The 53,087-nt window shown below is 68.1% G+C and carries 59 protein-coding genes and 1 tRNA gene; 30 read left to right on the forward strand and 30 right to left on the reverse strand.

The window, feature by feature from the left end:
* The 5 genes from F3H13_RS12130 to F3H13_RS12150 form a co-directional block, all read left to right on the forward strand.
* A partial coding sequence (locus F3H13_RS12130) for an RNA-guided endonuclease InsQ/TnpB family protein (RefSeq protein WP_149799283.1) occupies positions 1-1,004 on the forward strand: 1,004 nt, incomplete at its 5' end.
* 310 nt (positions 1,005-1,314) lie between these two features.
* On the forward strand, positions 1,315-1,809 hold the full coding sequence (locus F3H13_RS16390) for a hypothetical protein (RefSeq protein ID WP_223174420.1): 495 nt from the start codon (positions 1,315-1,317) through the stop codon (positions 1,807-1,809).
* Positions 1,809-2,741 carry a tyrosine-type recombinase/integrase gene (locus tag F3H13_RS12140; RefSeq protein ID WP_149799284.1) on the forward strand — a complete coding sequence of 311 codons (933 nt, stop codon included), beginning with the start codon at positions 1,809-1,811 and terminating at the stop codon, positions 2,739-2,741. Before F3H13_RS16390 ends, F3H13_RS12140 begins: the two co-directional genes overlap by 1 nt.
* 310 nt (positions 2,742-3,051) lie before the next feature.
* The gene (locus F3H13_RS12145; protein ID WP_149799285.1) at positions 3,052-3,423 is read left to right on the forward strand and encodes an Hsp20/alpha crystallin family protein; all 372 of its coding nucleotides are present in this window, start codon (positions 3,052-3,054) and stop codon (positions 3,421-3,423) included.
* A gap of 75 nt (positions 3,424-3,498) precedes the next feature.
* Entirely contained in the window at positions 3,499-5,712 is a 2,214-nt protein-coding gene (locus F3H13_RS12150) for a CDC48 family AAA ATPase (protein ID WP_149799286.1), read from the forward strand.
* 16 nt (positions 5,713-5,728) lie between these two features.
* Here F3H13_RS12150 and F3H13_RS12155 read toward each other — a convergent pair whose 3' ends face one another.
* From F3H13_RS12155 to F3H13_RS12165, 3 genes are all read right to left on the reverse strand, one after another.
* Positions 5,729-6,232, reverse strand: a complete 504-nt coding sequence (locus tag F3H13_RS12155; RefSeq protein ID WP_188128059.1) for a hypothetical protein — start codon at positions 6,230-6,232, stop codon at positions 5,729-5,731.
* Positions 6,233-6,333: 101 nt separating this feature from the next.
* Entirely contained in the window at positions 6,334-7,392 is a 1,059-nt protein-coding gene (locus F3H13_RS12160; protein ID WP_149799287.1) for an inorganic phosphate transporter, read from the reverse strand.
* A 60-nt stretch (positions 7,393-7,452) separates the two neighbouring features.
* Positions 7,453-8,088 carry an IS6 family transposase gene (locus F3H13_RS12165; protein WP_149799388.1) on the reverse strand — a complete coding sequence of 212 codons (636 nt, stop codon included), beginning with the start codon at positions 8,086-8,088 and terminating at the stop codon, positions 7,453-7,455.
* 105 nt (positions 8,089-8,193) lie between these two features.
* On the opposite strand from F3H13_RS12165, the gene F3H13_RS12170 reads away from it, so the two are divergent.
* Positions 8,194-8,475: a DUF7577 domain-containing protein gene (locus tag F3H13_RS12170; RefSeq protein WP_149799288.1), complete on the forward strand. Its 282-nt coding sequence runs from the start codon at positions 8,194-8,196 to the stop codon at positions 8,473-8,475.
* Here F3H13_RS12170 and F3H13_RS16270 read toward each other — a convergent pair whose 3' ends face one another.
* Together F3H13_RS16270 and F3H13_RS12175 are read right to left on the reverse strand one after the other, a co-directional pair.
* Positions 8,476-8,628, reverse strand: a complete 153-nt coding sequence (locus tag F3H13_RS16270; protein ID WP_188128060.1) for a DUF7557 family protein — start codon at positions 8,626-8,628, stop codon at positions 8,476-8,478. It abuts the gene before it with no gap.
* A gap of 825 nt (positions 8,629-9,453) precedes the next feature.
* Positions 9,454-10,110, reverse strand: coding sequence for an HVO_0476 family zinc finger protein (locus tag F3H13_RS12175; RefSeq protein WP_149799289.1), 657 nt, complete (start codon positions 10,108-10,110; stop codon positions 9,454-9,456).
* A gap of 179 nt (positions 10,111-10,289) precedes the next feature.
* On the opposite strand from F3H13_RS12175, the gene prs reads away from it, so the two are divergent.
* Positions 10,290-11,150, forward strand: coding sequence for a ribose-phosphate diphosphokinase (prs, locus tag F3H13_RS12180; protein ID WP_149799290.1), 861 nt, complete (start codon positions 10,290-10,292; stop codon positions 11,148-11,150).
* A gap of 4 nt (positions 11,151-11,154) precedes the next feature.
* On the opposite strand, the gene F3H13_RS12185 is transcribed toward prs, so the two are convergent.
* From F3H13_RS12185 to F3H13_RS12210, 6 genes are all read right to left on the reverse strand, one after another.
* Positions 11,155-11,718, reverse strand: a complete 564-nt coding sequence (locus F3H13_RS12185; RefSeq protein ID WP_149799291.1) for a maltose acetyltransferase domain-containing protein — start codon at positions 11,716-11,718, stop codon at positions 11,155-11,157.
* Between the two features lie 541 nt (positions 11,719-12,259).
* Entirely contained in the window at positions 12,260-13,417 is a 1,158-nt protein-coding gene (locus tag F3H13_RS12190) for an ATP-NAD kinase family protein (RefSeq protein ID WP_149799292.1), read from the reverse strand.
* Positions 13,418-13,869: 452 nt separating this feature from the next.
* Positions 13,870-14,568, reverse strand: a complete 699-nt coding sequence (locus tag F3H13_RS12195) for a competence/damage-inducible protein A (RefSeq protein WP_149799293.1) — start codon at positions 14,566-14,568, stop codon at positions 13,870-13,872.
* 74 nt (positions 14,569-14,642) lie between these two features.
* Positions 14,643-15,422, reverse strand: coding sequence for a DUF5803 family protein (locus F3H13_RS12200; protein WP_149799294.1), 780 nt, complete (start codon positions 15,420-15,422; stop codon positions 14,643-14,645).
* A 15-nt stretch (positions 15,423-15,437) separates the two neighbouring features.
* Complete coding sequence (locus F3H13_RS12205; RefSeq protein WP_149799295.1) at positions 15,438-16,133, reverse strand: DUF2110 family protein; 696 nt, start codon at positions 16,131-16,133, stop codon at positions 15,438-15,440.
* Positions 16,133-16,657: a transcription factor gene (locus tag F3H13_RS12210; RefSeq protein ID WP_149799296.1), complete on the reverse strand. Its 525-nt coding sequence runs from the start codon at positions 16,655-16,657 to the stop codon at positions 16,133-16,135. The genes F3H13_RS12205 and F3H13_RS12210 overlap by 1 nt, the downstream gene beginning before the upstream one ends.
* A 147-nt stretch (positions 16,658-16,804) precedes the next feature.
* On the opposite strand from F3H13_RS12210, the gene F3H13_RS12215 reads away from it, so the two are divergent.
* The gene (locus F3H13_RS12215; RefSeq protein WP_149799297.1) at positions 16,805-17,770 is read left to right on the forward strand and encodes a hypothetical protein; all 966 of its coding nucleotides are present in this window, start codon (positions 16,805-16,807) and stop codon (positions 17,768-17,770) included.
* A 31-nt stretch (positions 17,771-17,801) separates the two neighbouring features.
* On the opposite strand, the gene F3H13_RS12220 is transcribed toward F3H13_RS12215, so the two are convergent.
* The gene (locus F3H13_RS12220) at positions 17,802-19,397 is read right to left on the reverse strand and encodes a PAS domain-containing protein (RefSeq protein ID WP_149799298.1); all 1,596 of its coding nucleotides are present in this window, start codon (positions 19,395-19,397) and stop codon (positions 17,802-17,804) included.
* A 73-nt stretch (positions 19,398-19,470) separates the two neighbouring features.
* Here F3H13_RS12220 and F3H13_RS12225 point away from each other — a divergent pair, with 73 nt between their 5' ends.
* The gene (locus F3H13_RS12225) at positions 19,471-20,940 is read left to right on the forward strand and encodes an ATPase domain-containing protein (protein WP_149799299.1); all 1,470 of its coding nucleotides are present in this window, start codon (positions 19,471-19,473) and stop codon (positions 20,938-20,940) included.
* A gap of 5 nt (positions 20,941-20,945) precedes the next feature.
* On the opposite strand, the gene F3H13_RS12230 is transcribed toward F3H13_RS12225, so the two are convergent.
* The gene (locus tag F3H13_RS12230) at positions 20,946-21,626 is read right to left on the reverse strand and encodes a tRNA (cytidine(56)-2'-O)-methyltransferase (RefSeq protein WP_149799300.1); all 681 of its coding nucleotides are present in this window, start codon (positions 21,624-21,626) and stop codon (positions 20,946-20,948) included.
* Positions 21,627-21,795: 169 nt separating this feature from the next.
* Between F3H13_RS12230 and F3H13_RS12235 the strand changes: the two genes are divergently transcribed.
* Both F3H13_RS12235 and F3H13_RS12240 read left to right on the forward strand, forming a co-directional pair.
* Positions 21,796-22,836, forward strand: coding sequence for a phosphoribosylaminoimidazolesuccinocarboxamide synthase (locus tag F3H13_RS12235; RefSeq protein ID WP_149799301.1), 1,041 nt, complete (start codon positions 21,796-21,798; stop codon positions 22,834-22,836).
* Between the two features lie 96 nt (positions 22,837-22,932).
* Positions 22,933-23,637: a DUF47 domain-containing protein gene (locus F3H13_RS12240; RefSeq protein ID WP_149799302.1), complete on the forward strand. Its 705-nt coding sequence runs from the start codon at positions 22,933-22,935 to the stop codon at positions 23,635-23,637.
* A 95-nt stretch (positions 23,638-23,732) separates the two neighbouring features.
* Here the strand turns inward: F3H13_RS12240 and F3H13_RS12245 are convergent, their stop codons facing one another.
* Complete coding sequence (locus F3H13_RS12245; RefSeq protein WP_149799303.1) at positions 23,733-24,290, reverse strand: diadenylate cyclase; 558 nt, start codon at positions 24,288-24,290, stop codon at positions 23,733-23,735.
* Positions 24,291-24,379: 89 nt separating this feature from the next.
* Positions 24,380-27,115, reverse strand: coding sequence for an AAA domain-containing protein (locus tag F3H13_RS12250; protein WP_149799304.1), 2,736 nt, complete (start codon positions 27,113-27,115; stop codon positions 24,380-24,382).
* 145 nt (positions 27,116-27,260) lie between these two features.
* Between F3H13_RS12250 and F3H13_RS12255 the strand changes: the two genes are divergently transcribed.
* Both F3H13_RS12255 and F3H13_RS16275 read left to right on the forward strand, forming a co-directional pair.
* Positions 27,261-27,812: a hypothetical protein gene (locus F3H13_RS12255; protein ID WP_149799305.1), complete on the forward strand. Its 552-nt coding sequence runs from the start codon at positions 27,261-27,263 to the stop codon at positions 27,810-27,812.
* Between the two features lie 87 nt (positions 27,813-27,899).
* The gene (locus F3H13_RS16275) at positions 27,900-28,067 is read left to right on the forward strand and encodes a hypothetical protein (protein WP_188128061.1); all 168 of its coding nucleotides are present in this window, start codon (positions 27,900-27,902) and stop codon (positions 28,065-28,067) included.
* Between the two features lie 36 nt (positions 28,068-28,103).
* On the opposite strand, the gene F3H13_RS12260 is transcribed toward F3H13_RS16275, so the two are convergent.
* The 6 genes from F3H13_RS12260 to F3H13_RS12285 form a co-directional block, all read right to left on the reverse strand.
* Positions 28,104-28,502, reverse strand: a complete 399-nt coding sequence (locus tag F3H13_RS12260; protein ID WP_149799306.1) for a hypothetical protein — start codon at positions 28,500-28,502, stop codon at positions 28,104-28,106.
* 75 nt (positions 28,503-28,577) lie between these two features.
* The gene (locus F3H13_RS12265; protein ID WP_149799307.1) at positions 28,578-29,768 is read right to left on the reverse strand and encodes a DUF7118 family protein; all 1,191 of its coding nucleotides are present in this window, start codon (positions 29,766-29,768) and stop codon (positions 28,578-28,580) included.
* Between the two features lie 3 nt (positions 29,769-29,771).
* Complete coding sequence (gene hisI, locus F3H13_RS12270) at positions 29,772-30,155, reverse strand: phosphoribosyl-AMP cyclohydrolase (protein ID WP_149799308.1); 384 nt, start codon at positions 30,153-30,155, stop codon at positions 29,772-29,774.
* 74 nt (positions 30,156-30,229) lie between these two features.
* Positions 30,230-30,661 (reverse strand): GNAT family N-acetyltransferase, encoded by a 432-nt coding sequence (locus F3H13_RS12275; RefSeq protein WP_149799309.1) that lies wholly within the window; start codon positions 30,659-30,661, stop codon positions 30,230-30,232.
* The gene (locus F3H13_RS12280) at positions 30,662-31,996 is read right to left on the reverse strand and encodes a DUF92 domain-containing protein (protein WP_149799310.1); all 1,335 of its coding nucleotides are present in this window, start codon (positions 31,994-31,996) and stop codon (positions 30,662-30,664) included.
* A 339-nt stretch (positions 31,997-32,335) separates the two neighbouring features.
* Positions 32,336-33,115 carry an HAD-IIA family hydrolase gene (locus tag F3H13_RS12285; protein ID WP_149799311.1) on the reverse strand — a complete coding sequence of 260 codons (780 nt, stop codon included), beginning with the start codon at positions 33,113-33,115 and terminating at the stop codon, positions 32,336-32,338.
* Between the two features lie 145 nt (positions 33,116-33,260).
* Here F3H13_RS12285 and F3H13_RS12290 point away from each other — a divergent pair, with 145 nt between their 5' ends.
* From F3H13_RS12290 to F3H13_RS12310, 5 genes are all read left to right on the forward strand, one after another.
* Positions 33,261-34,034, forward strand: coding sequence for a GTP cyclohydrolase III (locus tag F3H13_RS12290; protein ID WP_149799312.1), 774 nt, complete (start codon positions 33,261-33,263; stop codon positions 34,032-34,034).
* Between the two features lie 104 nt (positions 34,035-34,138).
* Positions 34,139-34,378, forward strand: coding sequence for a hypothetical protein (locus tag F3H13_RS12295; protein WP_149799313.1), 240 nt, complete (start codon positions 34,139-34,141; stop codon positions 34,376-34,378).
* Positions 34,379-34,537: 159 nt separating this feature from the next.
* The gene (locus F3H13_RS12300) at positions 34,538-35,449 is read left to right on the forward strand and encodes a 1,4-dihydroxy-2-naphthoyl-CoA synthase (protein ID WP_149799314.1); all 912 of its coding nucleotides are present in this window, start codon (positions 34,538-34,540) and stop codon (positions 35,447-35,449) included.
* Between the two features lie 92 nt (positions 35,450-35,541).
* Positions 35,542-35,985 carry a CBS domain-containing protein gene (locus F3H13_RS12305; protein ID WP_149799315.1) on the forward strand — a complete coding sequence of 148 codons (444 nt, stop codon included), beginning with the start codon at positions 35,542-35,544 and terminating at the stop codon, positions 35,983-35,985.
* A 196-nt stretch (positions 35,986-36,181) separates the two neighbouring features.
* The gene (locus F3H13_RS12310) at positions 36,182-36,610 is read left to right on the forward strand and encodes a MoaD/ThiS family protein (RefSeq protein ID WP_149799316.1); all 429 of its coding nucleotides are present in this window, start codon (positions 36,182-36,184) and stop codon (positions 36,608-36,610) included.
* Positions 36,611-37,148: 538 nt separating this feature from the next.
* Here the strand turns inward: F3H13_RS12310 and F3H13_RS16670 are convergent.
* The 5 genes from F3H13_RS16670 to F3H13_RS12335 form a co-directional block, all read right to left on the reverse strand.
* Complete coding sequence (locus F3H13_RS16670; protein WP_149799317.1) at positions 37,149-38,258, reverse strand: ATP-binding protein; 1,110 nt, start codon at positions 38,256-38,258, stop codon at positions 37,149-37,151.
* A 543-nt stretch (positions 38,259-38,801) separates the two neighbouring features.
* A tRNA-Leu gene (locus tag F3H13_RS12320) sits at positions 38,802-38,886 on the reverse strand.
* 55 nt (positions 38,887-38,941) lie between these two features.
* The gene (locus F3H13_RS12325) at positions 38,942-39,319 is read right to left on the reverse strand and encodes a ferredoxin (protein WP_149799318.1); all 378 of its coding nucleotides are present in this window, start codon (positions 39,317-39,319) and stop codon (positions 38,942-38,944) included.
* A 74-nt stretch (positions 39,320-39,393) separates the two neighbouring features.
* The gene (locus tag F3H13_RS12330) at positions 39,394-39,633 is read right to left on the reverse strand and encodes a DUF7508 domain-containing protein (RefSeq protein WP_149799319.1); all 240 of its coding nucleotides are present in this window, start codon (positions 39,631-39,633) and stop codon (positions 39,394-39,396) included.
* 37 nt (positions 39,634-39,670) lie between these two features.
* On the reverse strand, positions 39,671-40,129 hold the full coding sequence (locus F3H13_RS12335) for a DUF5796 family protein (RefSeq protein ID WP_149799320.1): 459 nt from the start codon (positions 40,127-40,129) through the stop codon (positions 39,671-39,673).
* A 168-nt stretch (positions 40,130-40,297) separates the two neighbouring features.
* On the opposite strand from F3H13_RS12335, the gene F3H13_RS12340 reads away from it, so the two are divergent.
* The 7 genes from F3H13_RS12340 to F3H13_RS12370 all read left to right on the forward strand — a co-directional run bounded on the left by F3H13_RS12340 (position 40,298) and on the right by F3H13_RS12370 (position 45,196).
* Complete coding sequence (locus tag F3H13_RS12340; RefSeq protein ID WP_149799321.1) at positions 40,298-41,680, forward strand: hypothetical protein; 1,383 nt, start codon at positions 40,298-40,300, stop codon at positions 41,678-41,680.
* Positions 41,677-42,138: a hypothetical protein gene (locus F3H13_RS12345; RefSeq protein WP_149799322.1), complete on the forward strand. Its 462-nt coding sequence runs from the start codon at positions 41,677-41,679 to the stop codon at positions 42,136-42,138. The genes F3H13_RS12340 and F3H13_RS12345 overlap by 4 nt, the downstream gene beginning before the upstream one ends.
* Positions 42,135-42,791 carry a hypothetical protein gene (locus F3H13_RS12350; RefSeq protein ID WP_149799323.1) on the forward strand — a complete coding sequence of 219 codons (657 nt, stop codon included), beginning with the start codon at positions 42,135-42,137 and terminating at the stop codon, positions 42,789-42,791. Before F3H13_RS12345 ends, F3H13_RS12350 begins: the two co-directional genes overlap by 4 nt.
* Positions 42,792-42,885: 94 nt before the next feature.
* Complete coding sequence (locus F3H13_RS12355) at positions 42,886-43,818, forward strand: shikimate kinase (RefSeq protein WP_149799324.1); 933 nt, start codon at positions 42,886-42,888, stop codon at positions 43,816-43,818.
* A 47-nt stretch (positions 43,819-43,865) separates the two neighbouring features.
* Entirely contained in the window at positions 43,866-44,159 is a 294-nt protein-coding gene (locus F3H13_RS12360; protein ID WP_004596730.1) for a chorismate mutase, read from the forward strand.
* 176 nt (positions 44,160-44,335) lie between these two features.
* Complete coding sequence (locus tag F3H13_RS12365) at positions 44,336-44,656, forward strand: hypothetical protein (RefSeq protein ID WP_188128062.1); 321 nt, start codon at positions 44,336-44,338, stop codon at positions 44,654-44,656.
* Positions 44,657-45,196 carry a hypothetical protein gene (locus tag F3H13_RS12370; RefSeq protein ID WP_149799325.1) on the forward strand — a complete coding sequence of 180 codons (540 nt, stop codon included), beginning with the start codon at positions 44,657-44,659 and terminating at the stop codon, positions 45,194-45,196.
* 268 nt (positions 45,197-45,464) lie between these two features.
* On the opposite strand, the gene F3H13_RS12375 is transcribed toward F3H13_RS12370, so the two are convergent.
* Positions 45,465-45,860 (reverse strand): CopG family ribbon-helix-helix protein, encoded by a 396-nt coding sequence (locus tag F3H13_RS12375; protein WP_149799326.1) that lies wholly within the window; start codon positions 45,858-45,860, stop codon positions 45,465-45,467.
* 104 nt (positions 45,861-45,964) lie between these two features.
* Between F3H13_RS12375 and F3H13_RS12380 the strand changes: the two genes are divergently transcribed.
* Positions 45,965-46,813, forward strand: coding sequence for a hypothetical protein (locus tag F3H13_RS12380; RefSeq protein ID WP_149799327.1), 849 nt, complete (start codon positions 45,965-45,967; stop codon positions 46,811-46,813).
* Positions 46,814-46,843: 30 nt separating this feature from the next.
* Here F3H13_RS12380 and F3H13_RS12385 read toward each other — a convergent pair whose 3' ends face one another.
* On the reverse strand, positions 46,844-48,004 hold the full coding sequence (locus F3H13_RS12385) for an acyl-CoA dehydrogenase family protein (protein WP_149799328.1): 1,161 nt from the start codon (positions 48,002-48,004) through the stop codon (positions 46,844-46,846).
* 165 nt (positions 48,005-48,169) lie between these two features.
* Between F3H13_RS12385 and F3H13_RS12390 the strand changes: the two genes are divergently transcribed.
* The 4 genes from F3H13_RS12390 (at position 48,170) to F3H13_RS12405 (ending at position 51,154) form a co-directional block, all read left to right on the forward strand.
* Positions 48,170-48,958 carry an SDR family oxidoreductase gene (locus tag F3H13_RS12390; RefSeq protein ID WP_149799329.1) on the forward strand — a complete coding sequence of 263 codons (789 nt, stop codon included), beginning with the start codon at positions 48,170-48,172 and terminating at the stop codon, positions 48,956-48,958.
* On the forward strand, positions 48,955-49,302 hold the full coding sequence (locus F3H13_RS12395; protein ID WP_149799330.1) for a cupin domain-containing protein: 348 nt from the start codon (positions 48,955-48,957) through the stop codon (positions 49,300-49,302). The genes F3H13_RS12390 and F3H13_RS12395 overlap by 4 nt, the downstream gene beginning before the upstream one ends.
* 21 nt (positions 49,303-49,323) lie before the next feature.
* A complete protein-coding gene (locus tag F3H13_RS12400) occupies positions 49,324-50,145 on the forward strand; it encodes a fumarylacetoacetate hydrolase family protein (RefSeq protein WP_149799331.1) in 822 nt (273 codons plus the stop codon).
* Positions 50,146-50,248: 103 nt separating this feature from the next.
* Entirely contained in the window at positions 50,249-51,154 is a 906-nt protein-coding gene (locus tag F3H13_RS12405; RefSeq protein WP_149799332.1) for an MOSC domain-containing protein, read from the forward strand.
* Positions 51,155-51,206: 52 nt separating this feature from the next.
* On the opposite strand, the gene F3H13_RS12410 is transcribed toward F3H13_RS12405, so the two are convergent.
* Both F3H13_RS12410 and F3H13_RS12415 read right to left on the reverse strand, forming a co-directional pair.
* The gene (locus F3H13_RS12410; protein WP_149799333.1) at positions 51,207-52,121 is read right to left on the reverse strand and encodes a hypothetical protein; all 915 of its coding nucleotides are present in this window, start codon (positions 52,119-52,121) and stop codon (positions 51,207-51,209) included.
* A gap of 83 nt (positions 52,122-52,204) precedes the next feature.
* Positions 52,205-53,074: a CheF family chemotaxis protein gene (locus F3H13_RS12415; RefSeq protein ID WP_149799334.1), complete on the reverse strand. Its 870-nt coding sequence runs from the start codon at positions 53,072-53,074 to the stop codon at positions 52,205-52,207.
* Positions 53,075-53,087: the final 13 nt, after the last annotated feature.

Here is a 53,087-nt window from a genome sequence, read left to right on the forward strand (position 1 = left end):
ACCGACAAAACGGAGAGACGAAAGCGAATCCGCCCGGCTACCGCAAACACGGCGACGAACACCCGCGTTCGACGGTTACGTTCAAATCTGCCGGATTCAAACTCGACACCCAGTACGACCGCGTCCGACTCTCAAAAGGCTCGAATCTGAAAGAGTACTGGTCGGATTTCGTCCTGTGTAAGTACCGGACTCGCCCCGATGTTGACCTCTCCACCGTGGAGAACGTCCAACAAGTCAAGGTTGTCTGGACGGGCGACGAGTGGGAACTACACTTCGTCTGTAAGGTCGAAATCGACGTGTCTGAAGCCCCCGGTGAGAAGACGGTGGGTGTTGATCTCGGTATCAACAACTTCGCCGCGCTTGCGTATGAAGACGGTCACAGCGAACTGTACCCGCTCAACTGCTTGAAACAGGACGACTACTACTTCAGCAAGCGAATCGCTCGGTGTGACGATTCGGACTCTGAGCAGGCCACTCGGCTGAATCAGAAGAAGTCGGCCCGCCGCACCCACTACTTCCACACCCTCTCGAAACACATCGTCAAGCGGTGTGTCGAGGAGGATGTAGGGACGATCGTGGTCGGGGATCTCTCCGGCATCCGTGAGGACGACGAGAACGATGAGTCGAAGGACTGGGGCCGGCGCGGGAATCTCGACTTACACTCGTGGGCATTCGATCGCTTCACAAAACTGCTCACCTACAAGGCCGAAATGGAAGGCATCACGGTTGAGGAGGTGTCTGAGCGGGATACCTCGAAGTCGTGTTCGTGCTGTGGCCGGAAGCGTGACGCGAACCGTGTTGAACGTGGACTGTATGTCTGCGATGAGTGCGGGACAGTGGCGAACGCGGATGTGAACGGCGCTGAGAACATTCGACAAAAAGTATCTCCAAGTCCCGCCACGGATGGCGGTGATAGGAGTAACGGCTGGTTGGCACAGCCATCGACGTTCTTGTTTGACAAGGAAACTGGTGCGTTCGCACCTCAAGAACGGGTCACGTCGTAAACCACAATATCCCAACCCAGCGGCACGATGCCGTGGGAATCCTCGCGCTTCAGCGCGGGGAGGATGTCAAGAGCGTCGTAACGGCGGCTCGTGGCGACCGTGGCGAGTGCGATCGAGGGGGACAGTCGCGTCGCCGCCGTCGATGCTCTCGGCGGGTTGCGGGCGGAACGCTCTCAGGCTCGTACACTTCTCCCCGCAAATGTATGGATAGAAAGCTGGCCTCGGCACTCACGGAAGCTCTGGTTAGTACTAACTATAAAAATTTTGATTGGTATATTGTTGATGTGGAGACGAACGGAGGTGTAGTTAGATGACTGGCTGGAAAGAGAATATGGGTATGTCGCAAGATACAGGACTGGTGAAAATCTACGTACCGATGAGCCACAAGAAAACGTGGCAGCAAGAAGCCGACGAGAAAAATTATAAGAGTACTAGTAAGTACCTGCACGAACTGATCCAGGAAGCCCGGGCGATCAGGGAGGAAGGATTCCTCGCGCCCCAGGGTAGCGATCAGGAAGTCCAGCGGCTGAAGAAGAAAATCGAGGAGTTGGAGGGCCGTTTGGCGCAGGCGAAACAGCAGAGCAGGGATTCGGTGACAATTGATGACGCGGCGTTCCTGAAGCAGTTCCTGACCGAGGAGTACCAGACGTTCGACGAAGTCCTGCAGAAGGTCGTTGAGAGCGACACGCTGGATGAGCTGCTGCGGGAACCGGTCGAGGACGAGCTGTATTTCCTGGCTGCTCGTGAGGAAGTCGAGTTCAAGCACGGGCACGGGTGGCGGCTTGCCAACGGAGGTGAGCGGTGATGGCGGACGACTGGTACGAGACGGTCTACGAGAACAAGCACGACGCGATCAACGACTTCATTAAGCAGAAACAGACGACGGGCCGCAGCCCGCGAACGCTGAACTCATACAGCCGGGTGCTCAAGCGGTACTACCACGAGCACTTCCCCGATCTCACACCTGCGGAGACCGAGGTGCGGCACATCGAGGAGTACCTCCGAATCTTGGACGACCGCGGGGTCAGTCAGAACACGAAGCGTCGCTACCTCGAATCGCTGTCGGCGTTTTTCAGCTACGCGATGAAACGGCCCCGGTTCGAGAACATCACGGGAAATCCCGCTGGTGTCGTTTTGGAAGAGATACCGAAGCAGATCCGGCAGCGTCCTGACTGTGCGACGTGGGAAAACGCGAAGAAGATAGTGAAAGCGATTCCGAACCCGCGGAACAAAGCGGTTGCCGTCCTACTGGCGAAGACCGGGTGTCGGTTGGAGGAAGCCTTGGAGATCAAGATGGACGACTTGATGCTGGACGAGGGATTCGTCCGGCTTCGGGAGCGGAAGGGTGGGAAGCAGACGGTAGTGCCGATTGACCGTGAGACGGTTCGCACGATCAAGCGGTTCAAGCTGATTCGTCGGGATACGGATCTGGAGTATCTGTTCGTGAGTATCCGCGACGACCGATTGACGAAGACAGTGATTCAGCGTGCGGTACGTGAGGCGGCGGTGGTCGAAGGTATCATGGATGAGGGCGAAGACCGATTCCACAAGAAGTTCACACCGCATACGTTCCGCACCGTGTTCACGACGTTGATGCGGAATCAGGGGATGAAGCAGCACGTCCTCCAGTACATCCGTGGGGATGCAGAGAGCGAGACGATGGACATCTACACCCGGGTTGATAGAGACGAAGCACGGGAGGAGTATCTGGACTGCATCAAACCGTTGGGACTGTAACTATACGGATCCACCTAAGGCGGCGAGCCCGCTCGTCCACTTCACGAATGAATATGATTCAGTTGCAATTGTTGGTGCTTGTTCAATCTTCATTATAGGTCCTTTCATTCCGAGAATGGATGGTGAACTATAGGTCGCTTCAAAATACATTCTACGCTGCTCAATCCATCGTTTTATTTCGATTCCGACAAAAATCACTCCGCTTATGCCACGGTCCCCCGCTGTAGCAATGCAGATATGATTGATCCCCGATAGTAACACTTTTTACGAAGCGCGAACACAGTTTTGACTGGAATCAGGGTGATCAGCCATGGCACTACCGACTGGTCCGACCAGTTCGTGGCTACAGAACTCCGGATTCCCGAGCCGACTGTTCGAAACCGGTAGCAACGACTACGAACTGTACGAGGAGGACGACGAGTTCGTCCTGAGCGTCGAGATGCCGGGCTTCGATCCCGAGGAGATCGATGTCTCCTGGGACGAGGGCGTCCTCAACATCGCCGCCGAGCACGAGGACGAGACGCGGGGCCAACGGAAGACCTATCACCGTCGCTTCCGCTTCCCGAAGAACGTCGAGGATGACGAGATCGAGGCCCAGTACAATAACGGGATCCTCGAAGTCCGGCTGCCGGTACTGTCGGGTGCCACTACCCGCGGAAAGCAGATCGAGGTCCAGGCCTAACGTCGGCCACGTCGCCTCGTCACAGTGGTATCGACCGACAACCGGTTTCTTCCGTGAGCAATCGAGGTGAGAGCCATGCGACTCACGGTCAAACAACTCAAGAACCGCGATCCAGGGAGCGGTATGGCCGTCATCGACCGGGAAGCTCTACAGGAAATCGATGTCAGCAGTGGTGACTTCGTCGCCATCGAGGGCCGTGACGGTGGACGAACTGTCGCCCGTGTCTGGCCCAGCGACACAAGCGACGCGGGCCGCGGTATCATCCGTATCGACGGCCAGCTTCGACAGGCAGCGAACGTAAGCATCGACGACCGCGTCGAGGTCGAGAAAACGGAGGTCAAGCCGGCGGACAGCGTTACCGTCGCCTTGCCCCAGAACCTCCGGATCAGGGGTGATCTCGGATCGCACCTCCGGGAACATCTCGTAGACCAGGCGGTGACGGCAGGGCAGACGGTCGCCTTCCCCATCGGGTTCGGCATGTTCTCCGGGCAGTCCGGCCGCCGCATCCCCCTGACGGTGGTCGATACGCAGCCCAGCGGGACTGTCGTCGTACAGAGTAGTACTGACATCGAAATCGCCGATCGGACCGCCCAAGAGGTCTCCGTCGAACCGGGCGAACCCGACGATTCGACCGCGCCTGCCGTCACGTACGAGGACATCGGAGGCTTAGACGACGAACTCGAGCAGGTCCGAGAGATGATCGAACTGCCGATGCGCCACCCCGAACTGTTCGGGACGCTCGGCATCGAACCGCCGAAGGGCGTGCTGCTTCACGGCCCGCCCGGTACGGGCAAGACGCTGATCGCGAAGGCCGTCGCCAACGAGATTGACGCCCACTTCCAGACGATCTCCGGCCCGGAGATCATGTCGAAGTACTACGGCGAGAGCGAAGAACAGCTCCGCGAGGTGTTCGAGGAGGCCGAAGAGAACGCCCCCGCGATCGTCTTCATCGACGAACTCGATTCGATCGCGCCAAAGCGCGAAGAAGTCAGCGGCGACGTCGAGCGACGGGTCGTCGCCCAGCTGCTCTCGCTGATGGATGGCCTCGAGGAGCGCGGCCAGATCACGGTCATCGGCACGACCAACCGCGTCGACGCCGTGGATCCGGCACTCCGCCGTCCCGGTCGATTCGACCGCGAGATTGAGATCGGCGTCCCCGACCGCGACGGCCGCGAAGAAATCCTCCAGATCCACACCCGCGGGATGCCCCTCGGCGACGGCGTCGAGCTCGAACGCTACGCCGAGAGCACGCAGGGATTCGTCGGTGCTGACCTGGAGAACCTCGCCAAGGAGAGCGCGATGCACGCGCTCCGACGGATTCGGCCGGAGCTGGATCTCGAAGAGGAGGAGATCCCCGCCGAAGTCCTCGATTCGATCGAGGTGACCGAGAACGACTTCAAGGAGGCGCTGAAGGGCATCGAACCCTCCGCGCTCCGCGAGGTATTTGTCGAGGTCCCCGACGTTACCTGGGACCACGTCGGCGGACTCGACGACGCGAAGGAACGTCTCCAAGAAACCGTCCAGTGGCCTCTGGAACACGCCGACGCCTACGACCAAGTCGCTCTCGACCCGGCCAAGGGCGTCCTGCTGTACGGACCGCCCGGTACCGGCAAGACGCTGCTGGCGAAGGCCGTCGCCAACGAAGCTCAGTCGAACTTCATCTCGATCAAGGGGCCGGAGCTGTTCAACAAGTACGTCGGCGAGTCCGAAAAGGGCGTTCGTGAGGTGTTCTCGAAGGCCCGCGAGAACGCTCCGACCGTGGTATTCTTCGACGAGATTGACGCGATCGCATCAGAACGTGGCCGAGGCGTCGGTGACTCGAACGTCGGCGAGCGCGTCGTCTCCCAGCTGTTGACCGAACTCGATGGGCTCGAAGAACTCGAGGACGTCGTGGTGATCGCCACGACCAACCGCCCGGACCTCATCGACGACGCCCTGCTCCGGCCAGGACGGCTCGACCGTCACGTCGCGGTAGACGAGCCAGATGAGGCGGCCCGGCGTGAAATCTTCGAGATCCACACCAGGGACAGGCCATTAGCCGACGATGTGGACCTCGACGAACTCGTCGAGCGGACTGACGGCTACGTCGGGGCCGACATCGAGGCGGTCTGCCGCGAGGCCGCGACCATCGCCGTCCGCGAGTACGTCCGCGCGACTGCGAACGACGAAGCTGCTAGCGTCGATGAGATCGAACTCACGATGAACCATTTCGAGCAGGCACTTGAAGAGGTCGACTCGAACGCCGGGTCCGAACCGCAGGAGTTCGAGGAGGCACCGGAAGCGGTGTAGAACTCGCGGCGGTCTCTTACGCAGTCGAATCGTCGGCCCGATCCGATCGGTGTTCATCGGCTTCTTCGAGCTGTTCGGTCACACGCTCGTCGATCTGTTCGTCTAGATCCCCAACCTCGGCTTCGACTTGTTCTTCGACCTCCTCTTCGAGGCTTTCGGAAACCTCTTCACCGACTTGCTGTTCGACCTCGTCGGCGACCTGTTCCTCGACTTCGACACCCACTTGTTCCTCAACCTCGGTTTCGACCTCATCGCCGACCTGTTCTTCGACCTCGGCCTCGACCTGTTGCTCGGCCTCCTGTGAAATCGTCTCCTCAAGGATGCGCTCGTAGATCGACATCTTCTCCCAAATTCTCAATAGGTAACCGATGACGAGTCCACCCTCGAACGCTGCCACCCGGGGGTCAACACGGAATACTAGATACCCGAAGCCGGCAATGAAGAGCAAGCCGTACACCAGTTCGATGTGAAACTGTGTCTGTCTTCCTCGAAAGCGACCACTGAGCGTACTCAGTGACATCGTTGTCTGATATCTTCGAGTTTCGTGGTCAAAAGCCTGACTTGGGAACTCAGATGAGTAGACGCCCGGTTCCGATTCGATGACATCCTGGCGCGAACTACTCATACGAGAAGTTGGAATCGCTCTGCTGCCTCGAACGTGACGAAGGCGATGACGCCCGCGACGGTCGGGGTGGCGATCCACGTCGTCACGATTCGTTTTGTAGTCGAGGGATCGAACAGATTGAGCTGATCATCGGCCCAGTCCGATCGTTCCGCATTCGAGAGCCCTTCTGGTCGGACAATCGCATAAAGGGGTACCCGACGGCTCGCCCGCCCCCACCCGAGGCCGATGACGCACGCGGTGAGCACGACGGCGAGGCTCGCCGGGATTCCAGCCCAGCTCAGACCGGTCAGGATCGAGGCCGCGATCGTTTCGGCGATCAGCGACGCTTCCAGCGACAGGTCCGTGATGTCCTCACCGACAGTCTCCATCGTTCGAGGACCGATGGCGAAGGCACCGATCCCGATCGCCACGCCGCCAATCGCGACCCCAGGCGTCATCTCGAGTTGCCCGGAGCCGACGAGCGGCGCGACGGCGTTGGCGACGTTGGAAGCCCCGGCCGAGAATGCCATGTAGCAACCGATCCCGATCACAATGAGTTCCGCAAAGCGACTGGCATCTTCGGATCCAAGATCAAGTACATCCACGACCGCGTCGTAGAAGTACCGCCCGACGAACGCACAGACCCAGAAGGCGAGGATCGTCGAAAGCACCCACCACATGCCGACGACACCGACGGTCCGCCAGTCGAGCACGCCAAGAGCCGCGCCCATCCCGACGACAGCGGCAACCGCTGTCTGGCTGGTGCTAGTCGACACCTTGAGCACATTGCCGAGCAGGATGCCGAGCCCGATGAACAGGAGGACGCCGATCGACGCGCCGAGCGTGAAGTACTCTGCCGGGACGAAGTCCGTCCCCAAGGTGTCGACGACGTTCGTGCCGATAGTGAACCCGCCGATCAGGACGAACACGGCCATCAATCCGGAAGCTTGTCGCATCGAGAGTACGCCACTTCCAGTCGCAGGACCGAATGCCACGCCCGTCGATGAACCCCCGATGTTCACGCCGACAAAGATGGCTGTGGCTATACCGACGATAAACACCACCGACAGCGCCATACGGTCGGATATATGGCATAATTCCGCAAAAGAATATTGATTTGGTGAGGGGCCTCGTGTTCAGATAAGCTGATTCCATGCGAAGCTGAACGATCTGAGCCAGTCGTCGGCAGTTTCTGCTTCGGCGTTGCTGAAACAGTTTGAGAAACAGATAGTTCGGCGTTTTATTTCTCTAAATACACGTTCAACAGCGTTTCGATTTCCATGTTTCTCGTATCTGAAATCGAAGCCGTGGCGTTGACAGGCATCTTGTAACGAGTGCGATCCATCGACGAGAAACACGGCGTCGGAGACGTCGTGTTTCTCGGAGAGTTCCGTCAGAAACGAATGAGCGAGAACCTTTGTTGTCGTCGGCTCAAGCTTCGTATGGAGCAATTCGTTTGTCTCGGGATCGACGGCAGCATACAGCCAATATTGCTCATCGTTGAGTCGGATCACAGTCTCGTCAACCGCAATGTGATCCGGACACCGACCAGCTTCGGGCTGTAGATCGGCCTTGTGAACCCAATTATGAACGGTTGATCGAGCACGTCCGACACCAAATATCTCAAGAATAGAAACGGTATTCGAAAGTGATAGCCCAGCCAGATGGAGCTGAATACCGAGGTTCATCAGCAATATCGGTGTCGCTTCTCGTTCCACAAAACCTAATTCGATCTGGTCGATACTACCGCTGAGGCGTGTGTTTTCGGGCATGAACCACTCAGAAAACACACCGCCTCACTCTTCATACTTATCTGAACACCGCTGTGAGGGGGCGAGTAATGCTTAACTGGACCCAGACAATAATTTTTGATAGGTATGACCCTCCAGCCGTGGCTGTACACGCTCTTCGTAGTCGTCGGAGGGTTCCACGTGCTCGCTGTCCTCTATGCGTATTGGTTCAAGCGGGTTTCCGACGATGGCGTGGAACCTGCGGACAGCACTGAAAAGTCATTTCAATTAAACGAAGTCGATTGCCCGGAGTGTGGAACCACCAACGAACGAGGATACAGGTACTGTGCAAACTGCGTGTCAGAACTCCCTAGCGGGGACAATATCGACAGAAAGCCTACCGCACCTGTCGAGTGGCAGATTTTCTGATCACTCCAGCCGATCGCCAGCAAATGAAAGAGTCAACTCTTCGGCCTCGTAGATATTGATGAGTTCGTTGATGATCTCGTCGTAGGTTTCGTCGTCGATTCGGAGGTTATCGAGCCGTTCGATGGTTTCCTTCTCAAGATCGATCTTCGGCATATCTTGATTATGTGGTCTGTCGTTCGTAAGGCTCACGAAACGGATTGGAGAGGGAAGGGCTGGAGTACGTTCCGACTGATCTGCTGATCACTACTATAGGACCTCCGCAAACGTTCATAGAACGGAGTATCTCCATGAACAGGCCACTGGAAAATCGCACAGATGAGACATTGGTTTGATGTGCCACTGGTGAACAGTTGAACAGATCAGAAACTTCGACCAGAGTGATTCCATTAACCTTCACGTAATCGTACAAACATGTAAAAAATACCAATTAGAACCCCTCTAATTCACGCTGTGGAAATTATAAGCCAAATAACGGTCCTAGAGTCGATGGCCTCGGCACTCATAGGGCTCGTCGTCGCCGGGTGCCGAGTCCGGCTCGGAGCGGTGGTTCGTCATCGGCCGCTCGTCGGTAGTCGCGCCGTCGAATAAAAGGATCCGGCCGCGCCGTCAGTGCGACGAGCCGGCGTACTCGTTCCAGCGGTCGGTCCCGTTCGCGATCCGCCGGGTGTCCGACGGGTCGAACGTCGCCGCGCACTGGGCGACCGCCTCGGCGGCGGTCGGCAGGTCGTCGGTCGCGTCCTCGGCGTCGGTCGCGTCGTCGCTGTCGGATTCCGGGAACGACGCCGTTCGGTCGGTCGTCGGTTCGGTCTCGGTCGCCTCGCGCGTGCTCGGACCGCCGGGACCGGCCGTCGTCCCCGCCGTCGAGCGTGCGTCAGTCGTGTACTACGGGTGGCACATATCGGCCGACGGTCGTATCCTTAATAATTGTTTATGTTGGTACGAGGATTCGCCGGGCGAGGTGGGGCGACCGCGCCGCGCCTACCAGGCCGACCACGCGGTGAGCGTCTCGTCGCGGGCGTACACCCGCTTGAGATCCTTCGCGTAGGCGAGGTCGCCGGGGTGGTCGAGCTTCTCGTGGCGGTACTCGGGCGCGTCCGCGCGGATGTGGAGCCCCTCGACGGTGAACTCCTCCTCGCCGAACTCGACGGTCTCGTCGACGGTGAACTCGTAGTCGCCGGGGACGTTCACGCGCAGCGAGCGCGTCCGGTCCGCGTCGCCGTCCTTCGGGTGGAGCGTGACGGGGACCGCGACGTTGTCGACCGCGCGGGTCCACAGCGTCTCGACGTCGGTGATGTCGGCCTCCTCGACGCGCTCTTCGGGCCCGAGTTCGATCCCCGTGATCCGCACCTGCATCAGCGCGTCGTCGGTGTCGACGACGAACTCCTCGCCGGTGCCGACGTCGCCCTCGGCGGGCACGTCCATCGTCGTCGTGAACGAGTCGCCGTCCTGCGAGACGACGATCGTCACGGCGACCGTCTCCTCCTCGGGGATCTCGGTCTTGTGGGTGTGGTCGCACTCGGTACAGCGCACGGTGGCCTGTCCGCCCGGACTGAGGACCTCGTGGACGGTGGGCTCGGAGGGCGAACACGACGGACAGGGGAGTCCGACGCGCGCGCCGGCTTCGGTGTCGCTCATTGGGCGCTCGTACCCGCCGCGCCCGTAAATATCCGCCCCTGTGGGGCCGGTGTGGGTCGCGCTCGCGTGGCGCGCGGCGGGCCGGGTGGACCGGAGTGGGCGGCCGGCGCGTCCCGAGCGCCGCGGCGACGCCGCGCGGTAAGGAAACTGGTTTACCGGTGTCCGGAAAACGGTCGCCCATGATCGTACCCGGGTCCAGCTCGCAGCAGCTCGCGGCCGCGCTCGCCGAGGAGACGGGCCGGGCGCTGGCGACACCGACATACGACCGGTTCCCGGACGGGGAGGGGCTCGCTGCGGTGCCCGACTTCGACGCCGACGAGGCCGTGATCGTCGCCGCGACCGACTCCGACGAGGCGTGGGTGGAACTGCTCCAGCTCCAGGACGCCGTCCGCGAGGCCGGCGCGACGGACGTGACCACCGTGGTCCCCTATATGGGCTACGCGCGCCAAGACGCCTCGTTCGGCGACGGCGAGCCGGTCTCCGCCCGAGCGATGGCGAAGGCGATCTCGACCGGGACCGACCGCGTCCTGCTCGTCAACCCCCACGAGGCGACCGTCGCCGACTTCTTCGAGGTCCCCGCCGAGGCGGTCGACGCCGCGGGCGCCCTCGCGGAGCCGCTCCCCGCGGACCTCGATGACCCCCTCTTCCTCGCGCCCGACGAAGGGGCCGTCGACGCGGCCGCCACCGTCCGCGACGCCTACGGCGCCGGCGAGACGGACTACTTCGAGAAGCACCGCGACCGCGAGACGGGCGCCGTCGCCGTCTCGCCCTCCGACGCGCCCGTCGCCGACCGCGACGTCGTCGTCGTCGACGACATCATCGCGACCGGGTCGACGATGAGCGAGTCGGTCGCGGTGCTCACCGACCGCGGCGCCGCGCGGGTGCTGACCGCCTGCGTCCACCCCGTCCTCGCGGCCAACGCGGTGACGAAGCTCCGCGCTGCCGGCGTCGACCGGATCGTCGGCAGCGACACCGTCGAGCGGGGCTGTAGCGTCGTCAGCGTCGCGCCCGCCGTGGCGGACGCGCTCGACTCGCCGTAGCCGGTCACTCGTCGTCGATTTCTCGGATCACCTCGGCCGGGTTGCCGCCGACGACCGTCCGTGCGGGCACGTCGTCGACCACGACGGCGCCGGCCGCGACGACCGCGCCGTCGCCGACCGAGACGCCGGGCGTGAGGACCGCTCGCCCGCCGATCCAGACGTCGTCGCCGATCGTCACGGGGTCGCCGAACTCGCGGCCGGCCGCGCGCTCGTCGGGGTCGATCGGATGCGTCGCGGTGTAGACGTGAACGCCCGGCCCGAGCATACAGTTCTCGCCGAACGCGACCGGCGCCACGTCGAGGAAGACGCAGCCGCAGTTCGCGAAGAACCTGTCGCCGACGCCGACGTTGTACCCGTAGTCACAGTGGAACGGCGGCAGCACCGTCGCGTCGCCGCGGACCTCGCCGAACAGCTCGCGGAGGAGTCGCTCCCGGCGGTCGGTCTCCGTCTGGGCGGTCTCGTTGTACCGCCGGCAGCGGTCCCGAGCGCGCTCTCGCTCGCGCCTGAGTTCCGGATCCCTCGGGTCGTACGCCTCGCCGGCGAGCATCCGCTCCTTCTCGCGTCCCATACGAGTCCCGGCGCGGCGTCATACATAGGCCTGTCCGTCGGTGGCGTCGAAGGTTGTTATTTATAAATAGTTGACTGCGTCTCGGCGGAGAACATCTCCAAAGCCCCAGCCACTCGGCTATACTCGGTTAACTGTGGATCGACGGCGAACTCCTCCAAAGCCCCAGCCGCGAGGATGCCGTACGCTCGCTGCGCTCCTCGGTCGCTCGTTTCACTCGCTCCCTGCGGTGCTTACGTCGCCTACGGAATCCTCGCGGCTGCCCCTTTGAGTCCCTCCCCGCACCGCAGCCTCACGCCTCCCCAGCCTCGTCGGCCGGTCTCCGCTTCGCTCCGACCGGCCGACTCCCTCGCACGCGCTCTCGCCGGCGGCTTCGCCGCCGGCTGTCAGAGAGACCTTCGGTCTCTCACTACTCGCGGCCGCCGGTGGCGGCCGCTCGGAGGCGCGCGCCACCGCAGTACCATTTATAATAGTTCGACGGTGTCACTCGCGGTCATTTAAATACCGCAGTACTTTGCGCGGTCACGGCGGGACCGCGAGCGACCTACACGATCTTCATCATCCGCGTCTCGAACTTCCCGACGCGGACGCGGACCCAGCCCGCGAGCTCGTCGTCGAGGTTGGGGTCGTCGGTGTCGACGCGGAGCGCGCGCACGTCGTCGAGCTTGGCGCGCGACGCCACGATTCGGAGGTCGCAGCGCCGGATCACGGCCGGCGAGATCTGGGGGTTGCCGCGGCCGAAGACGAACCCCTGCCCGCCGATGGGGGAGACGACGACCACGTTCTCCTCGCCGAGCGCGTCGAGGATCTCGGCCTCCGTCGCGTCGCGGACGATCACCTCGCCGTCGCGCCAGACGTCGACGCCGATCGGCGACGGCTCGAAGCCGAGCTCGTCTTTGATCGCGCCCACGGTCGACCCCGGGCCGAGCACGAAGGTGACGCCCTCGCCGTCGCGCTCGCGGATGTCGGCCGCGACGCCCTCCGCCAGCGACTCGACGGTCCCGCTCGCGGTCTGTTTCGACGACTGGAGGTCGTCTGCGACCGGGACGTGCGCGACCCCGCGGAGCGTCGGATTGACCTCCCCCTCGCGGTAGGCGTCCTCGTCGATGTCCATCACCTCGCGACGCTCGGTCCGCGAGAACGACGCGGCGACCTCCGCGGCGTCCTCCGGCGACACCGCGAACACCGACGAGTACACCTTCACGCCGGCGGGCACGCCGAGCATCGGCACGTCGGTCCCCTCCAGCGCCGCCGCGACGTCCGCGGCGGTCCCGTCGCCGCCGACGAATAAGACGAGGTCGACGGGGTCGGCGGGGTCGGCGGCGCTCGCCTCGATTCCTCCGTTCTCCGCTTCGGCGTCAAGCCCCGCGAACGCCCGCACGACCGCCGCGGTGTGTTCCGCGGTCGTCTCCGTCGGTTCGGGGGGCGCCGACGTCGCCCTCTCGCCCCCGAACGGGTCGACGACGCGGACCGGGTCGAAGCCGGCCTCGCGGACGACGGACTCGCCCATCGGGTCCGCGGCCACCGAGACGGCCGCGTCGGGAGCGATCGCGGCCAGCCGGCCGAGGGCCCGCTTCGCCCGGGCCGGCGCCCGGGGTTCCGCGCCGCGCTCGACGGCCTCGGCCACCTTCCCGTCGGTTCCCTTCAGTCCGACGCGGCCGCCCATGCCGGCGACCGGGTTCACCGCGATCCCCACATGCATGCCAAACGTTCACCGCGCCGGCCTCTTAAGCGAGCCGCGTCCGGCCGCGCCGCGGGGGCCTCCGAGACGGGCGGCCCGTCCGACTGATATATAAAGCTCCTCAACACCGAGGCACGGGAACCAACCTGTATCCGCCCGTCTAAATAAGTGCCGATGGAGTGAGCCCGCCATCGGCCTCGTGACTGCTCGTCTCACAGGGACCGGATCCCTCCCGTGGTAGCCGCCACACCCTCACCGCTCCTGGTCCCGTTTTGACGCCCGCGCGTGGGCACCTGTCCGTCGGACGGCCCGCTCCTCGCCCGAGAATCAACGCTTAAGACGCCCCCAAGATAATTCCGGCACATGATCCTTGAAGCCGCCGTGACGGAGCCGCTGCCGATCAGCGCGACCGCGGCCGCGGTCCTGCTCGCGAGCCTTGCGCTCGTCGCCGTGTGGGTCGCGTACCTGTACCGCTAGGCCGACTCCTCCTTGACCGCGTCCGCGTGCTCCCGGACCCACGCCGCGGCGCGCTCGGCCTCCGCCTCGCTTTCCGCGGTTATCTTCACGGTGACGACCTCGCCCGGATAGGAACCGACGCGCACGTCGAACCGGTCGCGCAGCGACGCGAACCGGTCGAGCAGCTCGCTCTCCGGCTCGTCGACGTCGACCGTGAGCACGTGGGTGAGCGTCCCCGCGAACTCGTCTTCGACCAGCTCGAACATCGCTTTCATCTCGGTCGGCACGCCGGGGAGGACGTAGACGGACTCGACGACGGCGCCGGGCGCGACCCCGGCCTCGTTCGGCAGCGGCCGGCAGTCCGCGGGGAGGTGCGTCGTCTCCGCCGCGAGGTCGCTCCCGCTGTACCCGCGCTCGGCGAGCCACGCGGCCGCCTCCTCGTTCGCCGCGAGGTCGCGCCCGAACGCGGCCGCGACCGCCTCCATCGTCACGTCGTCGTGCGTCGGCCCGAGGCCGCCGGTGACGATCACCGCGTCGTACTCCGCGTGGTACTCGTTGACGACCCTCGCGATCTCGGCGACCTCGTCCGGCACGACGGTCACTCGCCGGACGGTGACCCCGCGGGCGTCGAGGCGGTCGCAGAGCCAGGTGGCGTTCGTGTTCTCGGTGTCCCCGACGAGGAGCTCGTCCCCGACGGTGACGACGGCGGCGTTCATACCGGAGTCAAGCGGGGCGCGGTAGAAAAGGACCCCGGCGCGGGCGACGCGGGAACTCGGTACGGCCGCGCCCGCTAGAGCCAGCCGTCGTCGTCATCGTCGTCGTAGACGCCCAGGCCGAGGTCGCGGCGGCGATCGCGGAGCGCCTCCAGCTGTCGCCGGAAGTAGAGCGTCCCGGCGACCGCGGCGATCGCCCCGATGACGAGGATGACGCCGAACACCACCAGGTCGCCCTCGCGGTACGACTGGACGACGATCGAGCCGCCCGACACCTCCTCCCAGACGATCCGGTCGCGGTCGTCGACCGTCTCGACCGCGTGATCGCGCGGCGAGACGTGGCCGACGATCGGCACCTCGGTGCTGAACGCCGGCGGGAGCGTCACGGCGTACGACCCCTCGACGTACGCGCGCATGGTGAACCGGCGCGGCGACCCGGCGCCCGAGAACGCCGCCTTGCCGCCCGCCATGTCGTCCGCGAAGCGGATCCACGTCTCGTCGGTCGTCCGCTCGATCTCGCCGCCGCGGGCGCGGAACTCGCTGCCCGTGATCACCTCGCCGTCCGGGTACTGGTAGCGGAACGCCTCGAACTCCAGCGGCTGGTCGCCCGCGTACGGCGTCTGCTCGTACAGCCGGAGCTCCTCCCGGTCGCCGACCGCGTAGACGGCGGTGTACGTCGCGTCTGTGGAGAGCTCGAACGCGGCGTCCCGGTCCGTGTCGAACTCGTACTCGCGGGGCGGCTCGGCGTCGAGCGTCTCGTTCGTCACCTCGCCGCCGCCCGTCGCGTAGCCGAGGCAGCCGGCGCTGACCGCGAGGAGGGCGACCGCCGCCACCGCGAGCGCGAAGCGTCTGTTCACGGTTTTCGAATCGGGTTAGACCACACAGCGCATCTCGGCCGGGAGGTACGAGCCGATGGCGGCGAGTAATCCCGGCGGGTCGGTCCCTTCGGCGCAGACGATGCTCTGTTCGAGGAGTCCCAGCCGCTCGACGGTGACGATGTCCTGCGCGTGGCCCGCGCGGTTCACCGTCGCGCGCGTCTCGCCGCGGGTCGCCGAGTTGACGTTCACCCGGCCGTCCCCGCGCTGCCAGTCGTACAGGCGGTCGCGCTCCCCGTCGGCGAGCCGGCTCGGCGCCGCGTCAGGGTCCCCGGCGTCGCCGCCGTAGACGAACCGCACGGGGAGGTGCTGAACGAGGCCGAACCGCTCGACGACCTGCTCCGGCGAGCCGACGCCGAGGCCGAGCTCGTCAGCGGGGACGAACACGTCGACGCCGGCGTCGAGGGTGAACCCCACATCGTCCCACGACTCGAGGGTGCCGACGTACTCCTCGCCCGCGTCGAGCCCGCCGTCGTGGGCGACGACCTCGCCCCACGTCTCCGCGAGGACGTTGCGCGCGACCGGCGCGTCCTCGCCGGTCACGTCGACCTGGACGAAGTCGTCGTCCCGGACGCCCACCTGCCAGTCGACGTCGAGCTCGCCGACGTCGTTGGCGACGAGCGAGTTCATGCCGTCGAGCGCGCGGTCGCGGGCGTCGCCCTCGACGTAGCACTTGGTTGCGAGGACGACCATCAGCCCGTCACGTCCGCGTTGAGCTCGTCGCGCAGCGCCTCGATACGCTGGTCCATCGCGTCGCGGAGCCGGTCGTTGTCCATCGCGTCCAGCGGCGAGCCGCACTCGGGGCACTCGAAGCCGAAGTCCATCGCCTCGCCGAACTCGAAGCGGATCGAACACACCTCACAGAGGTAGAACTCGTGGGTGCGCTCGTACTCCTCGCGCTCCTCTAAGGCGTCGAGCAGCCGGTACATCTCCTCCTGGAGGTTCTCCGGGATGTTGTCGTAGTGGAACGTCCACAGGTACGTGAGCCAGCCGGAGTCCTCGTCGCGGACGCGGCGGTACGTCGCCAGGTCGTTCTCGTACAGGATGAACAGCGCGCGCCGCACGTCGTTGAGCTCTAAGCCCAGCTCCTCGGCCAGCTCCTCGTCGGTGACCTCGCCGTCCGGCGGCGCGGCCGCGACCGGCATCCCCGTCGGCCCCACCAGCTCGTGGAGGTACTTCTGGATGACGGGGTCGTTCAGTAGATCCTCAAAAGCCATTACGGGAAGATGGTGGTGGAATCCGGTTAAAACCTCCGAAAGGCGCGGTCGCGCGCCTCGATCGATCCCGGAGCGATCGCCCCTCCGGACCCGTACCGACCCGCGGGTCCGGCAGAGCTTTACGCGCCGTGGCTCACACTCGCCCGTATGGCAGACTCGGTCGGCGGACGGGGGCGGCGCGCGCTCGGCGGCCTCGCGCTCCTCGCGGTTCCGGCGGTGTTGGCGGCGGTCCCGCTGGTCCCGCTCGCCGCGCTGCTCGGCCCCGGCGGGCTCGGGCTCGTCCCGCTCGGCGCGCTCGGGGGACTGCTCGCGGCCGTCGTCGTCGGGCCGGCCGTCTCCGCGCTCCTCGGCCCGATCCTCGTCGACAAGCGGATCGCCCGGCTCCCGAACGCCGAGCTGGACGACCGCCGCGCCGACTTCGTCGCCGACCGCGTCGAGGCGCTCGCGGCCGACGTCGACGTCGAGGTTCCCGAGATACTCCCGGTCCGCGCCGACGCCGCGAACGTCGCCGTCACGGACGGCTACCGCGGGTCGCGGCTGGTGGTCTCGACGCGGCTGCTCGCCCTCCCGAAGGCCGACCGCGACGCCGCGCTACGCCACGCGCTCGTCAGGCTGCGGACGCGGCAGGCGCTGCTCGCGACCGCGGCCCTCCCGGCGCTGGCCGCCGTCGAGACCGCGGCGCTGCTCGCGACGCTGCTCGTGGGGCGCCGCGGGGAGCGCACCGCCGCGGACCGCCGCGTCAACCGGATCCACGGGTACGAGCCGGACCGCGAGCGGGTCCCGTCGTGGACGTACGCGGCCGCTGGCGTCCTCTGCTGGCTGCTGCTCCTCCCGGCGTGGGTCCCCGCGACGGTCGGGGACCGGCTCGCCGTCGCCGGGGGGCGCCGGGCCGCGGACGCCCTCGTCGCGCGGGCCGGGACCGAGGAGCGTGACGGGCTCGGCAACGCGGTCTCCTTCGCGAGCGACGCCGCGGGCGCCGGCGACTGGCCGCCGCTCCTCGACCGGCTCTCGCTCGTCTCGATGGCCGACGCCGAGACGGGGCGGGTTCGCGGAACGAGTCGACAGGAGGCGCGGACGCGGCTCGCGCGGCTCCGCTCGAAGCGGACGCTGTAGGGGCGGGAGCGTCCGGGCGGCCCCGACCGAATCAGGGCTGCGCCGGAACCTCCAGTCGGACCGTCGTCCCGTCCTCGTCGGTGTCGATGTCGAACTCGCCGCCGGCCTTGGCGACGACCCAGTACATGAGCCAGATGCCGAGCCGGTCGGCGTGGGTCAGCGACGTCTCGCCCGCCTCCAACACCTGCGTCTCGTGGTCCGGGATTCCGGGGCCGTCGTCCGCGACCTCGATCGCGATCCATCCGGGGGGGCACCGCTCGACGCGCACGTCGACGGACGGTGACGGACTGTCGTTGTGCTTCACGGCGTTCTCGACCGCCTCCGCGACGGCGACCGGGAGGCCGACGACCATCACCTCGATCGAGTCGTCTTCCGGCAGCGACAGGGTCACCTCGGCGTCCGGGTAGCGGCTGTGGATCCGGTTCCGGAGTTCGATCAGCTCGTCGCGGAGGTCGATCGGGGCGTCGAGCGGGGCCCCTGAGACCGTGTCGTCGACGGTCTGGACGGCGGTCGCGATCCCCGTGAGGTCCGCGGCCGTCTCGGTGATAACGTCGAGCGCCTGGCGCTGCGACTCCGCTTCGGGGTCGTTTCGGAGCAGGTCCGCGTACCCCGAGATGAGGTTCATCTTGTTGCGGAGGTTGTGGTTGAGCACCCGGGCCATCACCTCCAGTCGCCGCTCGCGGATCTTCCGCTCGGTGATCTCCGTCTGGAACCCGACGAAGTGCGTGGTCGCTCCCGCTTCGTTCCGCAGGGGTTCGATCTGGAGCCGGTTCCAGAACTTCTGGCCGTTCGCCCGGTAGTTGAGGATGTCCACGTCGACCGGCCGCTCCTCGTCGAGGCCCCGCCCGATCTCGGCACGCGTCTCGTCGGCCGTGTCGGGCCCTTGGAGGAACCGACAGTCCTCGCCGAGCATCTCCTCGCCGTAGCCGGTCAGCGACTTGAACTCCTCGTTGATGTATACGAGCGGCCGGTCGTCCCCGCCCGACGCCCGCGCGAGGGTGATCCCGACGGGGGCCTCGTCCATCGCCCGCTCTTTGAGCCGTAAGTCGGCGACGGTCCGCCTGAGGCGGAGCGAGGTCAGCCGCCGCTTGACCAGGTTCGACACCCGCGTGAGCAGCGCCCGCCGGGCGACCGGCAGTTCGATGACGTCGTCGACGCGCTCCCACGCGCCGTCGGCCGGCCCTCCTCGCGCGCTCTCGCTCACCAGCAGCACGAACGGCAGGAACGCGGGGTCGGCGCGCTCGCGCCGCGCGTCCAGCGCGTCGCCGGCGGCGGCGAAGGCGTTCGCGTCGAGGACGCAGCAGTCGAACTCGGCGTCGAGCGCGGCGGGGTCGGTCTCGGCCCGGATCCGGTAGCGCTCGCCAAGCGCCTCGGCGAGCAGGTCGCGGTCGCGGTCGTCGTCCATCAAGAGGAGGACCGTCCCGTCCGCGGTCAGGTTCGCGGCGTCGTCGCGTTCGAACACGAGGGACGGCTCGCTGTCGCGGTCGTCGCCATTGCGGTCGGCTTCGCCGAAGTCGTCACCGCCGTGCTCCGCCGAATCGCGCCGCTTTCGGCCGGATCCCGTCTCGCCCTCTGCGGACCCGTCGCCGTCGGCGGCATGGTGTGCCCGGTCCGGCTCTGAGTCCATTGCTTATACACAGACGGGCGGAACCCACTAAGAACTACCCCATTTATATCACGGCTCCGTCCGATGGGGCCGTATGTCATCACCGCTATCCGAGCGAGCGTCGACAGGCATCCCCGGCCTCGACGAGGTGTTGTCCGGGGGGTTCGTCCCCACGCGGAGCTACATGGTCCGCGGGCAGGCGGGGAGCGGGAAGACGATCCTAAGCTTCCACTTCCTCCAGCAGGGGGTCGACGAGGGAGAGACGGCGCTTTTCATCAACCTCGAAGAGGACCTCCGCGACCTGAAGGCGAACGCGGCCGCGCTCGGCTTCGACACCGACGCGATCGAGTTCCTCGACCTCAGTCCGAGCGCGGACGCCTTCGTCGAGGACGAGTCCTACGAGGTGTTCGCTCCCTCGGAGGTTGAGCGGGAGCCGCTCACCGAGCGGATCGTCGAGGGCGTGACCGCGGTCGACCCCGACCGCGTCGTCGTCGACCCGCTGACCCAGCTCCGCTTCCTGCTCTCGGACGACTACCAGTTCCGGAAGCAGGTGGTCGGCTTCATGCGCTTCCTGAAGGACCGCGGGGCGACGGTGCTTTTCACCGTCCAGAACACCGAGTCGCTGCCAACCGACGACTTGGAGTTCATCACGGACGGGACGATCCGGCTGGACGTCGGAGAGTTCGGCAAGTCCGTCCGCGTGCCGAAGTTCCGCGGGTCGGTGACGCAGGGCGGCGACCACGCCTACCGAGTCACCGACTCGGGGATCGAGGTGTACCCCGCGCTCCAGCCGGGTTCGTCCGCGGTCGACGCCGAGTTCGAGCAGCTCTCCTCCGGGATCCCCGAGGTGGATACGCTTCTCGGCGGCGGGATCGAACGCGGCACCGTCACCATCGTGAGCGGGCCGACCGGCGTGGGGAAGACGACCCTCAGCACCCAGTTCATGAAGGCGGCGGCCGACCGCGGCGAGCGCTCGGTCATCTACCTGTTCGAGGAGAACCGAGGGACGTTCCTCGCCCGGTCCCGGGCGATCAACATCCCGGTCGACGAGATGATCGAGCGGGGGACGCTCCGGGTGAACGAGGTGGAGGCGTTAGAGCGCTCCCCGCAGGAGTTCGCGCGGATGGTCCGCGAGGAGGTCGAGGGACGGGACGCCGACATCGTCATGATCGACGGGATCTCCGGGTACCGGCTGACGCTGCGCGGCGAGGACGAGCAGATGCTCCAGCAGATGCACGCCCTCGGACGCTACCTCAAGAACCAGGGCGTGACGTCGATCCTCGTCGACGAGACGCGGAACGTCACCGGGGAGTTTCAGGCGACGATGGAGAACGTCAGCTACCTCGCGGACAACATCGTCTTCCTCCGGCACCTCGAGATCGGAGGCGAGCTCCGCAAGGCGATCGGCGTGTTGAAAAAGCGGACGAGCGACTTCGAGCGGACGATCCGCGAGTTCGAGATGACCGACCGCGGGATCGCCGTCGGCGAGCCGATGTCCGACCTCAGGGGTATCCTGACCGGCGCGCCGGAGTCCGTCGACCGGGACTCGCAGCGAGACGAGTAGGGGCGTCAGTCGCGCTCGCCGGCGTCGTCGTGCTCGGCTCCGCGCTCTCCGGTGCCGGCGTCGGCTCCGCGCTCGTCGGTCCCGGTCGCATCGTCGTCTCCGCTCGCCGGCACGTCGTCGGCGTCGACCACGGTTTTCCCGGTCGCCTCCGGAACCACGCGCCGGTCGGCGTGTTCCCACTCGCGGTCCAGCTCCGCGCCGTCGAACAGCCGGTCGAGGAAGACGGCGAGCCCGGCGACCTCGGAGTGCGGCTGGTTCGTCACGCCGACGTTGAAGTCGGCGCGCTCGTACAGCGCCCACGGCACCTTCTCGCCGCCGACCACGACGAGGAGGTCGCGGGGCGGCGACGCCTCCCCGACCACCTCGGGCTCGTCGAGCCCGACCGCCTCGCGGACCTCCGCCTCGACGTCCTGGACGCGCTCGCCGTACATCGTGAGGTGGACGACGACGCCCTCGAAGCTCTTGACGATCGCCTTTTGGTCGTCGCGGAGTTCGACCGCGAACGGCCCGCCGAAGCGGTCGGTAACCCCGCGGACCGTCTCCGCCGACTGCCCGGCGTTGTCGGGGAAGATCACCCGGTCGGCGCCGAGCGCCCGGGCCGTGAGCCCGACGTGCGTCGTCATGCGGTCGTCGCGCCCCGGCCGGTGGCCGTACCGGAGGACGACGACCTCGCGCGCATCGTTCATGCCACGGGCTGGGGGGCCGACCCGGGTGTCGCTTTCGATGCGAGCGCGGCGCCGACTGTTCGCTGTCGGAGCGAAGACGATCCGCACTCGTGGATCAAATTGGGACGAAAACGGACGAGGTGACCACGTAACTGAAAGCTTCATGTGGGAGGCGGTCGCGGTATGCGCCATGACGAGCGTCAAGGAGTTCCGCGTCGACGAGCCGGCGACCGCCGAGGGGCTCGGTCGGGGACGGTTCGTCTTCACGGACGCCTACTCGGTGTTCGACTGGGGGCAGATGCCCGACGCGATCCCGAACAAGGGCGCGAGCCTCTGCGCGATGGGCGCGTTCAACTTCGAACTGCTGGAGGGCGAGGGGGTCCCGACCCACTACCGAGGGGTTGCTGATTCGAACGAAGTTGTCCCCCTCGACGAGGCGACCGCGCCGCCGACGGAGATGGCCATCGACCTGACGCAGGTGCCGGACCTCCCGTACGAGGGGCCACACGCCGGCTACGACTACGACGCCTTCCACGCCGCGGGCGGCGAGAACTACCTCGTCCCGCTCGAGGTGGTCTTCCGCAACCGCGTCCCGGTCGGGTCCAGCCTGCGGACGCGCGCGGACCCCGCCGACTTCGGCCTCGACGACCTCGCCGGCGCCGACGGCGAGTGGCCGGACGAGCCGGTCGACCTCCCGGAGCCGGTCGTGGAGTTCTCGACGAAGTACGAGGAGCAGGACCGCTACCTCGCCCGGGCCGAGGCCGCCGAGGTCGCGGGCGCCGCCGACATCGGCGCCCTCGAATCGCTCGCGCGCGACGTGAACCGCGTCGTCACCGAGCGCGCCGAGGCGACCGGGTTCGTCCACGAGGACGGGAAGATCGAGTGCCTCTACGTCGACGGCGAGCTCCGCGTCGCCGACGTGGTCGGCACCTTCGACGAGAACCGCTTCTCGTACGGCGGACGGGGGATCTCGAAGGAGGTCGTCCGCCAGTGGTACAAGGCGAACGACCCCGACTGGGTCGCGGCCGTCGAGGAGGCGAAGGAGTCGGTGGCGGGCCGCGACATCGACGACTGGCGCGAGCTCTGCGAGCCCGGCCCCGATCCCCTCCCGCCGTCGGTCGTCGACGCCGTCTCGGACCTGTACGCGGCCGGCACGAACGCGTACACCGACCGCGAGTGGTTCGACGCGCCCGATATCGAGGCCGCGCTCGACGCGGTCGACGCGCTGTAAGGCGGGTCTGCGAATCCGGGTCGAGCGGGCGTCAAACCATCACGATCGACGAAACGCGAGGGAACCTCTTTACCGCCGACGCGCGTGGATCGACCCATGTCAACCGACGCCGACTTCGGGGAACGGCTCGAGACCCGGACTGTCGCGTACCTCGACCGAATCGACGACTGCGCCGCGCTCCTCCCGCGCGCGCTCGACGAGTACGCGAGCGACGGCTCGTTCGACGAGACGGTCGACGAGATCGCGGCGGTCGAAAGCGAGTGCGACGACCTCGTCCGCGGGCTCACGGCGCTCATCACCGGCGCCGGGCCCGACGACATCGGCCTGTTGAACACCCGGATCAACTTCAACGAGTCCGCGCTGCTCGACTTCTACAACGAGCTCGACGTGGTCGCGAACCACACCGAGCGGATCGTCCAGGAGGTGGCGATGATGCGCCCCGACCCCGGCGTCGACCCGTTCGACGACATGCGCGAGATGGCGGCGCGGATCGCCGAGATGACCGCCGTCCTCGCCGACGTCGTCGAGGGGTTCGTTCGGGGGCTCGCGCGCGCCGACGCCACGGAGACGCTCGCCGAGGGAATCGAGGCGATCCGCGCGCTCGAAAGCGAGTGCGACGCGCTCCGCAACGCCGCCATCGAGACGGCGTTCGCCGCCGACGCGATCGATCAACCGCTCGTCTACCGCGAGCTCGCTATCCTGTTAGACGAGCTCGCGAACACGATCGAGGACCTCACCGACCGGATCGTCGTGATCGCGAGCAAGGAGCCGGGGATCGTCACCGACGGGGACGGCGAGTAGAGGCCGGGCGGCTCCGCCCCGACGGACGCGGCACGCCGCGAGGCGCGGCGTGCTACTCCCGACGCGCCGATCGCGGCGTGTCGCCTCCGGCGCCGCTACTGCTCGGGCCGCCACCGGCCGCCGATCTCTTCGCGGGGGTAGTCCTGAAACGTGCCGTCGAGATACGTGGTGACGCGGCCGTCCTCCTCGCTGAGCGTGACCGCCCACAGGACGTTCTTCCGGAGCGACGTCTCTAGGGCGCTCATGTGTTTGGTCCCCATCCAGTCGGGGTACTCGAGCTCCGCGACCCCCGGCACCTCCGCGTGGTGGGGGCTTCGGACTCGGACCATCTGTCGCTGGATCGTCCCGTCGCCCGTCACGACGATCGCGCCGTCTCGGCTGAACCCCACGTCCTCGGCGACCCGCCGAAACGCCTCGGGCGAGTCGAGCACGATCTTACACCTGTCGGTCGGCCAGACGTTCTCTCCCAGCGGGTCGGTGTACGCCTCGAAGTCGGTCTCGGCGACGACGAGGAAGTACAGGCTCGGACCGCTCACGTACTGGTCGTCCCACTTCCCGAACTCCATGCTCAGCGTCTCGGCCACGTATCGGATCCGGTCCATGAGATCCTGGCTGGTGGCGTACTTTTTCAACACCCGATCGAGTTCTTCCATTCGGTTCTACCGCCACATAGCGGCGGGACCGTGTTAAACGCTCGTCGGGCCGACTTCGCGGCGTGGCCGTCCTCGGTCGCCTCGACCGCCTACCGCCGCGCCCAGTCGAGCATGCGCGCGTAGAACGGCTCCGAGCCGAGCGCGTCGGCGTCGCCCACCAGCGTCAGCTGCTTTTTCGCCCGCGTGAGCGCGACGTTCATCCGCCGGTGGTCCTCGAAGATCGGCCCGTCGAGGTCGCCGGTCGCGACCAGCGAGACGACGATCACCTCCTTCGAGGAGCCCTGGAAGCGGTCGACGGTGTCGACGGTCGCGTCGGTCCGGCGACCGATCTCCGCGACCTGCGCGCGGAAGGGGGCGATCACGCCGATATCGTTCAGGTCGACGCCGGCGGCGACGTAGGCGTCGACGATCGCCGCGACGCGCGCGGCCTCGCGGACGTTCCGGTTCCCGTCGCGCTCGCCGTCGGGGTCGACGAACCCCACGCCGCCGGTCAGCCCGGGCGCGAGTGCCTCGGGGTCGACGCCGAGGTCCGCGAGCGTCTGCCCGGCGACCTCGGGGGTCGCGGGGCGGAGCGCGCCGTCGTAGAACTCCGCGGAGGCGAACGCTTGGATCCGCTGGCTCATCCGGTACTGGCGGTCGAGCATGACGCTCGCTTCGGGATACGCTTCGATGAGCCGCTGGAAGAGCGACGTCTGGAGGTCGTTTTCCGCGCGCACGACCGGCGGCAGCTGCTCGTGGTCGCCGACGAGGACGAACCGGTCGGCGAGGTTGATCGCGGCGTGGGTCCCCGGCTCCGTGAGCTGGGAGGCCTCGTCGACGAGGGCCACGTCGAACTCGCACTCGCGCATGACGCGGGAGCCGCAGGCCGCGGTGGTGGCGGCGACGACCGGCGCGTCTCGCAGCTCGGCCGCCTTCGCGTTCGGCTCGCCGCGCTGGACGAGGCGCACGTCCTGCATGTCGGCGCGGACGCCGGTCTCGGTGCCCACCCGAAGTACCTCGTCGAACCCCTGCTCCCGGAGCGCCTCGAGGGCGTTGTCGACCGCGCGGTTCGTGAACGCCGACAGCAGCACCCGGTTCCCCTCGGCGACGAGGGCGCGGATCGCCCGGGCGATGGTGTACGTCTTCCCGGTGCCGGGCGGGCCGTGGATCAGCGCCAGGTCCTCGGCGTCGACCGCGAGCCCGACCGCCTCGTTCTGGGCCGCGTTGTTGTCGATGTACGCGTCCGGGGCGTCGGTTTCGGCGGCATCCGAGTCGTCCGTTCCGGGGCTGCCCGGCGGTCGATCGCCCGGATCGCGAAACTCGGGCTCTCGACGGCCGAACAGCACGTCCTTCCTGTCCGGCTCGCCTTTTAATACGGCGTCGTGGAGCGCGGTGAGCGAGCGGTCGACGGAGATCTCCGAGGGGTAGACGTCGAGGCGGCGCAGCTCGACGGGCTCGTCGGTCTCGACGACGACCTCGTCGCGCCCGAGTTCGGTGATCCGACCCAGCTCCGCGTGCCCGGAGACGGGGTCGCCGTCGCTCGCGAGCGCCACGTCGCCCTCGCGGAGCTTGGAGACGGCGTCGCCCGGCTTCCGGGCGCGGAGCTCCCACCGGGCGTCGTCGATCTCGGTCTGCGCGACCGGTTCGAGGTCGATCAGCGCGCGGTCGTCCGCGGCGCGCTCCTCGGGGGTCTGCTCCCACAGCTTCCGGTACTCGGCGTGGGTCTCGCGGCGCTCCTCCTCGAGGGCGACGTAAAAGCGGTCGAAGTAGTCGCGCTCCCCGTCGGGGACCGGCGTCCCGACCTGCCCCGCCTTCGACTCCTGGTCCAGACGGCCGGAGACGACCATACACGTGTCCTGCTCGAAGCAGTAGCTACACGTCGCGTCCGCCTCGTACCCCGTCGGCACCGTGGGGCGCTCGCCGCGGTCGTTGAGCGCGCGCCACTCCATCGCCGCGAGGGCGTTGCGCTCGCGCACGACGAACTCCAGGAAGCCGCGGCCGACGGTGAACTCCTTGGCGGGCGCCAGATCGCCCGACTCCTCGTTGCGGTCTAAGGCGGTGTTTTTCGTGTACAGCAGCGTCCCGATGTCGGGGTCGACGCCGCGCTCGTCGAGCATCAGCGCGTAGCAGGCCGCCTGGACCTTGTCGTGGAACCGCGGCTCCCGCTTGGTGTTCTTCCCGGTCTTCAGCTCGACGGGGGTGCCGCGACGGAGCGCGTCGGCCCGCCCCTTTAAACCGAACGTCGGCGAGATGAGGGTGAACTCCGAGCGCCACGTGTCCTCGTCTGAGAGCGTCCCCTGCGCGAGCCACCCCTCGACCGCGGCGGCGTTGCGCCGAACCTCGTCTTCGACCTCCGCGGTCTCGTAGCCTAAGAGTCCGAGTTCGAGGCCGGCCTCCGCGACGCGGTCCGCCACGGATTCCTCCAGCTCCATCCCGCGGAGCAGGTCGCCGAACACCTCGTGGACGACCGTCCCCTTGACGACGGGGTAGTTGAGCGGGATGCCGGAGAGCTTATTTAAATAGTACATCCGCGGGCACTGGACCCACGAGCGGATCCCGGTCACGTCGACGAGGAAGTCGGGCTCGAGGACGACCCACGACTCGTCGGTCGTGGCGTACCCCGTCTCGCCGCGGTACTCGTCCTCTTCGGGGTCGGTGACGAGCAGCTCCATCCCCGGCTCCGCCTGCTCGGCGGTCTCCGTCCACTTCCCCCACAGCGTCACGTCGACCGGGTCGCCCGCGCCGCGGTCGGGCCGGATCCGCACCTCGCGGAGGTCGCGCTCGCCGTACGACGTCGACACCGTCCGCGCCTCCCCGACGGAGACGATCGGCCCCCGAACGTTCACGTCCCCGCTCGGCGGCGGCAGCGAAAAACGCTGTCGGTGGGCGGGGTGGGTCGGCGGTCGCCGCGGCTGTGTGTTGCCGTCTCGCGTGCGCACCCCGCCGGCACCGACACGCTCAAGCGGGTTCACTTATAAATAATCGACCGACATGCGCGTACGAGACTGGGACGACATCCTCGCGGACGTCGCGAGCGACTCGACCGACCCCGACGGCTGGCGCGCGGTCGCCGGCTCCCGCCGCGGCGGCCTCGGCGAGGACCTCTACTTCGGCCACCCGAGCGTCGGCCTCTACCACCTGAAGACGTACGCGAAGAACCCTCGCGACCTCCGCGGCGTCGGGACGAAGGTCGCCCGGAAAGTCGACGACGGGCTCGATCCGCTCCTCCCGGACGCCGACAGCGACGGGCGGTTCGCGGTCCGGTCGGCGCCCGAGGACGAGGATCACGCCGAGGAGATGGCGACGCGGCTCACCGAGACGCTGCGGGTCCACGCCGAGGCGCCGACCGACCCCGACCACCTCTTCGAGGACGTGATGGAGGCGGTCGAGTCGCCCGCGTTCGGCCCCATGGAGTACGAGTTCGACGGCCGGCCCGACGAGCTCGACGAGCTCTCCGACACGTTCGAGGAGGCCGAGGAGCTGCTCACGGGCGAGCTCGACGACCTGATCGAGGACGACGACGTCGACCGCGGCTTCCACTGACCGCCGCCGCGACCGCCTCGACCTCGGTGGCCCGGGCGCGGCCGAGCCCGCCGCATCCGTTTTGTTACTTCGTCGCCAATGAGGCCCATGGGACTCAAAGAAGACACGGCGAACGGCGTAATATCGCTCGGCATCGGCGTCGCAGTCACCTGGCTCACCGCCTCGGACGGCGACCACGACACGACAGACCTCCTCGTTGCGGTCGCGATAAGCTCCTTCCTCTCGGGATTCTTCACGAGCTACTTCGCGAAGTGACGGCCGATCGGTGGGGGCGGTCCGGGGCGGTCGGCGTCAGATCGCCGTCACCCACGCCCGGTACTCCTCGTCGAGCTCGTACACCTCGCAGAAGGCGCGCTCGATGAACCCCGCGACGCGGTTCGCGTCCGACCGCGCGGTGACGACGGCGTTCGTCCCCTCGGCCTCCTCCGGGCTGACGAGCTCGTCGATCCGGAACTCCGGGAACTCCGAGAGCAGTTCCTTCAGGCGTTCTAGCTCCTCGTCGGTACAGTCCATGATGAGTTCGGTGCCCGCGAGCTGGATCCACGGCGGCACCTCGCCGCCCTCGGTGTCGTCGCTGTCGGGGTCGACGTCGACGGTCATCACGTCGCCGGAGCGCGCGCGGTGCGCGGCCGCGGCGTCGGCGAACAGCTTCAGCCGCTCGTCCTCGGTCGCGGCGTCGAATCGGGTCATACCCACGCTCGGCCGCGACGGGGCTTAAAAATCCGCACTCTGCGGCGGCGCGCGTTCAGTCACCAACCGCGGCGCTCACTCCCGCTCCGTCTCCGCCAGCACGTCGTCGACGAGCGAGCGCGTCCGCTCGGCCTCGGCGACGCGCTCCTCGGCCTCGCCGCGCTCGATCAGCGCGAGTTCGGCGTCGTCGAGCGCGTCGCGCACCTCGGCCGCGCGCCGGAGCCGCTCGTACTCGTCGCCCCGCGCGAGTTCTCGGACGGAGCGCAGGGTCGCGACGACCTCGTCGTCCGCGATCCGCCCGACCAAGGGGACCAGCTCGTCGATCTCGTAGGCGAGCTCGTCGCCCGGCTTCGGCGGCCAATCGAGGGTCAGCGGCTCGCCGTCGAGGCGTTCGAGGTACGTCCGGTGGACCGCGACCGCGGTGCGGAGCGCCCCCGGGTCGTCGACGTAGTGCTCCAGCTTGGAGTTCGTGTAGTCGGCGTACTCCAGTAAGGTCGCGGGCGGCTCCTCGCCGGCTGCGTGCGTCTCGACATACTCCGCGAGGTCGGTCGGCGGCACGTCGACGTCGACGAAGGGGGTCGCGTCCGCGCGGTCGAGGAAGTCGAACACCTCGCGGGCGGACGCCGACTTGAAGAACTCCCGGAACGCCTCCCGGACGCCCTCGTCGTACGTCTCGATCGGGTCGCGGAGGCGGGAGAGGTCGGCGTCGAGGTCGGCGTCGGCCATGTCGGCGACCTCGCGGAGCTCCTCGAGCCGCGAGTCGAGTCGCTTGCGGGCCTCGCGGGCGTCTTTTCGGGCCGCCCGGTAGTCGTCGACCGCCTCGTCGTACGCCTCCAGGAGGTCGACGAACTCCCCGGCCGGCTCCAGCGCCTCGCGGGCCGCCGTGAAGTCCGACTCGGAGAGCCGGCGCTTGTCCACCGCCTCGTCGGCCGCCTCGAAGGCCTCCCCGGCGGGCGTGTCGTCGTCGACGTCGACCGCGTCGCCGAACTCGCCGCGGAAGCGAACGTACGACTCGAAGTCGCCGGAGCCGACCGCGTCCTCCTCGAACCGGTCGAGGATCCGATGGGCGCGCCGGTACGCGTCGGCCGCGGCCTCGACGCGGTCGCGCCCGTAGCCGTCGATCCGCGACGTCGTTCGGCGGAGCTCGTCGTAGCGCTCGCGGAGCCGCGCGGCCGCTTCACCGGCCTCGGCGACGGGGTCATATCCGTCGCCCGTTTTGCTCTCCTCGCCGCCTCGCCGCGCGGTCCCGCCGGCACCCTCGGCCATCGGTCAGTACACCTCGTCGGGGTCGAAGACGCGCTCGCCGACGTTCTCGCCGTCTATCGTCCGGTGGAAACACGACCGGTGGCCGGTGTGGCAGGCGCCGCCCGCCTGGTCGACGAGGTACAGCAGCGTGTCGGCGTCGCAGTCGACCCGGACCTCCCGGACCGACTGGGTGTGCCCCGAGCTGCCCCCCTTGTGCCACAGCTCCTCGCGGGACCGGGAGTAGTAGTGGGCCTCGCCGGTCTCGCGGGTGCGCGAAAGCGCCTCGGGCGAGACGTACGCGAGCATCAGCACCTCGCCGGAGTCGGCGTCCTGGGCGACCGCCGGCACCAGCCCGTCCTCGCCGAAGTCGACCTCGATCGACCCGGTCTCCGCGTCGGCGTCACTCATGGCTGTCCGGAGGCGTGGCGTTCGAATAGTCCTTGTGCCTGCGGCGGTCGCACGGGGGATCCGCCGGCGGCCCGCTACGGGACGTGTCGCAACACGAGCCCGTCGCCGTCGGCGTACGCGTCCGGCCGCCGCTCGACGACCTCGAAGCCGAGCGACTCGTAGAGGGCGAGCGCGGCGTCGTTGTCCGGGTGCGCCTGAAGCGTCACCGGGCCGTCGGCGTCGGCGATCGCGGCCCGGAGGAGCCCGCGGGCGCGCCCCTCGCGCCGGAAGGCGGGCGCGACGACGAGTTCCGCGACGTGGACGCCCGGGCGGTTCGGCGCGTCCACCGGGAGGAGGTAGCCGACGACCCGGCCGTCGGCGACGCTCACGCGCGCGGCGCCCACCGCCAGCCCGTACTCCAGCAGGTCCGGGCTGGGCTGCCGGAGGTGCGACTGGAGCTCGCGGATCCGGTCGGCGTCGGCGGTCCGTCCCGGGCGGACCCGGGGATCGGGGTCCTCGCCCGCCACTCACACCACCGCCCAGAGCGCGACAGCGACGGCCGCGCCGGCCAGCGTCGCGAGGAAGTTCACGGTCTGGTTGCCGATCCGATCTCCCTCGATAAGGGCGCCGAGGAGGCTGTCGACGGTCATCCCGGCGACACCCGCGGCGACGACCGCCCCGCCCGCGGCGACCCCGCCGGGAACGACGGGATCGAGGATCGGCGCCCCGCCGGCGGCGAGGAGGCCGACGAGCAGCGCGCCGGAGAGGCCCGCCAGCTCGCCCTGCCAGGTGATCGCGCCGTCGGTGCCGGGCTCGACGCGGCGGAGCGTCGTCACCAGCCGGGGGCCGTCGAAGAGGCCGCCGATCTCCGAGGAGAGCGTGTCGGCCATCGCGGTCGCCGTCGCGCCCGCGAACACGAACCCGAAGGGGGCGGTCGGGACGGCGAGGTGCGGCGCGGTCGCGTAGCCGACCACCGCCGCGAGCGCGATCGCGGAGTTCGCCAACACGTTGCCGGTGCCGCGGGCCCCCTCGTTCTCCTGAGCGACGCCCCGAGCCGCCTTCTCGTCGAACCGGTACTTCGAGGCGAGCCCGCCGAACGCGTAGAAAGACATCAGCGTGAGGAACCAGCCGACGCCGCCGAGGACGACCGCGAGCAGCGCCGAGACGACGCCGGTGAGCATCCCGGCCACCGAGGCGGTGCCGATGGCGAAGGAGACGTAGCCGAGCGCGCCGGTCACCGCGAGGCCGGCGACGATGAGCGGGGCGTCGACGGTCGGCTCGACGGCGAGGAACCCCCACGTCACGAACGCGACGAGGACGGTCGTGATGTGCGCGTCCCGCGAGAACACCAGCGAGCGGACGAGCGCGGCCGTCAGCGCGGCCCCGGCCGCGAGGAAGACGAGCAGGGGAAGCGTCGCGCCGTCGACCGGGGCGCCGGTCTGGAGGCGCACCGCGATCTGTCCGAGGAGGGCGGCGGCCGTCCCGGCGACGACGTAGCCGGCGACGAGGGGGAACTCGTCGCTCGTCTGCCGGGAGACGAGTGTCCGTCCGAGGCGCCCAGCGCCGACCGCGAGGGTCGCTGCCGCGAACGCCTCGTACGGCAGCGGAGCGCGCGGCAGCGACGCGAACAGCCCGAGGCCGGCACCCGCGAGCGCGAACGAGACGAGCCCGTAGAGGCGTTCGGCCTCGCGGTCGCCGGGCAGGGCGAGCGTCTCGAACCACTCGCCGTCGCGGACGCCGAGGAACGCCGCTCCCGCCACGGCGAAGAAGGGGACGGCGGCGGCGGCCTCGAGCGCCGGCGCGAGGACCGCCAGGGCGGCCACCGCGGCGAAGATACTCTCGCGTCGGAGCCTCCGTATCACACCCTCGGCTACCCGCGACGCCCACTTAACGGTCCCGACAGCCGTCGGGCGGTCGGTCGCGCCTCGCGCACACGCTGATACCGCGGTGTGGGTATCTGGTGCTAGTCGGTATCGTATTCGGTGCCCGTCAGTGTCAGTAGTCGGTGCCCGTCAGTACCGGTACTCGTTGAACTGGACCGCGTGTCCCTCCAGCACGCGGACGGACTCCTCGGGATCCTCCTCGTCGTCCCCGGTCCGGTTTTCGTGTGAGCCAACCACTCCCATGTGCGAGTGGTACGCTCCCTCGTACATAACTGTTCTCCACGCGGCGGACACTGTCGGCGGTCCGATGCCTGCTCCTCAGCCGATGACGCGGTCGATCTCGCCGAGGTGGTCGATCACGTGATCGGGGGAGACCTCGGACGCCGCGAGGGCGGCCTCGTCGGTGACGCCAGAGCGGACAAGGACGGTCGTCATCCCGGCGCGCTCGCCGAGCGCGATGTCCGTGTCGAGCCGGTCGCCGATCACCAGGCACTCCTCGGCGGGATACGGGAGCCGCTCGCGCACCATCTCGATCGCGGTGTCGGACGGCTTGCCGAGGACGGCGTCGGGCTCGCGCTCGGCGACGCCGGCGATCGCGTTGATCACGGCGCCGGACCCGGGGACGTCGCGCTCGGGGGCCGGGATCACCACGTCGGGGTCGGTGCCGATGAACGGGATGTCCCGCTCTAAGGCCCACAGCGCGGTACAGAGGTCGTCGTAGTCGAACTCGCGGTCGATGGAGGCGATCAGGGCGTCGGCGGCGTCCACGTCGTCTGTCGTCGAGAGCCCCGCCGCCGCGAACTGGTCGAGCAGCCCCGCTTCCGCGATACAGAGCAGGTCGGCGTCGGCGTGTCGTTCCCGGAGGTACCGCGTCGTCACGCTACCCGCGGTGAAGACGCGCTCGGCGCCGACCTCGTACCCCGCCGCGCCGAGGCGGTCGACGTACGCCGGGGGCGCCTTCGTCGGGTTGTTCGAGACGAACAGCGTCTCGATCCCCGCCTCGCGGAGGCGTCGGTAGCCCGCCGGGGCGCCCGGGATCGGATCGTCGCCGCGCACGACCGTGCCGTCGACGTCGACGACGGCGCCGCTGAATTCCATACCCGCGATGGGGGCGCCACGGCCGTAGGGGTTGCGCCCGCGTTCGCGAACGGCTAGATCGACTCAAGGATCACGAACTCGGTACCGGTCCCACCTTCGGGATAACGGAAGGGTAAAGCGGCCACGTTCCGTACCGATGTTCACTGTGACGACGACCCAGGTGACCCTCGTCCAGATCGACAACTACGGCCCGTGGACGACGACGCCGGAGCCGCGCCGGGAGATGGACCTCCAGACGCTCCAGTCGCGGCTGTTCGCCGACGTCGCCCAGTTCCTCGGCCACCGCGACGCCTACGTCTTCTTTACGCGCTTCGACAACATGATCGCGGTGACCAACGGCGTCGACGGCGCGGCTCACGCGAGCCTCCAGGAGTCGATCGGCAACCGCTACCCGGTCAGCGTCAGCCTCGGCACCGCCGTCGCCGAGCGCCCCGTCGACGCGCTCGAAGCGGCGAACCGGCGGCTCCAGACCGCGGGCAGCGCGCAGGACGAGAGCCGGACCGAGGTGCTCGCCGGCGAGTACCTCTCGGAGACGGACCGGTCGGACCTCCAGGTCGCGCACTTCGACGTGGTCAACGCCACCGGCAAGTACACCGACCGGCTCAACGAGTTCGACACGTTCATCAACATCGAACAGGCGTACGGCTCGCTGATGCGGCACCTCCGCGAGGCGCACGGCGCCCTCGCCTTCTTCGTCGGCGGCGACAACGTCGTGGCGGTCTGCCCCGACCTCCCCGAGTCGGCGTTTTCGTCGGCGGTCGCCCACGTCGAGGACGACGTCGACATCGAGCTCCAGGTCGGCGTCGGCCGCGGCGCCTCCGCCCACGAGGCCGGCTTCGCGGCCAAACACGCGCTCGAGGACTGCCGGCACGACGGAACGAGCGTCGAGCTGTTCGGCGCGCCCGCCGTCAGCGACTAGCGGCCCGGCCATGCCCTCGGCCGGTTTCTCCCCGTACTCATAGAATCATAACTGATAATTTCGGTGCGAGGTTTTTATACACCGGTCGGGAACCCCCGGATAGCATGTCAGAGGAGATAGTGTTCGTCTGTACGGCGGACGGCTGTGACGAGGGCCCGTGGGAGGGCTCGCACGACGCGATGGCACACTGCTCCGAGCATCCGGACCACGGCTACACCGGGATGCCGCGGTCGGAGATCGACCCGACCCGCGAGGTCATCCCCGCGACCGCGACGCGGAAGCGCGACAACCGCAACCTCCAGCACAAGGGGCACCCGAAGGGTGCGTACGCGCAGCACGACTGACAGACCCCGACGGGCGAGCCGCGACTCCGGCGTCCGCCCCAGACGCTGGCGTCGGCTCCCCCTCCTCGCCGCGGAGCGCGAGGAGTTCCCTCCCTGACCGGACGCGTTCCTCCCGGTCGATCCGTCGCCGTTTATGAGCGGCCGGGCCCACGTTCCCCCATGGTTTCGGAGATCTTCGATCCCGACGCGTGGGAAGCCGTCACCGACGAGTTCGACGACATCACCTACCACCGCGCCGTTGACGTCCCCGCGGTCCGGATCGCCTTCGACCGCCCGGCGGTCCGCAACGCTTTCCGACCCGGTACGGTCGACGAGCTGTACGCCGCGCTCGACCACGCGCGCAAGCAGGCGGACGTGGGCTGCGTCCTCCTCACCGGCAACGGCCCCTCGGAGAAGGACGGCGGCTGGGCGTTCTGCTCGGGCGGCGACCAGTCGGTCCGCGGCGGCTCCGGCTACGAGTACCGCGACGACGACGAGGCGGGTGACGACGACGACGACCTCGTCCGCTCGGCGCGCGCCGGTCGGCTCCACATCCTCGAAGTCCAGCGGCTGATCCGGTTCATGCCGAAGCCGGTCGTCGCGGTCGTCCCCGGCTGGGCGGTCGGCGGCGGCCACTCGCTACACGTCGTCTGCGACATGACCCTCGCCAGCGAGGAGCACGGGAAGTTCCTCCAGACCGATCCCGACGTTGGCTCGTTCGACGGCGGGTTCGGCTCCGCCTACCTCGCGCAACAGATCGGCCAGAAGAAGGCTCGCGAGGTGTTCTTCCGCGGGAAGACCTACTCCGCCGAGGAGGCCGCGGACATGGGGATGGTCAACGAGGTCGTCGCACACGAGGAGTTAGAGGACGTGGCCTTAGAGTGGGCCGACGAGATGACCCGGAAGTCGCCGACCGCGATGCGGATGCTGAAGTACGCGTTCAACATGGCCGACGACGGGATGGTCGGCCAGCAGGTGTTCGCGGGCGAGGCGACGCGGCTCGCGTACATGACTGAGGAGGCCCAAGAGGGTCGCGACGCGTTCTTGGAGGGCAGGGAGCCGGCGTTCCGCGAGTACCCCTGGCACTACTGAGCAGCGGCGACCGCGCCCGGGGCGATCAGGACGAGCGCGCCGCCGCGCGCGGCGCAGCCACCTACAAGTACCCCGCCGCGGTATCGAGTCGCATGCTCGTCGAGGAGGTGATGACGACGGACCTCGTGACCTGCGACGTCGACGCCACTGTCCGGGACGCCGCAGAGCGGATGCTCCGCGACCAAGTCGGGAGCGTCGTCGTCACCGACGGCGGGACTCCGGCCGGGATCCTGACCGAGAGCGACGTCCTCCAGGCCGGGTACGTCACCGACGATCCGCTGTCTTCGATCCCGGTCCGGAAGGCAGCGAGCGCGCCGCTCGTCACCGTTCGCCCGGACGCGACGCTCCGGACGGCGACGGAGCGCATGCGCTCGGAGGGCGTCAAGAAGCTCGTCGTCGTCGACGGCGTGACGCCCGAGGGGATAGTCACCACGCAGGACGTCGTCGACAACTTCGCGCGGGTCCGCCGGGAGGTCCGCGACCTCGCGACCGACTCGACCGGGTGGTCGGAGCGGGCGGACGACCTCCCCGACTGAGGGCCGCGTCGTGGCGAGGGGGGTCCGCGGCGGTCAGTCGTCGCTCACGATGCCCTCCGCGACCGCCATGTCGTCGACGCTGGGGTCGTCCTCCGACGCGCGGAGGACGAACCGCCTGCGGATCAGGTCGGCAACGTAGATGGCCGTGAACATGTTCGCGGGTCGGCTTACCCCGACCGACGGCCTACGAACGCGTATGACCCAAATCAGCGAGCCGGCGGAGTCGAGCCCGGACGCGGCGGACGCGACGGCGACCGCGGCAGAGACGACCGTCACCGTGCGGTGTACCGGCCACGTGCGCACGGAGCTCGGCGCCTACGAGTTCGAATACGCGTTCGAGGGCGACACGCTCCGCGCGTTCTTAGACGAGCTGTTCGAGGACTACCCCCAGCTTCAGGACATGCTGATCGCGGAGTCGGAGTCCGACGCGACCCACAGCGGCTGGGCGCCGACGCCGGAGGAGCTGCCCGGCACGTGGTCGAAGAACCCGGTCGGCGAGCAGACCATCGCGTACGCCCGGATCCTCGTGAACGGCCACTTCAACGAGAACGAGAACGGCTTCGACACGAAACTGGAGGAGGGCGACCGCGTCGCCTTGGTCTACCCCTTCATGTTCTGCTGTTAGCGCCGTCGCGCTCGCCGATTCGGCGGCCGGGTGCGGACGTTCGGAGGGCGCGCGTGGTCGTTCGGAGGGCGCGCGTGGTCGTTCGGAGAGCGCCCCATCGACGCGGGGACCCTATCTTTCTTCGAGGAGAGAATCCCGCCGTTCACGGCGGGCGTGAATCCGACAACGCCTCCACAACCTACGTTCAGCAACAATACGGATATTTAACTAATAGTGTATCGTAGCATGACGTACACCGAGGCGGTCACACCGCCCACTCAAATGCACAATATCGGGACTCCGAGGCCCAGAACGTTCGAGACACACTCTCGAACCGCTGTGGTGTCTCGGTCAAGATAACTCCGAGTCCCCTGCCGGGATAGGAGTAACGGCGGTGTGGCCCCGTCCTCAGAAATCTTCGATTTCTGATGGGCTGCACGAGAACAGCGTTCTCGTGAACGCCATCGGCCTGTCATACCGACAGGCCGTGAACCAGCAAATATCCCAACCCAGCGGTGTAGTGCCGTGGGAAGCCTCGCCGTTTACGGCGAGGAGGAGGTCACTCGGCCGCCAACTCGACGCCAGTGACCTCGAACCGGGCGCCGCCGTTCGTGCCCTCCGTGATTCGGATCTCCCAGTCGTGGGCCTCGACGATCTGTTCGACGATACTCAGTCCGAAGCCGGTTCCCTGCTCCGAGGTGGTGTGTCCCGTTTTAAATACGTCACCCCGCTCACCGGGCGGGATACCGGGACCGTCGTCTTCGAGATAAAACCCGTCGTCGAGGTCGCCGACCGTCACGGTCACGTCGGAACCGACGTGTTCGACGCCGTTTCTGATGAGGTTCTCGAACAGTTGGCCGGTCCGGCTCTCGTCGGCGCGGATCGTCCCGTCCGTCACGAGACGCAGCGTCGCCTCCTCCGTCTGAACGTTCCGCCAACACCCCTCGGCCAGATCCGCGAGCCGAACGCTGCTCCACTCGCTCGGGGACTGGTCCTGCCGCGCCAGCGTCAGGAGATCGGTGATCAGCGCCTCCATGCGGTCGTGGGCGTTCTCCACGTCCGCGAGATGGTCGCTGTCGCACTCCTCTCGGGCCAGTTCCAGCCGTCCGCTGGCGACGTTCAGCGGGTTCCGCAGGTCGTGTGAGACGACGTCCGAGAACTGGTCTAACCGTTCGTTCTGCCGTTCGAGGTGGCGTTCCCGGTCCTTGAGTTCGCACGTCCTCGCTTCGAGTTCCTCCGTTCGGATCCGCACCTTCGACTCCTGAATGCCGATCAGTAACCCACCGATAGAGCCGATCATCAGCGCGATCGACTGCGTCCCGACCGACCACTCGACGGTAACCCCGGGGTGGAGGTCCCGCAACAGGATGAAGCCGAACATCACCCCGGTACCGCCGACAATCCTCGCGATGACCCGCGGATAGTACTCCGGTTCGATGTCGGAGCGAGGCATCCAATACCCGGCGTACATGAGGATCGTCCCCGGGATCCCAACGAGGATGAGATTGAACAGCGCGATCACGACCGACCCGCCTCCGAACAGTTCCAGAACGCCCTGCGCAATTCCTATAAGGAATATTAAACTACCTGCGACAAACACCAAACCCGGGAGAAGCGACGAGTATCGGCCGAGTCCGCGGTTCGACTCGGCGCGTCCCGAGTCATCCATTCAGGGCACATTCTCTTCCCCCGTACTTAATTCATGAGACATACGACCGCCGAGGTGTCCTGTCCTCCGGAAATAGTAACAATCAACCATATTCGCACCCGTGGAATTCGAACCTCGCTCACCTCCCGTTCACTGATTCGAATCCCTTTCAATCAGAGACGCGGCGCTCACGGTGTGTGAGCGCCGCGATATGCGGGGGAAGGGATTCGAACCTCACTCACTCCGTTCGCTGCTTCGAATCCTTCCTTGTCTACATTTGCGGCTCGCGGATTGCTCGCCGCAGGAGTGCGGGGGAAGGGATTCGAACCACAGTCGGACGTGCTCGCTTCGCTGCGCGCGACCTCCCTGATTCGAATCCCTTTCAATCAGAGACGCGGCGCTCACACACCGTGAGCGCCGCGATATGCGGGGGAAGGGATTCGAACCAACGAAAGACGGTCCGGGCGTGCGGCTCGCTCCGCTCGCCGTTCCGGGCTGCGACTTTCTGGGTTCGAATCCCTTCCTTGTCTACACCTGCGGCTCGCGGATTGCTCGCCGCAGGAGTGCGGGGGAAGGGATTCGAACCCTCGAACCTCTACAGGAGCGGATCTTAAGTCCGCCGCTTTTGGCCAGGCTCAGCCACCCCCGCTCTGATTCGGCTACCGGCGGCGCGGTGAAACCCCTTTCGGAAATGCGGCCGCGCGCTACCAGTCGACGGATAGCGTCCCGTCGCCGTGCGGGTCGGGCGCGATTTCCTCGTCCGTCCGGCGGTCGACGACGTGGATCACGCCCGCGTCCTTCTTCGCGGGGCACGCCTCGGCCGCGCGGACGTTCTCGGCTAAGTCCTCCTCGCCGATGTAGTACGCCTCCGGCTTCGCCATGCCGCTCACCACATCCATCACCCAGTTGTCGGCGACCTCGGCGCACTTCCCCGCCCCGAAGCACTTGTTCGCCTCGAAGACGATCTTGTAGGGCTTCTCCTCGACCGGCGGCCCCTCGCCGCCGATGTCGCTGGCGCGAAGCACCTCGTCGCCGCCGTCGGTCTCGGCCTCGTCGCCGTCGGTCTCGGCCTCGTCGCTCATGTCGCTCCCTCGGCGGCGACCGGACTTTCGTCTGTCGGTCGTTCCCGGTCGCTCGAACCGCGCCGACGGAGCGGTCACTCCCCGACGTGGTCCGCGAGCAGCCGCTCGGCGTGCTCGGGCGAGTCTGCGAGTTCCCACCGCACCTTGGCGGCGTCGCCGTACGCGAGCGCCTCCTTCAGCTCGTCGCGGAGGACGCCCGTCCCGAACCCGACCGTGTCGCCGTCCGAGTCGCCGAGTTCGTACAGGGCGTAGCGGTCCGGGGCGCTCCCGACCGCCGACCGGTCGAGGTCGCGCCAGGGTTTCGCGAGGCTCATCGCATCGACCCCCCGGACGGCCGCCCACTCGTCGGCGTCACCGATGCGCGTCGAGGCCGTCCTCGGGGCCCTCGACGATCTCGTAGCTCCCCTCGGTCCAGCCGTCCTCGACGAAGACGAACACGCGCCCGCCGGCGATCTCGGGGTCGGCGACGACCTCGTTGCGCCGCCCGTCCCGGCCGACGATCACGCCAGGGAACACTTCGTCGCGCTCGCTATCCTCGACGACGACGCGGCCGACGCCCGACTCTTCGAGGATCTCGTCGTCGGTCTTGTAGTCGTTCACGTACGTCATCACGCCCTCCGTCTCCGTGGGGTCGGTGACGAGGACATGGGTCTCCTTGCCGGGGCCAGCGGTCACCGATCCCTCGGCGGACTCTGGGACGCCCCGGTAGAGGGTCGTCCGGCCGTCGAGGTACTCGACGACGACGCCCTCCTCGCGGAGGTCGACGCCGATCGAGGTCGGCGGCACGTCGCTGCGTGATGGCGCGGACATACGCGACGCTCGGGGTGCCGGCCTCAAAAGGGACGCGCTCGGGGCCGCGCCGACGCGCGGCGGTCGGTGACCCGACTGGATCCCCCTCTCTCCCCCGCGCGACGGGGCGCCCTCAGCCGCGAGAATTGGCGTGCCACATTTAAGTCCCTGCCGTGGGGAGTGCGTGTCATGGAACGGACGCGACGGACGCTTCTGGGCGTCGGCGCCGCCCTCGTCGGGACCGCCGGGTGTCTCGGCGTCGAGGGCGTCGAGTACCCTGACGCCCCCGACGCCCCCGAGGACGCCGACGCGCCGGGCGACGGGGACGACCCCGGCGGCGACCCGCCCGAAGACGGCCCTCCCGACGACCCGCCCGAGGAGACCGATGGCGCCCCGCCGGTGACGAACGCCGCGCTGGCGGACGCGACGCGCGAAGTCGTCGACGACGCGGTGTGGTTCGCGACCGAGTACCCGGACGCGGTCGCGACCTACCGCGACGCGGTCGCCGACGCGGTCGCGACCGTCCGGTCGGTCCGCGCGACCGTCGACGAGGAGGCGGCCATCACGGCCGAGCAGGTCGACGAGGTCGCGGCCGCGGGCGAGACCGCCGCCGACCGCGCGGCCGAGGCCCTCGAACCGCACTTCTCACCCGGAATCCGAATCCGCGATCTAACGGAGCGCCACGTCGGCGTGCTGCGGAGAGTTGCCCCTCGCGACGACATCGACCGCGCGCTCGAGGAGCTCGACCGGATGCGGACCGACCTCGCGAGCATCGGCACGGCTACCTACGTCGAGGACGCGTTCTCGCGAGACCCGATTCACAACCGGATGTTCCGCCGGCTGCTGGCGCCGCTGCCGACGGACGACCGCGAACGGGGGCGCGTCACGGGTGGGACGCTCGTCGAGCTCGCCGTCGCGAGCCGCGGCTTCTCGACGTTCGCGCACCGGCCGTACGACCGCGACGAGGTCGACCGCGACCGGATCCCGCGGATCTACGGCGACGCGTTCGCCTCCGAGCGTCGGCGCGAACTGCGCGCGCGGCTCGGCCCGATTCCGCGGCCGGCGGACCGCGTGGAGGAGCTGTTCGTCGCGTTCGCGGACCGCCCTCCCCTGGGGAACCGACGCCGAGAGGCGTTCGAGGGGTGGGCCCGCGAACTCGGCGGCGTCCCTGTCTACGTCCAGCGGTACCCGGACGCCGAGACCGCCGAAGCGCGGCTCTCCGCGGCCCTCGACGAGGGATCGACGGAGGGCCGCGCCCCGATCGACCCCGAAGCGACCCTCGCCGGCTCCGACTTCGACGGGAACAGCTCGGACGATGCGAACGGCTCCGACGGTGAGAACAGCTCCGACGGCGACGCCGAGACCGATGATGGGCCGACCGCCTGGCACCGGTTCTACCACCGCGAGGCGGAGGGCGACCGGTACGGCTTCGACGAGCACGCCGGCGTCCAGTACGGGTACGTCGTCCGAGCGGGCGAGTTCCTGCTCGCGACCGGCTTCTCCGGCGACGCGTGGGAGGAGCGGACCGGCTGGCACGGCCGCTTACGGCACGGGTGGGTGACCGGCGCGTGAACGCCGACCAGATCGGCCTCGTGGCCGCGGCGTTCGCCTTGGTCGGCGCCGGCGTCGGCATCGTCGGCGCGGCCGCGACGGGGTGGGCGGAGGCGGCGCTGGCGACCGCCGCGACCGGCGAGACCGCGCGGTTCGGCCCGGTGTTCGTCGCCCAGTCGTACCTCGCCGCGACCGCGACCGTTCTCATCGCCGCGGTCCCGCTGGCCGGCGTGTTCGGCGTCCTCGTCGGCTCGCGGGCGCGGGGCGTGGTCTCTGCGGCGACGACCTGCGGGCTCGGGACCGGCCTCGGCGCGCTGGCGTACGGGCTGGTCGCGGTCACCGTGATAGTCGTCTCGCAGGGCGACGCCGCGACGCAGGCGCACGGGCTCGTCGACGCGCTCGTACCGACCATCGCGACCGCGTTCGTCTCCGGCGCCGTCGGCGCGTCGACCGGCGTCCTCGGGACGGTGATGCGATGACCCGCCCCGACTGGCGCTCGGACCCTAGTGATGCCGGCCGACCGATCCGAAGCGCGTCGCGGCGGGGCGTCCTCGCGGTCGGCGCCGCCGGACTGCTCGCCGGCTGCCTCGTGACCTCGGAGGAGGAAGACTCCGACACTCGACAGACGGACGACGGCGCGAGCGGCGACGACTCGGATGACTCGGATGACTCAGATGACTCGGACAGCGACGGCGGCGGCGGTTCGGGCGACGACGGCGGCGAAGCGGGAGACGACTCGGGGAGCGACGACGCCGACGAAACGACGCCCGACGAAGTCGGTCCCGACGGGTCGGGGCTCGTCGTTACCGACGCGACGGTTCTGGACGTGACCGAAGGCGGGGGGCGGACCACGGTCACGGCTCGCTTGACCGTCGAGAACGCGGGCCGGTTCGAGTACGGAACCGTCGAGTTCCGGGTCGACGCGTACGAGACGCCCGCAGGATCGGACGAGCGCGACTCCGTCGCGTTCGACTACGTCACGCGGCGGTTCAACGGCGATAACCGGTTCGACGGCTCGCGGCCCCGGCGGTTCGAGGTGGAGATCACGTTCCCGAGCCGACGGAGCAGTGTCCGCCCCGAGTCGGCCCGGTACGCGGTCGACGCGGCGGTCAGGCGCGCGGAACCGATCTGAGAGGATCCGACCGGTGCTACGGCTCCGGCCCTCGCCGGCCGAGAGACTCGCCGTGATCGCTACCTCTTTGTCTGCGCTCGCGAGCCGTGGACCCATGGAGGGACGGGCGGCGGCGCTCGGCGCCGGAACGGTGTTGAACGCGCTCGCGACCGGTACGGGCGCCGCCTTCGGCATCGACGTCGAGACGCGCGCGACGGTCGAACTCGACCCCGAAGCGGACGGCGTCGAGGGGGAAATCGCCGAGGACGCCGCCGCCGACACCGACCTGATCGAGCGCTGCGTCGCGCTCGCGACCGAGCGCTGGGGCGACGGCGAGGGCGGCCGCGTCCGGACCGACAGCGACGTGCCGCTGGCGGCGGGGCTGAAGAGCTCCAGCGCGGCCGCCAACGCGACCGTCCTCGCGACCTGCGACGCGCTCGGGCTCGCGGTCGGCGACGGCGGCCGCGCAAGTGACGACGCGGTCGGCGACGACCCGGACGACCCCGCGGTCGACGTCACCCGCCTGGAGGCCTGCCGGCTCGGCGTGCGCGCGGCCCGGGAGGCCGGCGTGACGGTTACGGGCGCCTTTGACGACGCGACCGCGTCGATGCTCGGCGGCGTCACCGTCACCGACAACGGCGCCGACGAACTGCGCGTCCGCGAGACGGTCGACTGGGAGGTCCTCGTGTGGACGCCGCCCGAGCGCGCCTACAGTGCGGAGGCCGACGTGGCGCGCTGCGAGGCGGTGGCGCCGATGGCCGACCTCGTCGCCGACCTCGCGCTCGACGGCCGCTACGGCGAGGCGATGACCGTGAACGGGCTGGCGTTCTCAGCCGCGCTCGGCTTCGACGCCGACCCCGCGGTCGAGGCGATGCCGCACGCGACCGCGGTGTCGCTCTCTGGCACCGGTCCGAGCGTCGTCGCCGTCGCGGACCCCGCCGACCCCGAGACGGACCTCGACGCGGTCGCCGACGCGTGGGGCGACCGCCCGGGAGCGCTGCGGCGAACCACGACTAGGAACGACGGCGCGGCCGTCGAGCGCCCGTGACCACCACGACTGCCGTGAACACCACTGACTGACCCCACTACCCACCAATGAGCGACACACCCAACGCGGAGGACCGGAGCCTCGACGAACTGCGACACGAGATCGAAGACATCGACCGCGAGATCGTCGAACTGATCGCCCGCCGGACGTACGTCGCCGACACCGTGGCGGCCGTCAAGGAGGAGCGCGACCTCCCGACGACGGACGAGGGCCAAGAGGAGCGCGTGATGGAGCGCGCCGGCGAGAACGCCGAGCGCTTCGACGTGGACGCGAACCTCGTGAAGGCGATCTTCCGGCTGCTGATCGAGTTGAACAAGGTCGAGCAGCGTGAGTCTCGGTAGCCACAAACAGGCGTCTTAGGCCGTTTATAACTGGTTTGGCTGCGGAATTACCTTCCGATAGCTGCTCTTTCGATTCAGGCTCGATGAAAAACACCATGTCCGGTTTCGGTGGCTCCGAAGGATATGGTGGTGATAAGGGAGCAAGCGTTTTGCCCCTGTGCTCACAACGTACACATATGAGTTCCGAGTCCGAAAAGAAGCGCGTCCAGTTCCGCGCACCGAGGGGACTGGTAAACCGGGCCGACGCGCTCGCTGCGGTGTTCGAGACGGATCGGACGGACATCCTCATCTCCGCGCTTCGGGATTACCTGCGGGACGCCGCGCACTCCGACGAAGTGAAACAGGAGATCGCGGAGGCCTTCTACGACGACGACATCACGTTCGAGGAACTGAAAGACCTCGTCGGGCACGAGGAGGCCGCCAACTTCCGACTGCTGAAAGAGCAACTGGCCGACGAATTCGTGGACGAGGTTGCGGAGGAGCTGGCCGACTCGTAGATGGTTCTGATAGTCGCCGACACGTCGGCTCTCGTAAGCCTCGGGACGGTGGCGGGCACCTCACCGAATCCACTCGACCTTCTCCTCGATTCGCACACCGTGGTCGTCCCCGAGCAGGTCGTCGACGAACTCATCGAGACCGCGTCCTACGACGACGCATCCGGTGAGGCGGCGCGGGCGGCTCTCGACCGTCGCTCTGCGTTGGAGACTCGTTCCATCGAACTGGACGAGACGTTCCCGCTGGACGACGGCGAGAACGCGGCGGTCACGCTGGCGAACGATATCGACGCCGTGCAACTGCTCTGTGACGAGTTCAATCGACTTGCGCTCGTCCACGCCTCGCTGGCCGAGACCCGCCTCGTCACGACGCCCATCCTCCTCACCGCACTGGTTCGCAACGACGCGATCTCGCCGGACGCTGCCGACGAGTTCTTGGCCGAGATGAGTGACGCTCGCAGTTGGTCGTCGAACTCCTACGTCGAGCGGGCGCGGTCCACGCTTCGACAGCAACGCGATAACGAGCAACCCGATCCGAACTGATCGACTCGTTGGAGACGCGCTACCCGATCGGAACGACTCTCCGTAGAGCAAGGGCATCTCAATTAAATACGCCACCGATACACGCCCTTTGTGTCCTGAATTCTGTCGTGTCGGACTGTTGATGGACACTATTTCTCAAGAATCCATTATGGATTTTAGCGACTTGAACAATGTCGAACAGCGGGAGAGCCGCTAGCGTTCCCGCAGACCGGAGGCCGTCTCCGGGAAGCTTGTTGACTCCTTTCCGGCAACCGGCGCGGCTCCCGCGCTACTCGTCGCCGTCGCGGATCAGCATCACCTTCACCCGTCGAACGGCGTCGAAGTCGCGGAGCCGGTACGTCAGTTCGCGGACGCGCTCTGCGTCCCCCCGGCAGAACAGCGACTCGAGACACCACTCGCCCTGATGAGTGTGGCTCGTGTTGAGGATGACGTCCTGGTACTCGTGTTGGGCGCCGTGGAGCTCTCGGATGACGTCGTGGTGGCGGTAGTCGAAGCCGACGAGCGCGACGACCTCGCCGGACGTGTCCTCGAGCCGCGAGTGCGACTCGACGAACTCCAGCATCGCCTCCCGCACCGCCCGCGACCGGTTTTCGATCCCCTCGTCTCGCCACGTCCGGTCGAACTCCGCGACCAGCTCGTCGGGGATGTTGAAACTCGTTCGCATCACCTGGTCGTCGAACCCGGGGACACAAGAGGCTCCGTATTACGTTCCCCCCGGTTCGGTACTAACAACCGCTAAACGGCCCCGTTCCCGACCCTCGCACACCGATGCTCTCAAGCGAACTGTTCGGGCCGCTCGCGGGCGCGATCCTCCTCGGCGCGGTCCACGGCGTCGAACCGGGCCACGGCTGGCCGGTCGCGGCCTCGTACGCGCTCGATCAGACCAACAAGTGGCTGTACGGGTTCGCGGCGAGTTTCATCATCGGGTTCGGCCACCTCGTCAGCAGCCTTGCGATGGTGGCGGCGTTCTTCTATGCGAAGAGCTACTTCGATCTCACGCAGGTCAACGAGCCGATTACGGTGCTCGGCGGCGTTCAGATCGGCGGCCCGGTCAGCCTCGTCGCCGGCGTCCTGCTGATCGGGCTCGGCGTCCGCGAGTACTTCCACGGCCACTCGCACGGGTCTCCGGGTGAGGCGCACGACCACGGCCACGACCACGGCCACTCACACGACGGCGAGGACCAGCACGACCACGGCCACTCACACGACGGCGACGACCACGAGCATTCACACGACAGCAACGACGGCGGCGGACGACTCGCCCAGATAAAAGGCGCGCTCCCGTTCGTCGGCGGCCACTCCCACTCGCACGACGGCTTCGACGAGAGCGCCGACCGGGGGCTCCTCGGGATCGCGTGGTTCGCGTTCGTCCTCGGGTTCGCCCACGAGGAGGAGTTCGAGATCATCGCGCTGTGTGCGGGGTCGAACTACTGTCTCGAACTGATGAGCGCCTACGCGCTCACGGTCATCGCGGGCATCGTCGGACTCACAATGCTGCTCATCGCGGGCTACCACCGCTCCAGGGAGCGCGTCGAGCGGTACACGCCGTACCTGCCCGCGTTCTCCGCGGCGGTTCTCATCGTCATGGGCGTCGGGTTCATCGCCGGCGTGTTCTGAGCCGTGGACGCCCGCTCGGGGCCCGCGGCGCTATTGGTACGCCTGTATTCCGGTGAGGTCCTCGCCGAGGATCAGCGTGTGGATGTCGTGGGTACCTTCGTAGGTGTACACCGTCTCCATGTTCGCCATGTGGCGCATCGGCGAGTAGTCGGCGGTGATCCCGTTGCCGCCGAGCATCTCGCGGGCGATCCGCGACTGATCGCGCGCCGTCCTGACGTTGTTGCGCTTGGCCATCGAGACGTGTTGCGGCCGCATCTCGCCCGCCTCCTTGAGGTCCGCGAGCCGGTGGGCGAGCAGCTGCGCGAGCGTGATCTGCGTCGCCATCTCGGCGAGCTTCTCCTGTTGTAGCTGGAAGCTGCCGATCGGCTTCCCGAACTGCTCGCGGTCGGTGGCGTACTCGCGGGCGACCTCGAAGCAGTCCGCGGCCGCCCCGACCGCGCCCCACGCGATGCCGTAGCGGGCCTGCGTCAGACACGACAGCGGGCCCTTCATCCCCTCAACGCCCGGGAGGCGGTTCTCGGCGGGAACGCGGACGTTCTGGAGGCTGATCTCGCCGGTGATCGACGCGCGGAGACTGAGCTTCTCGTCGATCTCGTTCGTCGTGACGCCGTCGCGGTCAGTCTCGACGAGGAATCCGCGGACGGGAGTTCCCTCCTCGCCGTGGTCCCTCGCCCACACGACCGCGACGTCCGCGATTGGGGAGTTCGTGATCCACGTCTTCGAGCCGTTCAGCACGTACTCGTCCCCGTCGGGCTCGGCCATCGTCTCCATCGCGGAGGGGTTCGACCCGTGTTCCGGCTCCGTGAGTCCGAAGCAGCCGACGGCCTCGCCGGCGCCGAGCTTCGGGAGCCATTCCTCCTTCTGCGCGTCGCTGCCGAACGCGTGGATCGGGTACATCACTAAGGCGCCCTGGACGCTCGCCATCGACCGGAGCCCGGAGTCGCACGCCTCCAGCTCGCGCATCAGCAGGCCGTACGCCCGCTCGCTGACGCCCGGCAGGCCGTACCCCTCCAGGTTCGGCGCGTAAAAGCCCATCTCGCCCATCTTCGGGATGATCTCCGTGGGGAACGTGCCGTCGATCCAGTGTTGCCCCACGTCGTCGACCTCGCCGTCGATGAACGATCGGGCGGAGTCGACGAGCAGGCGCTCCTCCTCGGACAGCGTCGACTCCGTGTCGAAGTAGTCGAGCATGCGAACCTCTTCGATCCCAAGGATAAATAAGTACACTCTCGCCGGTCGAGACGGTGGAAACCGGGCGGCGTGACGGTTCCGCGGCTCCGACTCAGCGCCCGCCGATCCCCCTCGTCCGTCGCCTGTAGGGAAACGTTTTCACGCGACACTCGGAATTGACGAAACATGGACCTACAGATCGACGGGAACGCCGCCCTCGTGACGGCTTCATCGAGCGGACTCGGCAAGGCATCGGCGAAGGCGCTCGCCCGCGAAGGCGTCGACGTGGTCATCAACGGGCGCGACGAGGAGCGGCTGGCGGACGCGAAAGCGGAGGTCGAGGCGTTCGCGACCGGCGAGGTCGTCGCTCACTCCGCCGACCTGACGGACGCCGACGAGATCGCCGCGCTCGTCGAGGCGACCGCCGACGAGTTCGGCACGATCGATCATCTCGTGACGAGCGCTGGCGGCCCGCCGTCGGGCGCGTTCCTCGACACCGACGACGAGGACTGGCAGCACGCCTACGACCTGCTCGTGATGAGCGTCGTCCGCCTGGCCCGGGAGTCGTACCCCCACCTCAAGGAGGGCGACGGCGGCACCATCGTCAACATCACCTCTCGGAGCGTCAAGGAGGCCATCGACAGCCTCGTGCTGTCGAACTCCGTCCGGATGAGCGTCATCGGGTTGGAGAAGACCCTCTCGAAGGAGTTCGCCCCGGAGGTGCGCGCGAACGCCGTCCTGCCGGGCCCCCACGAGACGAGCCGGATCCGCGACCTCGTCGAGGCCGCCGTCGAGCGCGGCGACTACGACTCCTACGAGGCGGGGCTCGACGACTGGGCGGGGAACCCGCTCGAGCGCATCGGCGACCCAATGGAGCTCGGCAACACCGTGGCGTTCCTCTCGTCGCCGAAGTCGGGGTACGTCAACGGCACCGCGCTCCCGATCGACGGCGGCTCGACCGGTGCGAACCTATGAGGCCGGTCGCGTTCGACGACGCGGAGACGTACGAGCCCGAGGAGGGCTGGCGGCGCGTGTCGATGGCCGGCAGCGACCGGTTCTCCTTCGAGTGGTTCGAGAAGCCGCCGGGCCACAGCTCGCCGATGCACGACCACGAGAACGAGCAGGTCTGCCTCTGCCTGGCGGGCGAGCTCACGGTCGCGACCGAAGACGACGAGGTCACGCTCCAGAAGAACGACTCCGTGCTCCTAGCGTCCAACGAGACCCACCGGGTGGAGAACACCGGCGACGAGCGCGCGGTCGGGCTCGACGTGTTCGCGCCCGGGCGCTCGTTCGACTTCTGGACGGACCGGGAGGAGTGAGATGAACGGAGCGAACGCGCGGTGAAGTACCTCGCGCGCACGGCGACCGGCGACCCGCTGCTCGGCGGCGACGAGGGGTACGTCCCCCTCGGCGCGGTCGAACCGGGGATAGAGCGCGTCTGCGACGCGCTCCCCCTGGCGGCCGCGGGCGACTTGGGAGACGTCGCCGACGCGACCGCCGACCCCGTTCCGGCCGCGGACCTGTCGTTCGGCCCTCCCCTGGGGTCGTTCGGGAAGCTGTGGGGGATCGGCCTGAACTACGCGGAACACGCCGGCGACCTCGACGAGCGGCGCCCCGAGGAGCCGGCGAGCTTCATGAAGCCGTCGTCGGTCCTGACCGGGCCGGGCGGCCCGATCCGCCTGCCGCCGGCGTCACAGAGCGAGCGAGTGACCGCCGAGGCGGAGCTGGCCGTCGTGATGGGCCGGGCCTGCCGGAACGTCGACGAGAGTGACGTCGACGACGTGGTGGCGGGTTTTCTCCCCGTGATCGACATGACCGCCGAAGACGTGCTCCAGCGGAACCCGCGGTTCCTCACGCGGGCGAAGAGCTACGACACGTTCCTCGTGCCCGGCGCCGCGCTCGCGGTGCCGGAGGGGCCGCTCGACCTCGACGCCCTCTCCGTGCGGACGGAGGTCAACGGCGAGGTGGCGGCCGAAAACGAGGTCCGCAACATGCTGTTCCCGCCAGCGGAGATCGTCTCGTTCCACTCCGACGTGATGACGCTGAAGCCGGGCGACCTGTTCAGCACGGGGACGCCCGGCGCGGCGCGCATCGAGCCCGGCGATGAGGTGCGAGCGGTCGTCGAATCGATCGGCACCGTCACCGCGCCGGTGACGCGGTAGCGGATCGGCGCCGTCGCCGACGCCGCCGTCGGTTTTCCCGTGAACCGCTACCCGGAGGGCCGGGTGGCCGATCGCTTTTGTCCTGCCCCGTCGAACCACGGGTATGACTCGCGTCGCCGAACTCGTCGCCTACCCGCTGAAGTCCTGTGACGGCGTCGCCGTCGACCGCGCCGCGATCGGTCCCGAGGGCGCGCTCCGCGGCGACCGCTCGTACGCGCTCGTCGAGGCCGGCGTCGACCCCGAGACGGCCTCGGTGGGCGGTGGCGGCGGCTACGTGAACGGGAAGAGCGAGCCGGCGATCCACGGGCTCCGCGCCGAGTACGACCTCGCGGGCCCGACCGATGCGACGCCCACGGCCGTGACGCTCTCGCGGCCCGCGACGGAGCGCGCGCCCGCTGGAGAGCGCACCTTCGCGCTCCCCGACGGGGGCGACGACCTCGCCGGCTGGGTCGGCGAGTACCTCGGATACGAGGTCGACCTCGTCCGCGACCCGGCCGGTGGCTTCCCCGACGACCGCGCCGCCCACGGCCCGACGGTCGTCTCCCGTGCGACGCTGGAGACGGTCGCGTCGTGGTTCGACGCGGTCGCGGACGCGACCGAGATGCGCCGTCGGCTCCGGCCGAACGTCGTGGTGGACGACTGCCCCGCCTTCTTCGAGGACCGACTGTTCGCCGACCACGGGGAGGGCGTCCGCGTCGCGGTCGGCGACACGGAGCTGATCGGCGTCAATCCGTGTCAGCGCTGCGTCGTCCCCTCCCGCGATCCGGACACGGGCGCCGCGATCGACGGGTTCCGCGAGCGGTTCGTCCGGAAGCGCCGCGAGACGCTACCGGAGTGGACGGTGAGCGACCGCTTCGACCACGACTTCCGGCTGATGGTCAACACCGTCGTCGAGGAGCAGTCGTGGGGGGACGTCCTCGCTGTCGGCGACGAGGTCACGAGAGACGGCGTCGTCGCTGTCGACGAGAACGGGACGCCGGTCGCGGAGGCAGAGTCCGCGGCCGAGTGATCGAGCGACGGCGTCGAAGAAAGGTGGGAAGGCGGTACCGCGTGGAGCTTCCTCAGCGCCCGCCGTCCGTCATCGCGACCGGTTCGTCGGGGTCGGCGTCGGCCGCTTCCGCGGCGGACTCGCCGTGAGACGCCGGGTCGACCGCGGCGTCAGTGACGCCGAACTGCGTCCAGAGGGTGGCGACGACGACGGCGTAGGCGACGAGGTCGTAGTGGACTGCGCCCTCTAGTCCGGTGAACGCGGTCAGCGTGCTGTAGCCGTAGAGGGCCGCGACGCTCCCGACGAACGCGACCTCGTTGGTGAACTCGCCGTCGCGCACCGCCGCCCACGCACGGCGGATCGTGGGGCCGCAGGCGACGAGGAACGCGATCCCGGAGAGCGCGCCGAGGTTGATGAAGAAGTGCGTCGTCATCTGGGAGTCGAGGATCGACTGGAGGTACTGGACCGTCACGGGGTCGTAGAACAGCCACTCGATCCGGGTCGGGTACAACACCGCGATGTACGGCGTCGCGACCATCAGACCGAACAGGACCGCGACCGCGACGCGGGCCGACGCGAACTGCGACGCGCGCCGCGCCTCGAACGCCTCGTCGCCGGACGCGACGACGAGCCCGCACTCCGCCAACACCTCGCGGAGCGCGTCGCGCGTCAGCGACGGGTCGTGGTGGACGCCGACGGTCCCGTTGCGCCGCGTCGCCGAGGCGGCGCTGACGCCGTCAACGTCTCGGAGGACCGCCTCCAGCAGCCCCTCGCGGCGGTCGGTGTCGATCCCCTCGACCGAGAACGTGTCGTGGTCGTGGTCGGCCGGGACGCGGGCGACCCGCGGTCCCGTCCCGGCGGCGTCGCCCCGGGTCGTTTTCTCCCCGGAGGAACCGGCCGCCCCTGTCTCGTCGGGGGCGTCGATTCCCCGCTCGCGGGCCGCGGCGTCGAGCGGCGTCTTGCCCCCGCGGTGGTCACTATCTCGCATGAGTGATGTCTACGGTTACAAGAGCTTGAAACTTCCCCCGAGCGGAAGCGTCGCGTCCGGCCCCGAACCGCGGTGTCCGGTCGTCAGGCGTTGACGGATTCGAGGTAGGAGCTCACGATCATCTGGCCCTTCCGGGTGAGCGTCGTCCCGTCCTCGCCGTCCGCGACGAGGTCGGCCTCCCGGAGCGTGTCGAGGATCATCGAGGTCTGCGCGACGTCGCCGGTGATCACGTCGGCGATGTTCGCCTCGCCGCCCGCGGAGTAGATGGAGACGAGTATCTCCAGCTGCTCTTCGGTCGGGTCGAAGGAGTCGAGGTCCTCCATCGCCTCGTCGTACTCGATCTTGATGTACCGGCCGAGGATGTTGAGCGCGCGCTCGTTCGGCACGGTCGCGATCGACGTGACCGTTCGGCCGTCGGCGACGTGCCGGAACACGAGCGCGGGCCGCTTTTTCCCGCCGAGGGTTCGGTCGGTGCGCTCGTAGTCGATCACCGCGGAGAGGTCGACGGCGAACGGCTCGGGGCAGTTCTCGAACCGGATCTCGCCCGGCGACACCGACACCGAGGCGCGGTGGTCGCTCGCGTCCGTGACGCGCCCGCCGACCTTCGCCGGGTGCCGTACCGTGACGGTGACGTTCCGCAGCAGGGCCTTGAACAGCAGCCTGACGAACCGGTCCATGTCCTCGGGCTCGCCCTCCACGAGCGCCGCGCGCCGCGACCCGTCGCGCTCGTACGCGACGGTGACGCTGTCGTTGAAAAACGAGCGCAGGTCGCCGGGGACGCTCCCGACGACGACGTCGAACACCCGCGTGAGCGGGACCGTCTCCTTCCCGTCGTCCGTCGCGATGACTAACCGTCGCTGACTCAGCAGGACGCGACCTGTCACCGGTTCGTCGGTCTTCAGGGTCCCCGCGTGGACGCGACCGACGAAGTCGGCGACGACGGACTCCTCCATCGGTGAGTACTGA

The sequence above is a fragment of the Halorubrum xinjiangense genome (assembly GCF_900102375.1).
Taxonomy (GTDB): Archaea; Halobacteriota; Halobacteria; order Halobacteriales; family Haloferacaceae; genus Halorubrum; species Halorubrum xinjiangense.

What these genes read in the sequence shown, in the direction of transcription:
- F3H13_RS12330 (WP_149799319.1), bottom strand. Translation starts at nt 39,633, where the DNA reads ATGAGCCTCGCGAAACCCTGGCGCGACCTCGACCGGTCGGCGGTCGGG.
- F3H13_RS12140 (WP_149799284.1), top strand. Translation starts at nt 1,809, where the DNA reads ATGGCGGACGACTGGTACGAGACGGTCTACGAGAACAAGCACGACGCG.
- F3H13_RS12405 (WP_149799332.1), top strand. Translation starts at nt 50,249, where the DNA reads ATGACTCGCGTCGCCGAACTCGTCGCCTACCCGCTGAAGTCCTGTGAC.
- F3H13_RS12175 (WP_149799289.1), bottom strand. Translation starts at nt 10,110, where the DNA reads ATGAGCGACACCGAAGCCGGCGCGCGCGTCGGACTCCCCTGTCCGTCG.
- F3H13_RS12350 (WP_149799323.1), top strand. Translation starts at nt 42,135, where the DNA reads ATGACCCGCCCCGACTGGCGCTCGGACCCTAGTGATGCCGGCCGACCG.
- F3H13_RS12260 (WP_149799306.1), bottom strand. Translation starts at nt 28,502, where the DNA reads ATGACCCGATTCGACGCCGCGACCGAGGACGAGCGGCTGAAGCTGTTC.
- F3H13_RS12325 (WP_149799318.1), bottom strand. Translation starts at nt 39,319, where the DNA reads ATGAGCGACGAGGCCGAGACCGACGGCGACGAGGCCGAGACCGACGGC.
- F3H13_RS12155 (WP_188128059.1), bottom strand. Translation starts at nt 6,232, where the DNA reads ATGTCACTGAGTACGCTCAGTGGTCGCTTTCGAGGAAGACAGACACAG.
- F3H13_RS12295 (WP_149799313.1), top strand. Translation starts at nt 34,139, where the DNA reads ATGTCAGAGGAGATAGTGTTCGTCTGTACGGCGGACGGCTGTGACGAG.
- F3H13_RS16670 (WP_149799317.1), bottom strand. Translation starts at nt 38,258, where the DNA reads ATGGATGACTCGGGACGCGCCGAGTCGAACCGCGGACTCGGCCGATAC.
- F3H13_RS12210 (WP_149799296.1), bottom strand. Translation starts at nt 16,657, where the DNA reads ATGGCTTTTGAGGATCTACTGAACGACCCCGTCATCCAGAAGTACCTC.
- F3H13_RS12385 (WP_149799328.1), bottom strand. Translation starts at nt 48,004, where the DNA reads ATGCTCGACTACTTCGACACGGAGTCGACGCTGTCCGAGGAGGAGCGC.
- F3H13_RS12310 (WP_149799316.1), top strand. Translation starts at nt 36,182, where the DNA reads ATGACCCAAATCAGCGAGCCGGCGGAGTCGAGCCCGGACGCGGCGGAC.
- F3H13_RS16270 (WP_188128060.1), bottom strand. Translation starts at nt 8,628, where the DNA reads ATGCCGAAGATCGATCTTGAGAAGGAAACCATCGAACGGCTCGATAAC.
- F3H13_RS12410 (WP_149799333.1), bottom strand. Translation starts at nt 52,121, where the DNA reads ATGCGAGATAGTGACCACCGCGGGGGCAAGACGCCGCTCGACGCCGCG.
- F3H13_RS12380 (WP_149799327.1), top strand. Translation starts at nt 45,965, where the DNA reads ATGCTCTCAAGCGAACTGTTCGGGCCGCTCGCGGGCGCGATCCTCCTC.
- F3H13_RS12395 (WP_149799330.1), top strand. Translation starts at nt 48,955, where the DNA reads ATGAGGCCGGTCGCGTTCGACGACGCGGAGACGTACGAGCCCGAGGAG.
- F3H13_RS12415 (WP_149799334.1), bottom strand. Translation starts at nt 53,074, where the DNA reads ATGGAGGAGTCCGTCGTCGCCGACTTCGTCGGTCGCGTCCACGCGGGG.
- F3H13_RS12340 (WP_149799321.1), top strand. Translation starts at nt 40,298, where the DNA reads ATGGAACGGACGCGACGGACGCTTCTGGGCGTCGGCGCCGCCCTCGTC.
- F3H13_RS12165 (WP_149799388.1), bottom strand. Translation starts at nt 8,088, where the DNA reads ATGCCCGAAAACACACGCCTCAGCGGTAGTATCGACCAGATCGAATTA.
- F3H13_RS12390 (WP_149799329.1), top strand. Translation starts at nt 48,170, where the DNA reads ATGGACCTACAGATCGACGGGAACGCCGCCCTCGTGACGGCTTCATCG.
- F3H13_RS12245 (WP_149799303.1), bottom strand. Translation starts at nt 24,290, where the DNA reads ATGGAAGAACTCGATCGGGTGTTGAAAAAGTACGCCACCAGCCAGGAT.
- F3H13_RS12240 (WP_149799302.1), top strand. Translation starts at nt 22,933, where the DNA reads ATGTCAACCGACGCCGACTTCGGGGAACGGCTCGAGACCCGGACTGTC.
- F3H13_RS12335 (WP_149799320.1), bottom strand. Translation starts at nt 40,129, where the DNA reads ATGTCCGCGCCATCACGCAGCGACGTGCCGCCGACCTCGATCGGCGTC.
- F3H13_RS16390 (WP_223174420.1), top strand. Translation starts at nt 1,315, where the DNA reads ATGACTGGCTGGAAAGAGAATATGGGTATGTCGCAAGATACAGGACTG.
- F3H13_RS12360 (WP_004596730.1), top strand. Translation starts at nt 43,866, where the DNA reads ATGAGCGACACACCCAACGCGGAGGACCGGAGCCTCGACGAACTGCGA.
- F3H13_RS12185 (WP_149799291.1), bottom strand. Translation starts at nt 11,718, where the DNA reads ATGGGACGCGAGAAGGAGCGGATGCTCGCCGGCGAGGCGTACGACCCG.
- F3H13_RS12160 (WP_149799287.1), bottom strand. Translation starts at nt 7,392, where the DNA reads ATGGCGCTGTCGGTGGTGTTTATCGTCGGTATAGCCACAGCCATCTTT.
- F3H13_RS12225 (WP_149799299.1), top strand. Translation starts at nt 19,471, where the DNA reads ATGTCATCACCGCTATCCGAGCGAGCGTCGACAGGCATCCCCGGCCTC.
- F3H13_RS12355 (WP_149799324.1), top strand. Translation starts at nt 42,886, where the DNA reads ATGGAGGGACGGGCGGCGGCGCTCGGCGCCGGAACGGTGTTGAACGCG.
- F3H13_RS12255 (WP_149799305.1), top strand. Translation starts at nt 27,261, where the DNA reads ATGCGCGTACGAGACTGGGACGACATCCTCGCGGACGTCGCGAGCGAC.
- F3H13_RS12195 (WP_149799293.1), bottom strand. Translation starts at nt 14,568, where the DNA reads ATGAACGCCGCCGTCGTCACCGTCGGGGACGAGCTCCTCGTCGGGGAC.
- F3H13_RS16275 (WP_188128061.1), top strand. Translation starts at nt 27,900, where the DNA reads ATGGGACTCAAAGAAGACACGGCGAACGGCGTAATATCGCTCGGCATC.
- F3H13_RS12230 (WP_149799300.1), bottom strand. Translation starts at nt 21,626, where the DNA reads ATGAACGATGCGCGCGAGGTCGTCGTCCTCCGGTACGGCCACCGGCCG.
- hisI (WP_149799308.1), bottom strand. Translation starts at nt 30,155, where the DNA reads ATGAGTGACGCCGACGCGGAGACCGGGTCGATCGAGGTCGACTTCGGC.
- F3H13_RS12370 (WP_149799325.1), top strand. Translation starts at nt 44,657, where the DNA reads ATGGTTCTGATAGTCGCCGACACGTCGGCTCTCGTAAGCCTCGGGACG.
- F3H13_RS12190 (WP_149799292.1), bottom strand. Translation starts at nt 13,417, where the DNA reads ATGCATGTGGGGATCGCGGTGAACCCGGTCGCCGGCATGGGCGGCCGC.
- F3H13_RS12205 (WP_149799295.1), bottom strand. Translation starts at nt 16,133, where the DNA reads ATGGTCGTCCTCGCAACCAAGTGCTACGTCGAGGGCGACGCCCGCGAC.
- F3H13_RS12265 (WP_149799307.1), bottom strand. Translation starts at nt 29,768, where the DNA reads ATGGCCGAGGGTGCCGGCGGGACCGCGCGGCGAGGCGGCGAGGAGAGC.
- F3H13_RS12365 (WP_188128062.1), top strand. Translation starts at nt 44,336, where the DNA reads ATGAGTTCCGAGTCCGAAAAGAAGCGCGTCCAGTTCCGCGCACCGAGG.
- F3H13_RS12145 (WP_149799285.1), top strand. Translation starts at nt 3,052, where the DNA reads ATGGCACTACCGACTGGTCCGACCAGTTCGTGGCTACAGAACTCCGGA.
- F3H13_RS12305 (WP_149799315.1), top strand. Translation starts at nt 35,542, where the DNA reads ATGCTCGTCGAGGAGGTGATGACGACGGACCTCGTGACCTGCGACGTC.
- F3H13_RS12235 (WP_149799301.1), top strand. Translation starts at nt 21,796, where the DNA reads ATGACGAGCGTCAAGGAGTTCCGCGTCGACGAGCCGGCGACCGCCGAG.
- F3H13_RS12215 (WP_149799297.1), top strand. Translation starts at nt 16,805, where the DNA reads ATGGCAGACTCGGTCGGCGGACGGGGGCGGCGCGCGCTCGGCGGCCTC.
- F3H13_RS12170 (WP_149799288.1), top strand. Translation starts at nt 8,194, where the DNA reads ATGACCCTCCAGCCGTGGCTGTACACGCTCTTCGTAGTCGTCGGAGGG.
- F3H13_RS12220 (WP_149799298.1), bottom strand. Translation starts at nt 19,397, where the DNA reads ATGGACTCAGAGCCGGACCGGGCACACCATGCCGCCGACGGCGACGGG.
- F3H13_RS12150 (WP_149799286.1), top strand. Translation starts at nt 3,499, where the DNA reads ATGCGACTCACGGTCAAACAACTCAAGAACCGCGATCCAGGGAGCGGT.
- F3H13_RS12375 (WP_149799326.1), bottom strand. Translation starts at nt 45,860, where the DNA reads ATGCGAACGAGTTTCAACATCCCCGACGAGCTGGTCGCGGAGTTCGAC.
- F3H13_RS12285 (WP_149799311.1), bottom strand. Translation starts at nt 33,115, where the DNA reads ATGGAATTCAGCGGCGCCGTCGTCGACGTCGACGGCACGGTCGTGCGC.
- F3H13_RS12300 (WP_149799314.1), top strand. Translation starts at nt 34,538, where the DNA reads ATGGTTTCGGAGATCTTCGATCCCGACGCGTGGGAAGCCGTCACCGAC.
- prs (WP_149799290.1), top strand. Translation starts at nt 10,290, where the DNA reads ATGATCGTACCCGGGTCCAGCTCGCAGCAGCTCGCGGCCGCGCTCGCC.